Source organism: Pseudaquabacterium rugosum (assembly GCF_038066575.1).
In the GTDB taxonomy this organism is placed as follows: domain Bacteria; phylum Pseudomonadota; class Gammaproteobacteria; order Burkholderiales; family Burkholderiaceae_C; genus Pseudaquabacterium; species Pseudaquabacterium rugosum.
Map to the genome: position 1 here is coordinate 1 of NZ_JBBUTF010000010.1, position 56,706 is coordinate 56,706.

The window sequence follows — 56,706 nt, forward strand, 5'->3', positions numbered from 1 at the left end:
TTGTTGCCGCAGCGCCGCCAACGTCACGCGCTCTTCGGGCTGCATCTGCTGGAATCGTCTCGTCATCTCCACACCTTACCGGATGGCGAGGTGTTGCATTTCGGACTTGAGACCGCCCGGCCATCGCCCCTCCCGCTCCCCCGATCAGGAATCCCTCATGAAACTCGCCATCTGCACGGACGTCTACGGCAACCTGTCCTACACCGAGATGCTGGACCAGGTGAAGTCCCTCGGCGTCGACGCGGTCGAGATGACCGCCGGCGGCTGGGCCGGCTGCCCGCACGTCAAGACCCAGGAGCTGCTGGCCTCCGCGCCGGCCCGCCAGGCCTTCCTGGCCGAGCTGGACCAGCGTGGCATGGAGATCGCCGCGCTGAACTGCTCGGGCAACCCGCTGAGCCCGGGCGAGATGGGCGAGAAGCACACGGCCAGCAGCTACGACACCGTGCGCCTGGCCGGCCTGCTGGGCGTGCGCAAGATCGTGATGATGTCGGGCTGCCCGGCCGGTGCGCCGGGCGACACCGTGCCCAACTGGATCACCTCCACCATTTCCTGGCCGGCCTACATGGCGCCGGCACTGCACTACCAGTGGAACGACGTGGCCATCCCCTGGTGGAAGAAGTTCGTCGCGCACTGCAAGGCGCACGGTGTCGACCAGATCGCGATCGAGGAATTCCCCTGCATGCTGGTCTACAACCCCAGCACGCTCAAGCGCCTGCGGGATGCGACGGACCCGATCGTCGGCATCAACCTCGATCCCTCGCACCTGATGGCCATGGGGGCCGAGCCGATCGCCGCCGCGCGGGCGCTCAAGGGCGCCATCCATCACATCCACGGCAAGGACGCGCGCATCGAGCGGGGCCTGGCCGACGTGGACGGCCTGCTGGAAACGCAATCGGTCAACGACCCGGCCACGCGCACCTGGAACTACGTCGCCGTGGGCTGCGGCCGCGACCTGCAGTGGTGGAAGGAGTTCTTCTCCGTCTGCCGGATGATGGGCTACGACGGCCACGTCTCGCTGGAGATGGAGGACCTGACGATGTCGGTCGAGGCCGGCGTGCTGACCTCGATCGCGGCGCTCAAGCAGTCCATCAGCCAGTGATCGGCCAGTGATCCGCCCGTGATCCACCCGCCTGCCGGTGAACCATCCGGCACCCCGCTTCCGAGACCTTCCAGAGGAGACCGTGCCGTGAAGATCGCGCTCGACCCCTACATGATCCGGCACCTGCCGCTGACCGAGCTGCCGGCGGCCGTGGCCGAACTCGGCTACGACCAGATCGAGCTGTCGCCGCGCAGCGACTTCCTCGACTGGTGGGTGATGCCGCGCGCCACCGGCCCGCGCATGGCCGGCTTCAAGGCCGCGATGCGCGCGGCCGGCGTCGGTCTGGCCTCGGTGCAGCCGATGTACCGCTGGGCCAGCCCCTTCGAGGACGAGCGCCAGTGGGCCGTGCGCTGCTGGAAGAAGGCCATCGAGGTGGCCGTCGAGATGGACTGCCAGCTGATGGTCAGCGAGTTCGGCCGCGGCGCCTCGCCCGAGCGCACGGTGGCCGAGCGCAACGGCCTGGCGACGAACCTCAACACCAAGGAAGCCTGCGAGGCCGCCTGGTTCCGCTCGATGGACGAGCTGCTGCCCATCCTCGAACGTGAGGGGATCACGCTCAGCGTCGAACCGCATCCGGAGGACTGGATCGAGCAGTACCAGCCGGCCTGCGACATCGTGCGCAACATCGGATCTCAGGCGCTCAAGCTCAGCTTCATCGCGCCGCACGCGTTCTTCTATGGCGGCGAGATCGGGGCGATGGTGCGCGAGGCGGGCGATCTGCTGGCCCATGTGCGGGTGGCCGACACCTTCGACCACCGCAAGAGCAGCCAGTTGCGCTACATCGTGAACCCGCCGGGCTCCAGCCAGGTGCGGGTGCACCAGCACCTGGACATCGGCCAGGGTGAGGTGGACTTCGACGCGCTGTTCGCGGCGATGGGGGCGATCGGCTTCGACGGGCTGGTCTCGGCCTGCGTGTTCGCCTGGGAGGAGCGCGCGGCCGAATCCAGCCGCGCGATGCGCACCGACATCCAGCGCCTGCTGGAGCGTCACGCACCCACCGGACGCTGAGGCCGGCCATGCCGCAGCAGGTCACCGCGGGGCAACCCCTGCTCCGGGAGATGGCGTCGTCCTATGCCGCCTTGAGCCCGCAGCTCAAGGTGATCGCCCGCTATGTCGAGCGTCATCACGACACCCTCGGCCAGCAGCGCATCCAGGACGTCGCCGCGCGCTGCCAGGTGCAGCCCTCGGCGGTCGTGCGCTTCGCCAAGCGCTTCGGCCTGCGCGGCTATCAGGAGCTGAAACTGGCGCTCGACAGTTCATGGGCGCCCCTGGCCGAGGCGACCGCCCCTGCCGGCAAGCCCGGCGCAGACGACGCATCGCCGCCGCCGACCGCACCCGCGGGCCCGGCACCGGCCGCGGACAGCTGCGCGCGTCAGGTGCAGGACGGGCTCGATGCCGCGGCCGCGCACCTGGACCAGCTGCGCTCGGCCCTGCACAGCAGCGCCTACGAGGCCATCGGCCGGCGCCTGGCCGGCGCACGCCGCATCTGGATCGTTGGCGCCCTGCAGGCCTTTCCGGTCGCAGCCTACCTGGCCGACCACCTGGGGCGCTCGGATGCCCCGGTGCACTGGCTGAGCCTGCTGGGCGGTCCACCCAGCGAACTCAGCGGTGCCGGGCCCGAGGATGTGCTGCTCGTGATCAGCCTGGGCACCGGGTCGGCCACCGTGCTGGACCTGGTCAGCCGCGCCCGGGCCCGCGGCCTGTCGCTGGTGGTGCTCGGCGATCCACGGCATCCGGTGCTGACCCAGGATCCATCGCACACGCTGTGGCTGGACCACGCAGGTCCCGGTCTGATCACGGCGATGGCGGCGGCCGATGGCCTGTGCCGCGCCTGGGCCTGGGCCCGCGATGAGCGCCGCGCCCGCACGGCCGGCCCGCCGCGCTGAATCCCGGCACCCCGTCCGGACGCGTGGCGGACCACACGCGTCCCCTGACGGCGGACCACCACGGACACTGAAGATCCCGACGCCGGTGCCGACAAGGCAGGCAGATGGGCACGGTTGGTCGCGACCATCGGCCCGCCCTGCCCGCCCCGATGCCCCGCCTGCTGCTGCTCAGCCCCGTCGCCCCCTGGCCGCCCGACACCGGCGCGCGCCAGCGCACCTTCCTGCTGCTGCAGGCGCTGCGCGAGACCCACGCCGTCGATCTGCTGCTGGTGGGCGGCGAGCCGCCGCCGGCCGATCAGCAGGCGGTGCTGACGCGCGAGTTCAGCCTCATCGGCCATCTGCCGGACGATCCCGGCCGCCTCGGCGTGCGGCACTGGGTCTTCCCCTGGCCGCTGATCGGCACGCCGCTGCGCCGGCTGACCCGCCTGGGCCTGGGCGCCCGGCGCACGCTGTTCCGCAGCCCGGTGCTGGCGGCCGCGCTGCAGCGCCTGGCGGCAGGACCGCCGGCCGCGGACATCGCCGGCGCACCCTCAGGATGCGGCCCGACCGTCGACCCGCCACCCGCCGGCTATGCCGCCATCGTCAGCCGTTATCTCTGGCCGGCGGTGCAGACCGATGCCTTCGCGCTGGCGCCGGTCTGGGTCGATGTCGACGATCTGGATTCGGAGATCTGGGACGCCCACGCCCGCAGCGCACAACAGCGCCACAGCCGCACGGCGGTCTGCGCCCGACACATCGCCACCGCCTACCGCGACGCCGAGCGGCAGCAGCTGGCGCGCTGCACGGCTGCCTGGGTGACCAAGTCGCGGGACCTGGCCGCAGTGGCCGGCCGACCGGCCGCCCTGCTGCCCAACATCCCGCTGGCGGCCTGGCCCGACGGCGTGATCCCCGTGCCCTGGCCCGAGGACGCGGCCGGCCCCGATCAGCCCGCAGCGGGAGACACCGGCACGGGCAGCGGCGCCATCTCCGGCCCCGTCTGCAGCCCCCCGCCCGCCCGTCGCCACGTCGGCACCGCCACCGGCACGCGGCCGCCGGTGGTGCTCGGCATCGCCCTGTTCGACCACCCGCCCAACCGCCAGGGCTTCGACTGGTTCATCCAGCAGGTCTGGCCGCAGGTGCATGCCCGCCATCCTGAGGCGCGGCTGCGTCTGGTCGGTCGCCTGAGCTGTGCGCGCACGCGCACGGCCTGGCAGGCGGTGGCCGGCGTCGAGCTGGCCGGACGGCTGGACGCGCTGCGCCCGGCCTATGCCGACAGCGCCTTCACCATCGCCCCGCTGTTCAGCGGCGGCGGCACCAACATCAAGGTCATCGAATCGCTGGCCCACGGCCGGGCCTGTGTGCTGACGCCGCACGCGGCCAAGGGCTTCGATGCGCTGGCCGGCCTGCGTGTGAGCGAAGGCGCGGCCGACTTCGCCGCGGACTGCATCGCGCTGCTCGATGAGCCGTGTCGCGCCCGCGCGCTCGGCGAGGCCGCTGCCACCGCGGCCCGCACCGAAGGGTCGTGGCCGCGCTTTCGCGCCGCGGTCCATGACCTGATGTCCGCCGAGGGAGCCCCGCGATGAGCCGCACCGACACCGCGAGCCCGAGCGTCTCCGTCGTCATCCCGGTCTACAACGGCGAGCGCTTCATCGCCCGCGCGATCGACAGCGTGCTGGCCCAGAGCCATCCGGTGGCCGACATCGTCGTCGTCAACGATGGCTCGCATGACGGCACGGCCGAGGTGCTGCGCCACTACGGCGACCGGCTGACCGTCATCGACGTACCCAACGGCGGCGTGGCCCAGGCCCGCAACCTGGGCCTGGCGCGCACCCGCGGCGAGCTGATCGCGCTGCTCGATGCCGACGATGTCTGGCGCGCACACAAGCTCTCGGCCCAGATCGACGCCCTGCGCCGCCACCCGGACGTCGACTTCACCTGCTGCGACTACGAGGCCGTCCATCCGGCCATCGGCCCGCGCGACACCCATTTCGAACATGTCCGGCGCCTGCACCCGCCGGCCTTCAACCGCGTCGTGCCGCGACCGGTGCGCACGCTGATCGACATCAACTTCGTCGGCACCTGCTCGAACGTGCTGTTCCGCCGCAGCCTGCTGGGCCGCGTCGGTCTGTTCGATCCCCGCCTGCGCCAGGCCGAGGACTACGACCTGTGGCTGCGCATGGCCACCACCGGCAACTTCTACCTGCAGTCCGACGTGCTGCTGGAGAAGATCACCCACGACGACAACCTGACGCTGCGCTACGACGAGACGCTGCAGTACCACGAGGCCGTGCTGCACAAGTTCCATGCCCAGCAAAACGAGCTGTTCGCCCGTGACCCCGGCCTGCAGGCCGCACACACGCGGGCCGTGGCCGACGTGCGTTACCAGATCGCCGGCCTGCTGCTGGCAAAGGGGCAGCACCGCGAGGGCTTCGACTGGCTGGGCCGCTCGTGGCAGGCCGATCGCGGCCTGCGCCACAGCCTGCGCTGCCTGAAGCGCCTGCTGCGCCGCACGCTGCTGCCATGACCGTGAGCGAGACCGTGACGACCCCGCCCGCCCCCCCGCCCGAGGCCGGACGCACCGCCCAGGCGCTGCGCCGCCTGTGGGGCTATCTGGACCGGCGCCAGCGCTGGCAGTCGGCCTGGCTGGCCGCGCTGGTGACACTGAGCGCCTTCACCGAGATGCTGACCATCGGCACGCTCTACCCGTTCATCATCACGCTGGTGGCACCCGACAAGCTGCAGACCATCCCACCGCTGTGGCGCGCACTCACCCACACCGGCCTGACCGATCCGCGCCAGCTGCTGCCGCTGCTGACGGTGGGCTTCATCGGCGCCATCGTGCTGGCCACGGCCACGCGCATCGGCCTGCTGTGGGCGCAGACCTGGTACAGCAACCACATCGGCGCCAGCCTCAGCGAGCAGCTCTACCACCGCACGCTGCACCAGCCCTATCTGGTCCATGCCTCGCGCCACAGCGCCACCGTGGCGGTGACCATCATCGACCGCGTCAACGGCGTGGTGGCCTCGGTCATCATGCCGATCCTGACCATCGGCAGCTCGGTCATCCTGCTGCTGGCCATCTTCTCGACGCTGGTGGCGGTGCGCCCGGCCGTCGCGCTCGGCATGGCGGCCGGACTGGGCGGCCTCTACGCGCTGATGGCCACCCTGGCGCGCGGCCGGCTGCAGCGCGAGGGCCGCCAGCTCAACGATCGCCAGCACCTGGCGCTCAAGGCCGTCAACGAGGGGCTGGGCGGCATCCGCGAGGTGCTGCTCGACGGCACACAGCAGGTCTTTCGTCAGGCCTTCCGCCAGGCCGATCTGGAGCGCCGCCGCTCGGTGACGGTGATCGCCTTCATCGGCAGCCTGCCGCGCTACCTGATCGAGGGCCTGGGCATGATCCTGATCGCCGCCACCGGCTACTGGATCACGCGGGACGCGGCATCGGCCGCTGGCGCGGTGCCGATCCTGGGCGTGATCGCGCTCGGCGCCCAACGCCTGTTGCCAGTGGCCCAGAACATCTACGGCAGCTGGGCCCAGCTGCGCGCCAACCTGTTCGCGCTCGAGGACGTGGTGCGGCTGATGGAGCTGGCCCCGCTGCCGGCCGCCGACGCATCCCCGCCGCCGGCGCTGCGCTTCGAGCACACGATCCGGCTGCAGGACGTGGGCTTCCGCTACGGCCCCGGTCTCCAGCCGGTGCTCGACGGCATCACGCTGGAGATCCCGCGCGGCGCGCGCATCGGCGTGATCGGCGCCACCGGCAGCGGCAAGAGCACGCTGATCGACATCCTGATGGGCCTGCTGCCGCCCGGCCGCGGACGCCTGAGCGTGGACGGCGTGCCGATCGAGGGCCCGGCCGTGCGCGGCTGGCAGCAGCTGATCGCCCATGTGCCGCAGGCCATCTTCCTGACCGACGCCACGCTGGCCGAGAACATCGCCTTCGGCGTGCCGCGCGCGCAGATCGACCGCCAGCGCCTGGAACAGGCCGCCCGCCAGGCGCAGATCGCCGATCTGGCACAGACGCTGCCACAGGGCTGGGACACGCCGATCGGCGAGCGCGGCATGCGCCTGTCCGGTGGCCAGCGCCAGCGCATCGGCATCGCCCGCGCGCTGTACAAGCAGGCCCGTGTGATCGTCTTCGACGAGGCCACCAGCGCGCTGGACACGGCCACCGAGCGCCGCGTGATGGAGGCCATCGACGCGCTAGACGAGGACCTGACCCTGGTGCTGATCGCCCATCGCCTGAGCACGCTGCGCCAGTGCGACTGGATCATCGAACTGCAGGGCGGCCGCATCGCCCGCATCGGCCGCCATGCCGAGATCGTCGCCGACCATGAGTGAGCACCCGAACGCCGCCGCCCTGCCCGGCGATCCACACGACCATCCGCCCGGCCGCCCCGTCATCGTCGACGTGACCGAGCTGATGGCCTGGCAGGGGCCGGCCGTCGGCATCGTGCGTGTGGTGCAGGAGATCGCCGCGCGCGTCCTGCAGGAGCGGCCGGACGCCCTGTTCATCCGCTACGAGCATGCCTGCGAGGACCTGGTGCCGGTCAGCGCACAGGCCCTGCGCGAGCGCCTGGCCCGCAGCGACCGCGTCAGCCGCCTGCCCCCACCACCCGAGGGCCGCTGGCCCGACCGCTGGCGGCGCCTGAAGGCCCGGCTGTGCCCGGCGGCCCTCCTGCGCGCGCGTGAACGGTGGCGGCTGCGGCGTGCCCGCCGCCGCTGGCCCGCGCTGGATCTGCCGCGGCATGTGCCGTTCATCTTCGCCGGCTTCACCGATCACCCGCCGCGCATCGCGCGCTGTGCGGCACTGATCGACACGCTGCAACTGCAGCCGGTCTTCTACTGCCACGACCTGATCCCGCTGCGGCTGCCCAACGTGGTGTCGACCCACACAGCCACCCACTTTCCGCGCATGGTCGAGACCTTCGTGCGCGACGGCGCGGTGGTGCTGTGCAACTCGCGCTGCACGCAGGCCGACGTGGCGGCCTGGGCAGCGCCGCGCGGCGTGCGCCTGCGGCAGCTGCAGACGCTGATCCTGGGCTTCGAGCTGCGCGCCAGCGCCGACCCCCGCCCCTCGCGCCCCGAGGTCGCCGCGCTGCTGGGCCAGGACTTCCTGCTCTACGTCTCGACGATCGAGAAGCGCAAGAACCACGACGTGCTCTACAAGGCCTGGCTGATGCTGCTAGAACGCGGCGTGACGAATCTGCCCAAGCTGGTCTTCGTCGGCGCCGAGGGCTGGATCATCGGCGACCTGATGCACGACCTGCGGCACGACCCGCGCATCCGGCCCCACGTCGTGCTGCTGCACCAGCTGCCCGACGAGGACCTGAGCCTGCTCTACCGCCACTGCCTGTTCACGCTCTACCCGTCGATCTACGAGGGCTGGGGCCTGCCGGTCAGTGAGAGCCTGCTCAACGGCAAGTTCTGCCTGGCGTCCGACCAGGGCTCGCTGCCCGAGGCCGGCTCCGGCCTGGCCGAACACCTGCCGCCCTACGACACCCGGGCCTGGGCCGACCGCATCGAACACCACCACCGCGACCGCGCCGGCCTGCGTGCGATCGAGGCGCGCATCCGCAGCGACTACACGGGCCGCCGGTGGTCGACCTTCAGCGCCGAGTTCATGCAGCAGCTGCACGCGCTGGACGCGGGCTGATGCAAGGGCCCGGCCCGCGCGCGGCCCAGGCCCCAGCTCAGGCCGTCTGCACCGGGATGCGCCGCGGCTGGACCGGCGCCACCTTGGGGATGCGCACGCGCAGCACGCCCTGGGCCAGCTCGGCGCCGATCTGCGTGGCATCGAGCTCCTGGCTCAATGTGAAGGCGCGGCGGTAGCGCGCCAGCGGGCGCTCGACATGGAGCGGCTGCCAGTCGGCGGCGGGGCGCAGCGCCTCGGCCTCGATCGTCAGCTGTTCGCCGTCGATGCGCAGGTGCAGCTGATCACGCGGCACGCCCGGCAGATCGGCATACAGCGTGATGCCGCCGGCATCCTCGATCACGTCGACGGCGGGCACCAGCGTGGGCTCGGCGGCCTCGGCACGGGGGCGGGCGGCCTCGGTGGTCGGACGCTCGGTGGCGCCGGTGGCCTGGGCGGCCGGGGTGCTGGCAGGGGACTGGCGGAAAAGGATGTTCATCGCCTCACTCCGAAGGTCTGGCGGGGACGCCGGGCACGCGTTGGACGCGTTCTTCAGGCGTCAGGTTCAGGACACACAGGCGCAGGGATTGCAGGTGCAGGGCTTGCAGGATTTCAAGGGCCGTGCAGCCCTGCACGCTCACTGCACCGTGATGCGCCGCGGCTGCGGCGCGGCACGACGCGCGATGCGGATCTGCAGCACGCCGTCGGCGCAGCGGGCGCTGACGGCATCGGGATCGATGTCCTCGGGCAGGCTCACCACGCGACGGAAGCGGCCGGACGGTCGTTCATCGAGGTGCCGGGTGGCGCGCTCGTCGATGGCCGGCAGCGGCTTGCGCTCGCCCGACAGCGTCAGCACGCCGCGGTCGATCTGCACGTCCAGGCTGGCCGGGTCGATGCCGGGCACGAAGGCCTGCACCTCGACCGCCTCGGCGCTGCGGCCGATGTTCAGCGCCGGAAAGCTGTCGCGGGCCAGGCCACGGATGCCCGGTGCGGGATCGAACAGGCCTTGCACGCCGCGCTGCAGGCGGTCGAGCTCGGCCAGCACATCGTGCGGAAACAGGCTGCGGTAGAGCATTTCGGGTCCTTCCGTCGGGGCTGTCGGATCCTTCCGGATCCCTGTCGCAGCGCCTCGCGCCGCGTCCATGACATCCGACATGAGGACGCCCTGCCCCGCTTCAAGACCCGCCGGGAAGGGCAGCTGCAGCCGGCCTTGCGCCCGATCAGACCGGCGGCTGCCCAGGCCCGGGCCCGGCATCGCGCCCGGAACCCAGCCGCCGCGACAGCCAGCCCGCCAGCAGCGGCCCGGTCAGCGCGACGACCAGGAAGCGCGCCACCTGCATCGCCATCACGAAGGGCACATCGACCTGGCCGGCCGCACTCGACGCGGCGACGATGGCGGTGGAATCGGCGCCGCCCGGGCTGGTGGCCAGCAGCGCCGTCAGCGGCTGCAGCCCGGCCAGGCCGACCAGCAGCCAGGCCACGCCGGCGTTGGCCAGGATCAGCGTGACGATGGCCGCCAGCACCAGCGGCGCGGCGCGCGCCGCATGGCGCAGCACCTCGGGCGTGAACCGCCCGCCGATGCTCCAGCCGATGCAGGCGAAGGCCAGCGCCAGCAGCGGCTCGGGCAGGCGCGGATGCCAGTCCAGCAGCAGCTGCAGCCCCAGCCCGGCCAGCAGCGGGGCCAGCAGCGCACCGCCCGGCAGCCTCAAGCCCTGGCCGAGCCGCACCGCGCCCAGGGCCACGGCCAGCGACAGGCCCAGCTCCAGCCCGGCGGCCGCATCGTTCCAGGCCGGCGGCGGTGCGGGCTCGGCCCGCTGCAGATGGAAATGATGAGCCACCAGGCTGGCCGCCACCGCACAGCACAGCACCCGCAGGTACTGCATGAAGGCCACCAGCCGCACATCGGCGCCGTAGGCCTCGGACAGCAGCGTCATCGCCGTGGCCGCGCCGGGGGCCGAGCCCCAGATCGCCGTCGGGCCCGGCAGCAGGCCGCTGCGCGCCAGGCCCCAGCCCAGCAGGCCCGACAGCAGCAGCGTGGCCAGCGTGCCGGCGACGAACACCGGCCAGTCCGCCGCCACCTGCCCCAGCAGGGCCAACGGCAGATGCGAGGCCATCATCAGCCCGACCACGCCCTGGGCCGCCGGCATCGCCGGACGCGGCAGCCGCACCGGCAGACCGGCGACCGCCAGCACGATGGCCGCGACCATCGGCCCCAGCAGCAGCGCGGCCGGCAGACCGGCCCACGACATCGCGGCACCGACCAGCAGGGACAGGACGATCAGGGCCAGGGCACGGCGCCAGGGCGGGGCCAGCGCGGAGCGCAGCAAGACAGACATCGGAGGCGAACTGGCGCCGCGGACCGCGCAGCGCCGCGGCAGTGACGGACCGGCCGAGGATACGCGGCCCGCGCAACACATCTTCACCGCGCAGCAGCGCGGAGGCCGGAACGGGCTGTCGATACTGGACCGAGACCGACCGGAAAGGACCGCCCACGCCACGGCGCGCGACCTGCCCGAGTCCGCCCGGACACCCACGATCCGCCCACCATGCACCGCACCTCACCCGTTTCAGCGCCCGGCCGTTGGCCGCGGCCCCCGCACACCCCGGCACCGGGCTGCACGGCGCCCCGCCACCCCACCGGCGCGGGCCCGGCCCTGGCGCTGCTGGCCGGACTGGCGCTGGGCGGCTGCGGCACCGCACGCATGCCGCAGGGCGAGGAGCGCGCCGACCTGCAGCGCCCGCAGATGCGCATGGCCGGACCCGCGAGCGCCATGGCCGGCGAGGCCACCACCCCCACCGAGGGCGACAGCGACGGCGACGACGGACGCGAACGGGGCCTGATCGCCATCAGCGTCTCGGGCGCCCGCGAAACGCAGGATGCCCAAGCAGAGGGCGGCGCCAACGGCCTGGGCGCGCTGGTGCGTGCGGCGGCCGCCGGCCATGGCGGCAGCACCTCCGGCAGCAGTGGCTCCACCGGCAGCACCAGCACCGCCACGGTGGCCGGGGCCGGTGGCGTGGTTCAGCGCGTGCGCGTCAGCACGCCCGCGGTCTACCTGCGGCTGCCGCTGGGCCGCCAATGGACGCTCGAAGGTGCGGGCAGCGCGCAGCGCCGCAGCGGCGTCACGCCCACCTGGTACACCGACACCGACAGCCTGCGCAGCGTGGACGAACGCCGGCGCACCGCCGATGCCCGCCTGACGCGCAGCGGCAGCCACCACGCGCTGAGCCTGGGCGTGCACGGCGCACAGGACGACGACAGCCGCGCCCGCGGCATGTCGCTGCAGGGCCACTGGGACTCGCAGGACCACCACAGCCGCTTCCACCTCGGCCTGGCCTGGACCGAGGACACCGAACGGCCCGCCGTCAGCGGCACGGCCACCCCCGCGGAACGCCAGCTGGCCCGCGCCGTGCAGCTGGGCCTGACCCAGACGCTGGGCCCTCACGACGTGGTGCAGCTCGAATGGACCGGCAGCCTGCAGCGCGGCGACCTGGACGATCCCGACCTGGCCTACGACGTGAGACCCGACAGCCGCCAGGCCCAGGCCCTGCAGCTGCGCTGGAACCACTGGCTGGGCTTCGCCGCCCTGAAGACCGGCTGGCGCCTGTACGCCGACGACTGGGGCGTGCGGGCCCACACGCTGGAGGCCGCGATGGCCTTTCCGATGGGCGCCGACAACCGCTCGACGATCACGCCCGAGGTGCGCTGGACCACCCAGAGCGCCGCCCACTTCTACGTGCCGTGGAACGGTGCCTCCATCATCTACCCGGTGCCCACCCGCCACTGGAACGGCTACACCACGCTGGACCCGCGGCTGGCCGCCTGGGGCGCCCTCGGCGTGGCGATCAAGGTCGATGCCGCACTCGACGCCGACTGGAACGCCTCGCTCAAGCTCGGTGTGCAGCGCCAGCAGGCCGGCTGGCGCCTGCTCGACGAGGGCTCGGGCGGCCTGGCGCCGCTGACGACCTGGTCCTGGCAGGCGGGGCTGCGGCGCGCGTTCTGAACCCGCACCGGCCCCGCCCTCACGCGCTGTCGGCTCAGGGCTTGCGCAGCGGCATGCGCACCGCCTCGACCTCGATCTCGACCAGATAGGCCGGGTTGGCCAGCGCGCTGACCTGGAAGGTCGAGCGGGTCGGCAGCATCGGCTGCGCGGCGGTGCCGAAGAACTTCGAATAGCCGCGCATGAAGCCGGCGAAGTCCATCTTGCCGCCCTGGGCCGGATCACCGACCAGGTAGACCTGCATCTTGACCACGTCCTTCAGCCCCAGGCCGAGACCGGCCAGCTGGGCGTCGATGGCCTTGAGCACGGCCTCGGTCTGGCCCTGGGTGTCGCCACCGTAGGCGGCCGCCGAGGTGGCCGGTTGGGACTTGTCGACCACCGGCGGCACCTTGCCCGAGAGCAGCACGCGCGTGGCGTCGGCCGGCACCTCGATCGCCGCGGCGATCGGGAAGTTGGAGTTCGGGATCTTGTGGCGCAGCAGCTCGCCGCCCGGGGCGGCGCAGCCGGTCAGCAGCAGGCCGAGGGCCAGGGTGGAGACGGCGGCGGCCGGGCGCAGGACAGGGGAGAGGGTCATCATCTTCAGGCTCAGGACGAGGGTGAGGGACGCTGGAGGCGCGGGCTCGGGGCTCAGGGCTTGGCCGGCCGCAGCGCCTTGACGGCGACGGCCGTCATGGCATCCGTGTGGCGGTTGCCGAACTGGGTGCGCACATGGTTGACCACATCGGCGATCTGCTGGTCATCGAGCTGGTGGCCGAAAGGCGGCATGCCGTGCAGGCCGTTGAGCACGACCAGCGCCGGATAGGCCGCCGCGGCCAGCCGCGGGTTCTCGCGCAGCGAGGGGAACATGCCCGAGCCGGTGCGCGCACCGTTGCCGTCGGGCATGTGGCAGGCCGCGCAGATCGAGCGGTAGAGCACCTCACCCCCCTGCTGGGTGAAGCGCGACGGGGTGGCGGAGAAGCTGGCGACGAGATCGGCATCGCTCAGGCGCGGCGCCACGCCCTGGGCGACGGCCGACAGGCTGAGGGCGCCGCACAGCGCGGCGGTGCTGACGGTACGGATCATGGCAATGAGGCTCGCGGAAGGCATGGATGGTGGCTCCGGGTTCAGGCCGCGGCCATCGCGGTGGCCTTGCCGTGCAGGCGCTGGATCGCGTCCAGCGAGGACAGCACCGCGCCTTCCATCCAGGCCGGGATGTAGGACGCGTGCTCGCCGGCCAGCACGATGCGGCCGTCGACCGCGCACAGGTTGCGGTAGTGCTGCTCGCGCAGCTCGTCCGTCCAGCGGGCGTAGCAGCCGTTGATGAAGGGCACGCGGTTCCAGGCCACCGACACGCCGGACTTGAACTCCTGGCGGTACTGCGGGTGGATCTTCGAACCCATCTCGACGGCCACGCGCACCCGCTCTTCCGGCGTCAGCGCGCTCATGCGGAAGGCATGGGCGTTGTCCCACATGTAGGCGCCCAGCAGCACCGCCGGCCCCTTCGAGAAGTAGCCGTTGGACGGGTAGGAGATGCTGCGGATCGGCAGATTGGTCTGCGTGATGCCGCCGTAGATGCGCTCGTCCTCCTCCCAGAAGCGGCGCTTGAACTCCAGGCCGACCTTGACCGAGGCGCCGTAGGGCACGGCGGCGATCGCCTGCTTCATCGGGTCACCGACCTGCACGTCGATCTGGCTGAGGATGGACAGCGGGATGGTGCACACGCACCAGTCGGCCGTGGCCTGGCGCTCGGCACCGCCGCTCTTCGCATCGACATAGCTGACCGTCACCTGCCGCTCACTTTGCGCGATGCGCGTGACCTTGGCGTGGTAGCGGATCAGACCCTTGAGCTCACGCTCGAAGGCCTTGCCGATCGCATCCATGCCCCCCGCCGGCTGGAAGATCGCGCTGTGGAACTCGTAGATGTTGCCGGCCGCCACCTGGCCCCACATGCCCGAGACGGTGATGTCCTTCAGGTCGATCGGCTGCGAGGGCTTGGCCAGCGGCATCAGGCCGCCGCCCGGATCGATGTCGTAGCCGCGGCGGTCGCTGGTGTTGGCGCTGGCGACGAAGCGGTAGTCCTTGTCGAGCGCGCCCCAGGACTTCAGGCCTTCCAGCAGCTTCTGGCGGTCCTCGGCGCTCAGGCGGTCGTCGAGCGCGCCCTGGCGCGCGGCCTTGGCCAGCAGCTCGGCCACATGGCCGTTCAGGTCCGACTGCACATGGCGGAAGCGCTGCGGCTTGCCGCCGAAGGCGCCCGTCTGGTGCAGATAGGCGTTGTAGTTGACCTGCATGAAGGGCTCGAGCGCCACGCCCAGGCGCTGGCAGTAGTCGAGCACCGCATGATGGTGGTAAGGAATGCGCCACGGACCCGGGTTGATGTAGTTGCCGGGCGCGAAGTCCACCTGCTGCGTGGCCCCGCCCAGCTCGGTGTAGCGGTCACCGCCGCGCAGGCTCCAGTTGCGGCCACCGGCACGGCCGTTGAACTCCAGGATCTGCACCTGGTAGCCGGCCGCGCGCAGCTCGTAGGCCGCCGTCATGCCGGCCAGACCGGCGCCCAGCACCAGCACCTTGGCCCCGCGCGGCGCGCCCGAGAGCTTGACCGGCCCGTGATAGGAGGATTCGGCCGCATGGCCGAGCGAGGCCATGGCCTGGTACATGGCGGCACCACCGGCCACCTTGCCGATCATCGTCAGCAGCTCGCGCCGGCTGGGCGCATTCAGTTCTGGGGCTTGCAAGCTTCGGTCCTCGTCTGTGCGGAAGACCACGGCCGCGGGCGCCCCGCCGCATCATCAGGCGGATGACCGACCGGTCACCCTCATCCCCTCGGATCCAACGGCAGGCACGACCGCACGCGTCGGCCCTGCATCGGTGTCTGACCACCGAAACCAGGATCCTCTGCCGTGGGCGAGCCCATTCTTCGACGCCGGCCGAGCACGCGTCGAATCACTGTTGCTGAGGCGATGCCGCAGTCAGACTGCCAGGCACCAGCGCCGGGAGCCGGACGGCCCGACGATGTGCGGAGCGCACCAGGGCGGTGCAGCCGTCAAGCGGTGTGCCGGCAGGCGCTCAGACGCTGCCGGCCCAGGGCAGCAGCTCGTCGAGCGCATCGTCGGCCCGGTGCAGGCCGTCGAAGCTCATCAGCGCCCGCGCCGTGCGCAAGCCCTCCAGCAAGCGCGGCGGCGGCAGGAAGTAGAGGGTGGAAGCAGCGCCGTCCAGGCTGACGATGAAGCACATCAGCCGCCGGCTGGGCAGGAACTGCAGGCTGGGAGGGGGCGGGGGCATCCGGGGATGGTGGCGGAAGCCATCGGACAGCAGTCAGTGGAACTGGAGTCGATGTGGACGGCTTCTGGAGCGGCATCGCCGCGCCAACCCACGGCAGGCACTCACTGATCACACAGTCATCGAGATGATCCGGGCACCAAGCATTTACGCGCTATTACAAGTCCACTGAACAAATTGCAAGACTCTGCGTAGAGACAGGCATCCCCCCCTACTGGATGCCCGATGCCGCCGACCTTCGCCCCCCCGGCTTCAGTCCACACTCAGCGTCTGGCCGCCCTGTCTCTGTGTCTGTGCGCTGCGCTGTGCGCCTTGTCCGTCCTTTGGCTGGACGACTGGGGACGACACGGCCCCAGTTTTGCCCGTGACTATGGCCGACAGCAGCAGATCACGCTGGCCGTAGCGGCTGCACTCGGCCTGCTGCTGTGGCTGGCCCGCGACCCACTGACCTTGTTGTGCGTGCGTGGCTTGGCGCGCTGGTATGCCCTGCCTGCCGGGCGGCGCTGGGGCCTGGGGGCGCTGCTCAGCCTGGGCCTGGTGCTCGCCATCGGTGTTCTGCACTGGGCGCACAAGCTCCATGCCGTGCCGGGCTTGCCCGCCTCGGCCAGGCCGCCCTTGCAGTGGTTGTCCCGTCAGCTGGTGTCTACCGGCTTGTTACCTGTGCGCCCTGCGGTCACGGTGGAGTTGCTGCGCTTGCCTGCCTGCACCCTGGTGGCTTGGGCCCTGTACCGCTGGCAGCACGCGCAACTGTCCCTGGGCCGCAACCTGCTGCTGGCCGCTGTGGTGCTGCTGGTCATGGCGCTCGGCCTGTGGGCCAGCGACGACAAGGGGCCACTGCTGGTCATTGCCCTGGCGCTGGTGCTGCTGGGTGCGGCTTGCGTCACCCGGTTGCTGCCGCCGGTGCTGCAAAGCCCCGGCGCACGCTGGGTCGCTGCCAGCCTGGCCGCTACGGCCGGCATCGCTGCGCTGCTTGGCCTTCTGCCCCTCCTGACGCCGGCTGGCCGCATGCAGGCTTGGCACACCCCCTACTCGGCCCGGCAGGAGTACCTGGCGCAGATCACCTGGTTCCTGCAGGCTGCGGCGCACGGGCACTTTGGCCTGGGCGCGACACCCTGGTGCGGCCATGCCGGCACGCTGATCGGCCGCTGCCTCGGCCTGCCTACCGAGACCCAGAGCGACTACACCCCCGCCGCGCTCGGCCTGTGGGGCCCGGTGGCCGCCTGGGCCATCACCGCGGCCGTGGCCTGCTGGCTGTTGACCTTGATCCGCTTGGCGGCCTGGGGCACAGCGCCCCGCCATGGCGTCGACACCACCGGCCTGGCCGCTGCCACCGGGGGGCTCTATGCCCTGATGCTGCTGGCGCAGCTGTTCGTCACCGTGCTGGGCAACCTGGGGCTGCTGCCGCTCACCGGCGTGCCCATGCCGCTGCTGTCCTGGGGGCGGGTGGCCATGGTCTGTACCGCGGTGGCCGTGGCGCTCGTCATGCCCCGGCCGGGTTCACGTTCGGCGATTGGCGGACAGTCGCCGCTGTGGCGAGCCGTTTCGGGCGTCGCCACCACGGCCTGCGTGATGGCGCTGGTGGCCGTGGCCTACGGCCTGTACCAGCGCCTGCACGATCCGGCGCCGCAGCGCCTGGCCAGCGGGCGCACCAACCCCTGGGCGCCGTTGCCCGGCTGCGTGCGTTCCGCCGACGGCACCCCTTTGCAGGGCCTGCCCGGTGTGCCGGCCGTGACGCAGGCGGTGTGCCTGCCCGCATCGACCGGCCCCACCCCGGTGCAAGCCCCCGCCAGTGCCCCCCTGCTGGCCCCGGCTGATGACGCCCTGCGGCTGGCGCTGCAGCAGTCTGCCGACCTCGCGCCCTTGGTGCAGCAGCGCCAGCACGCCGGCCTGCGCCTGCCGCAGCGCGGTGATGTCACCACCACCTTGCACGCCCCGTTGCAGGCGCGTGCCGATCAACTGGTGGCCTGCCTCACCGGCCAGGCCAGCCCGGCCTGCCAGGCGCTGGTGCCGGCCACGCTGGCTGCGCGCTATGCCCAGCGGCTGGAAGGCGCCGCCGTGCGGTCCGTCAGCCTGGTGACGCTGCGCCAGCGCGATGGTGCCCTGCTGGCCACGGCCCACGGCCGCAGCCTCTGCTCGGCCGCCCAGATGGCCAACACCCCACGGCCCGACGGCTGTGCCCCCGAGGCCCAGCGCCGCCTGGCCCGCCCCGGCCGGCTGTCCCAGCAGGCCCTGCGTGCCGACGACATGGTGGCCTCCACCCTCAAGCTGCTGTTGGCCGATGCGCTGCTGAACATGCCCGGCGGCGAACGCTGGCTGAGCGGCGCCCCGAAGGCGCAGCTGCTGGCCGCCCTGGCCGCGTCCGACACACCCTTTTTCATCGACCATCTGCTGTGCTTTGCACCTGGCGGCCAGCCGGCCCACTGCGCCGGCCCCGCCACGCTGGCCCGCCGTGTGGCCGAGCTGCAACTGGCCCAGGGTGCCGACCTGCTGCCCGCCAGCCCCGGTGAGCCTGAGGCGCCCCACCTGCGCCTTGCCGGCTTGCCGCTGACCTTGCCCGCCTGGCCCCCTGCCGGCGCCAGTGCCGCCCGCGAGCTGGCTGCCGCCCAGCGCTGCCACGCCCTGCCGCACGACCAGCGCTGGCGCGGCTGCAGCGGCGAGCAACTGGCGGCCCTGGTGGCACCGCTGTGGGGACAGGGCACGGCCCGCAGCCACCCGCTGGCCGTGGCCCAGCTCTACCAGCGCCTGGCCGCAGCGGCACGCGGCGAGGCCCGCTACGTGCCGCCCCACCTGCTGGCCGGCACGGCCACGGCCGCCAGCACCTCCCAGCCCACCGGCTTCAAGCCTGCCCACGCGGCACTCATCCTGGAAGGCCTGCAGCGTGTGCCCCTGGTGGGCACCGGCCGCGGCGCCTGTATCAGCGTCTTCGGCCCCCACGGCTGCCAGGACATGGGCCTGGCCATGAAGACCGGCACCAGCCTGTTTCCCCAGGCCGGCTGGACGGTGGCCGAGCGTGCTGCCCGCTGCCGCGCCGTGTTCGACCACCAGGACCAGCGGCGCGCCGCCTCGCAGCCCCTGCCCGCCGCTGCGGCCAGGGACAGCCTGCAATGCGCCCTCTACCCCATGAAGTGGGCGGTGCTGCTGGAGCCGGCCCGGCCGGGCGGCGAGGCCCTGGTCACCGTGGTGCTGGTGGAGCGCAACTGGTCCGCCAGCACCGGCCACCTCGATGCCGGCAACGACCGCGCCCCCAACGCCGCCATGGAGGCCGCGCTGCTGTTGCGCGCTGGCGAGGCGGTGCGCGCCCCTGCTGTGCGGCCTTGACCGCCGGGGCCTGAACAAAAAAGGCCCGGCCTGCGTAGGAACAGAAGAGGCAACCCCAGGACACCCCGATGCACCCGCCACCCCACCTCGACAACGCCACCACCCGCCACCCACTGCCGGCCAACCCCACCCGCTGGCCCGCGCTGCACCTGGCGGTGCTGCAGGTCTGGCACGAGCACACCTCCCGGCGCGCCGGCCTGCAGCGCGCCGCCACGGCAGAGCTGCGGCTGGGGCCCGCCTGGGCCGACATCGCCCGGGCCAGCCCTGACCCGCAACGCCTGGCCCGGCGCCTGGCCGCCGACGGCGCCGACGTGCAGGTGCTGGTCATCCCCGACCTGCAGCAGCCTGAGCTGCACATCGGCTGGGCACCCTGGCATGCCCCGCCGCGGTCCCTCAGCCCCAGCCCCAACGCCGCACACCCCACCGCCACGGCAGACACGGCCACCACCGGCCTCCACGCCACCCCGCCCCGCCACCCTCACCACCCCGATCCGAGCACCCCCACCATGAAACTGCCCAACCTGCGCCAGCTCTTCACCCCCGAGCCCACCGCCACCGCGGCCCCCTTGCCCGAGCCCCGGCTGGAGCCCAGCGGCCAGCGAGCCGCACCCAGCGCCGCCCAGCAACTGACCCAGGCCCTGCAGCAGATCGCCGAGCAGATCGACGAGCAGGAACTGCGCATGCTGCTGGACACCGTGGACTGCCGCTACCAGCTGTGGGAGCTGACGCTGTACCTCACCCCCGGCAACCAGGCCCCGCTGCGCGGGCTGATGGCCGCGCACCAGCAGAACCCGGCCATCGCGCGCCAGATCGTCGAGCGCGCCTTTGCCGGCACGCCCTGCGCCGGCCGCCTCAACACGCTGCGGCTGAAGCTGGACTTCAAGCGCGGCGACAGCCTGCCCCGCGAGGCCAGCGAGGTGCTGGTCGTCTGCGGCCGCGACAACGTCAGCCTGCCCTACACCTACACCGGTCAGCTGGAACTGGGCCAGGCAGCCCCCGCCCCGTCGGCCGCTCCCCCCCTCTCTGCCACGGGCACGGGCACGGCCAGCCCTGCCCCCCTCACCGCCGGCCCGCAAGGCACGCCCGAGCTGCTGCTGTGGGGCCAGGTGCCCGGCGCGGCCGGCACGCCCGCCGTACGGCGCTGGCGCCTGTCCAACGGCCCGGCCACCGTGGGCGCGGCCGACGAGGCCACCGTTCAGGCCAACCACCGGCACGTCAGCGGCGAACACCTGGTCTTGGCACTGGACGAGCAGGGCCAATGGACGGTGGAAGACCGCAGCCGCAACGGCAGTGCCCTGCTCGATGCCCTGGCCGGCGATGCCGAAAAGCCCTTGCCCTCGCGGCAGCCCCAGCGCCTGCCCGCCGCCGGCTGGCTGCGGCTGGGCCCGCTGCCCGACGACCCGGTGCTGAACTTCCACCTCGTGCTCTCGCCGGCTGCTGCGGCACCGGCTACCGCCGGCGGCAGCCGCCGCCGCGTCACCCAGTTGGCCGTTGCCGGCCACACCACCGCGCTGCCGCCCCTGGGCCGCGCCACGGACCTGACATGAGCTGGGCCGCACATCTGCTGGGCCTGTGGCGCGCCTGGTTCCGCCGCGGCCTGCGCAACGCCCCCCAGCCCCTGCCGGAGCCGGGCGGCGGCCAGGCCATGGCCCGGGGTGGCCCGTGGGCCGTGGCCTGGGCCAGCCACGCCGGCCCCCACCACCTCAACCAGGACTGCGCCGGCGCGTGCTGGCGCACGCTGCCTGACGGCACCGGCCTGGCCGCTGCCGTGGCCGACGGGGTCACCAACGGCGCGGCAGGCGATGTGGCGGCCCTGGCCCTGGTGCAGCACTGGCTGCAGGGGCCGCGGCCGCCGCAGCGTCAGCGCAGCTTCCTGGGCAATGCCGATGCTGCTGTGGCCAAGGCGCTGCGCAAACTCACCCAAGAGCCTGGCGCCGCCACCGGCGCGGCCTGCTGGCTGCAGCCCGACGGCAGCGGCTGGGCCACCCGCGTGGGCGACTGCCGGCTGCTGCGCGTGGTGCCGCCGCCCGCACAGGACGTCCCCCTGCTGCCCCCCGGCTGGTCCGTGCAACCACTGCTGCACGACCAGACCTACGCCCACCTGCGCCGCAGCACTGGCGCCACACAGCCGCTGCTGGACGACGATGAGGACGCCCTGCAACCCGCCCACATGGTGGGCATTGGCTGCCTGGGCGAGCCCGAGTGGGTGCCGCTGGCGCTGGCCGAAGGCGATCTGCTGCTGCTGGCCTCCGATGGTCTGCACGCTGTCCTGTCGGATGCCGACTGGCACACCGTGCTGGCCCGGCACCTGGGCAGCGCCAACCCGGCGGCGGCTGCCCTGCCGGCGCTGCTGCACCATCTGATACAAACCGCCATCGAGCGCGGCAGCGAGGACGACATCACCGTTCTGGCAATCCTGCGCCAGTCAGAACAGTACCGGGAGGAAGTTGAGCCGTGACCCGCCGCCGCACATCCGTGATCGGAGGCGTGCATTCGCCTGCCAATCGTTCGCCCGCCCCCGCGGCCCTGCGCCAGTGGGCCCTGCTGGCCGTGCGCGAGCTGGTGCTCAGCCAGAGCCTGGACGCCGCCGAGGAGGCCCGCGCCTGGGAGGACACGGCCCGGCGCTGGCGCATCGCCAACGGGGACGAGGAGGGCAACCCCGCCCCCAGCGCTGACCGCAGCAAGGTCAAGCGCGAGCCGCCGCACAAAGGCGAGGTCTGGTGGCGCAAGGTCTACGAGCCCGAGTACGACGCCCTGCAGGTCAACGAGACCGATGTGCTGAAGAAGCTGGCCGACATGGACCCTCAAGGACTGGCCGGCCTGCGCAACCACGTGGCCCATTTCGAGCAGAGCACCAAGGCAACGCGGCTGGCCTACCGCGCCGTGCGCACCAAGGACGCCGGCCCCAACCTGGACATGTGGCAAGTCTTTGCGCCCTGCACCAGCGTGGGCAACGCCGGGCTGCCGCTGCCACTGTTCGCCCAGCCGCGCTTTCTGGCGGCGCTCACCCGCCAGGCGCTGATCGCGCTGGACAAGCTCAGCCAGCTCGGCTTCGTGCACGTCGACGTCAAGCCCGGCAACCTGTGCCTGGCCTTTCCGCCAGGCAGCCACTGGCGCGCCGACCGCGACATCGCCCGTGGCCATTGGGACCTGCGGGCCTTGCCGTTGCGCCTGATCGACTTCGAACTTGGCTTTGCCCCCGGCGTCAACCGCCTTCCCCACGAAGGCGACAACGACAACTGGTCCCCCTACCTGCAGGCCTGCTTCCGCGAGGCGAAGAAAGAGCCGCAAGTGCGCATGCGCCTGCGGCGGCTGGACGGCATCGACTGGGGCACCGACCTGTGGGCCCTGGGCCACACGCTGCTGGTCTGGTGCAGCGAAGCGCAGAACTTCCTGCGTCAATTCAGCAACGCCATCGCCCTCCACTGGGGCGTGGATGGCCCGGCCCACCGCAGTGCGCAGGACACGGTCGGCCCCATGCAGACCGAGCTGGCCTTTCTGCGCAGCTTCGCCAAGGACCTGCAGGCCTGCGAACGCCCGCCCGCGGATGCGCAAGACGCCGACCCGACGGCGCGGGCGAACCCGCCCCACCGTAGCCTGTGGTCCCAGCTGGAAACCCGGTTCAAGCTCGGCCCCGGTGACAGTGCCAGCCGCGTCGAATTCCAGCTCATCATCCCCACCCGCCCCCTCGCCGTCGCCGAAGGCAGCCGCTGGACCGACCTGGCCGCCCTGCGTGCCCGCACCGCCGCAGGCGCGGCCACGGCCTGGGCCCGCCGCCAGGGCCGGCCGCTGCAGGCCGCCGCCCGCACCACCACCGCCTGGGGCGCGCGCCACCACCGCCGCCTGCTGGCGGCCACGGCCGCCGGTGCGCTGGCCGTGGCCGCCGTGCAGGGCCGCGGCGCCCTGGCCGTGGCGCTGGCACCCACGGTGGGCCAGCTGGCCCGCGCCAGCCTGGCCGCCCAGGTGCGGGCCGACAGCCCCGTGCAGGCCACGCTGGCCCCCGCGCTGCTGCGCCTGGCCGGCGTGCTGGACGACGCTCTGCCTACCCGCGCCATCACTGCCGAGCTGGGTGCCACGCCGCAGCTGCCGCCCCGCGCCGCCGGCGCTGCGGCCGAGGCCGATGCTGCCACCCTTGCGGCGGTGCGCGAGGCCAACCTGCGCGCCCTGGCCCTGCTGGCCGATGCGCCCGATGCCGCCCTGCAGGCGCCCGAAGACGGCCGGGCGGACGGCCCGCCGCTGGGCCACCGCCTGCTGCGGCAGGCCTTGGAAAGTGGCCGGCAGTTGGAGGAACAGGCCGGCCGCGGCCACCCCCCCGCCCGCGGCCAACCCCCCGCCGCACCGGACGCCCGTGCCGCCGCCCTGGCCCGCCTGCACCAGCGCACCGCCTGGCCCATGGCGGAACTGCTGCAGGTGCACCTGAGCAGCTGCTACGGCGCGCCCCAGGGCCGCCAGCCCGACGCGCTGCGCCCGGCCCTGGCCAGCCTGCTGGCGCTGGACCGCAAGCAGGCGGTCAACCGCGAGTTCTACATCCCCTCGGCAGAGGTCTATGCCCAGCGCCTGGAGGCTGGCCAGGACCCCTGCTACCTGCCCGCCGCCACCCCGGGCTGACGCCCCACCGCCTGCCCACCCCCGCACCGGAGTCCCCCCATGCCGCCCCGGCCTGTTGCCCCCCCTTCCCACCCGGCGCCGCTGCCTGCCCGCCCTGCCGCCCTGACCCTGGCCTTGCTGCTGGCCCTGGCGGCCTGGCCCGGGCTGCCTGCCCGCGCACAGGCCATCAGCGCCCCGCCCCTGGGCTACCCCACGCCGGCCGAGCTGGCCGAGGCCCGGAAGGAAGCCGCCCAGCTGCGCGAGGCCCTGGGCCGCGAACAAGCCAAGGCCAAGGCCGCCCAGCAGGCCGCCGATGCCGCCAACGCCCGCGCCACCCAGGCCGAGCGCGCCGCCGCTGCGGCCGAAGTCCAGTCCGGCAAGGCCAACCCCGAGCAACTGGCCGCCCTGCGCCTGGAGCGCGACGCAGCCCGGGCCGAGGCCGCCAGCCTGCGCACCGAGCTGGCCCAGGCCAACGAGGCCGTCAAGCGCCTGAAGGCTGCGGCGAGCGATGCCGGCGCCAGCACCGCCGAGCTGACCCGGCTGCGCCGCCAGAGCCAGGAGCAACAGGACACCATCACCACCCTGCGCACCCAGCTGGCAGCCGAGAAAAAGGCCACGGCCAGCGCCAACGCCGCGGCATCGGCTGCTGCTGCCAGTGCCGCGGCGGCAGCCGCCGCCACCCGCCAGCCCCCAGCCCCGGTGGCCAGAACCACGGCCCCGCAGCCCGCACCATCCACCACCACGACCACCGCCCCCCTGCCGCCCGACCTGAGCGACATCACCGTACCCGGCTGCGGCGCGGCCTGCCCCACCTTCGTGCTCATCCCCAACCCCGGCCCGGTGACGCTGGGCACGGGCAGCGATGCGCTGCGCATCGACTTCAAGCACCGCTACGCCATGGCCAGCACCGAAACCACGGTCGGCCAGTGGAAGGCCTTCATCAACGACAGCGGCTACCGGCCGGAGAAAGCCAGCGACACCTACTGCAACTGGGACGACAAGGCCTATTCCAGCGACGACAAGCTGCCCGTGGCCTGCGTCAACGTCACCGATGCCGAGGCCTACGCCGCCTGGTTTGCCCGCAAGTACGCCGGCCAGATGCGGGCCCAGGGCCAGGCCAACGGTGCGCCGTTGCGCATCGACAGCATCGGGCTACCCAGCGAGTTGGAGTGGGAGTTTGCCGCTCGTGGCGGGCGTTACACCGAAAAGTACCTGTGGGACGACGGCGCCAGCGATGCGGAGACCTGCCGGCATGGGCAGAACTACAAATGCCACGGCGGGGCCAAGCCCGTCGGCGAGCGGCTGAAGAACGGCTACCGCCTCCACGACATGATCGGCAACGTCTGGGAATGGACGGCCTCGCCCTGGCGTGACCAACGCAGTGCGCTGCCGCTGCATGGCCGCGAGGCGCCCGCCGGGGTGTCCGGCCCGCGCTCTGTGCGCGGGGCCTCTTTCGTCAACTTCGACGTCAGGCTCGCCCTGTCCTACCGCCTCTGGTACACCCCCGGCGACCGCTACAGCTACATCGGTTTCCGTTTGGTCGCCCGGATCGCGCCATGACCATGGCGCGTGACCCCTTGATGCCTTTACCCCCTTACGCCAAACGTCAGTGCACCGCACACACGCGGATGCGCCGCAGGCCGGTGTCGGGGGTGCGGGGGCGGCAGCCCCCGCCGCGCGACGCCGCGCGCGCGCGCACGGCGGCCGGTCCAGCACCAGCGGCGTCGCCGATGGCGCGGGGCTTCCCACGGTCCATCGCCGGCGCGCAGATCCAATGACCATGCATCCACCCGTCCCACCATCGTCCACCTCCAACCGGGTGCCGACGCCCGCAGACCCGCCAGGGGCCCGCGGCGGACAGGCCTTGGAACGGACCGTGCTCTACATCACCTGGCTGGTGCCGGTGCTGGAGCAGTTCCCGCGCAGCCAGCGTTTCCTGCTGGGCGACCGTCTGCAAAGCCTGGCGCTGGACCTGATGGACGTGCTGGTGGAGGCCCAGTACCGCAAGTCCCCTCGCGCCGAGTTGCAGCGCGCCAATCTGCTGCTGGAAAAGCAGCGCCTGTTGTGGCGGGTGGCCTACAACCTGCGTCTGGCCGACGTGCGCCGCTACGAGCATGCGGCCCGCGAGATCGACGACATCGGCCGCCGCCTGGGCGCCTGGCTCAAGCGGCTGGGACCGAGCACTGCATGAGACGCCGCCCCGCCGCCGACCTGTTCGACCAGGTGGCCAGCTTCCCCGCGCTGCTCGCCGCCACCCGACGCGCGGCCCAGGGCAAGCGCGAACGCCCCGATGCCGCGGCCTTTCTGTTCCGCCTGGAACCGAACCTGCTGCGCCTGAGTGATGCGCTCTACAGCGGCCAGTGGCAGCCTGGCGGCTACCGCAAGGTGATGGTGCGCGAGCCCAAGACACGCCACATTTCCATCGCCCCCTTCGCAGACCGCGTGGTCCACCAGGCTCTGCACGGCGTACTGGGCCCCCTCACGCAGCGCAGCTTCATCAGCGATAGCTTCGCCAGCCTGCCTGGGCGCGGGCAGCACCGGGCCATCGCCCGCTATGAACAGTTCCGCGACACACACCCCTGGGTGCTGCGCTGTGACATCCACCGCTTCTTCCCTTCCATCGACCATGCCGTGGCCAAGCACGAGGTGCGCCGCTGGGTGGCCTGCCCACGCACCCTGGCCGTGGTGGACGCGATCATCGACGGCAGCAATCCTCAAGAGCCGGTGAATGCCTACTTTCCGGGCGACGACCTGTTCACCCCCTGGGAGCGACGCCGTGGCTTGCCGCTGGGCAACCTGACCAGCCAGTGGCTGGCCAATCTCGTGCTGAACCCGCTGGACCATTGGGTCAAGGAGGTGCTGCGCCTGCCTGGCTATCTGCGTTACCTGGACGACTTCGCGCTGTTCTGCCACAGCGCGGACGAGGCCCTGGACCTGCAACGTCAGGTCCAGGGCTTTCTGGACCGACGGCGCCTGCGGCTGCACCCCATCAAGACGCAGGCCCTGTGCACCTGCCATCCAGCGACGTTTCTGGGCCTGGAACTGTGGCCGGATCGCCACCGGCGCCTGCCGCAGGCCAATGTGTCCCGGGCTGCCGAACGGGTACGCCGGGCCCGGCTGGACTGGACGCGAGGCCTGCGGGACGAAGCCGAGGTGCGTCGTACCGTGGCGGCTTGGGTGGCGCATGCCCGTCATGCCGACACCTTCTTGCTGCGACGGCGCTGGTTCAGTGCAGGCTGGTTCGACCCGGAAGGCGAAACTCGTCGAGCGCGCACCAGGCCACGGCCACGCTGACAACTGCCGCTAGACTGCTTCGCGCCATCAGCCGCAACCGCGACGCGATGGTGCCCGCCCGACCTTCCAGACCGGGGTGTCCGGCCCGCGCTCGGTGCGCGGGGCCTCTTTCAACAACAACGACGACAGGCTCGCCCTGTCCAACCGCAACAGGAACACCCCCGGCAACCGCAACAACAACATCGGTTTCCGTTTGGTCGCCCGCATCCCCCACCCGGCCGGAGCAGCGCAGCCCAAGGGCTGTGCTGGCGTGCCGTGCGGGGTATCCAGGTCGGTGCCGGCATGCTTCGGGGCCTGCCGCCTTGGTCTTCGGTCTTGCGGCCGTTGGCGGCGGTGGGGCCCGCTTTTTTCATGGTCAGCACCAAACGCCAGACCGCACGCCTTCACACCACCCACTGGATCCGCCATGAAGTCGAACACCCGTTCCGTCCTTCGCCCCTCAGCACCTCGCCAGCGCTGGCTGGAACTTGATGGGCTGGCCCAGCAGTACCTGGCCCTGCCCGTGGAGGACAGCGTCGAGCGCGAGGCGCTGCGCCTGCGCATCCTGCGCTTGCTGGCGGCCGGCTGGGTCAGCTTCACGGCCGACGGCACATCCACGCGAGAAGACGATGTGCTGTCGCGTACCTTTCGCGAACAGGCAGCGGCCCTGAGTCGTCGCCATGCCAATCACAGCCTGGAGCACATCTACGGCGGCTTGGACAACCTGGGTGACGAGGCCAAGGCCGAGTTCCTGGCACGCCGTGCCAGCAAGGCCGGCCACGCCGGCCAGACGCTGCTGACCGGCCTGCTCAGCCAGTGGAACCCGGCCAAGAGCGACTTGCGCGGCTTCATGCAGGCGGTGGTGCGCAACTTCCTGCTGGACCTGCACCGCAAGGCATACAAGCGGGAAGACGGCCTGAACGGCGCGCCGCCGGGCGCCACGCCACGGGGCTTCCTGACCGACGGGCGAGCACCGGGCGACGAGGGCGACGCCGACGGCAGCACCGGCCACGACGACTGGCTGGAGGCCGTGACCCATGCCCACGGCGTGGACGGTTCCCCCCACAGCGCCGAGGACGAGGCCGCGCAGACGGAGGAACTGTTCCAGGCTCTGGAGGCCGCCCGCGACGCCCTGCCCCCGCAGCAGCGCAGCACGTACGACAGTGAAATCGAGCGCCACAGCGGCCCGAGGACGACCGACGCGGCACAGGCGGCTGCCGCGGGCATCAGCCGCAACACGCTGTACAAGCGCCGGGCAGAACTGGCGGCGGCCTTGAACAAGCTGATGCACAACACGGCGACGGCACCCAAGAGCTGAAGCGACAGCGAAAAGCTCAGATGGCGGATAGACGTCCGAGCGCATCCTGGACCGGATGACGGCATGCGGACGCTGTCCGTCCCCGCACGCTCCATGTCCGCCCCCGCACTGGCGCCGAAGGCCCGGCACGGCCAGCATCGGCCCCATGCCCACCGCGTCATCCACCCCCCCGCCCCGCCCGCTCACCTTCACCCTGCTGGCCTACGACGGCGTCGAGCTGCTCGACCTGACCGGCCCCTGCGAGGTCTTCACCACCGCCGCACGCGTGGCCGCCCGGCCGGATGGCGCGCGGCTGCCCGGCGCGGCCATCGCCGCGGGCTGGCAGGTGCGCACCGTGTCGCGCGATGGCGCGGCCGTCCGCAGCCGCGCGGGCCTGCGCCTGCTGCCGGACGGGGGCTTCGACGATGCCAGACCGGCACTCTCGGCACCCGCAGCTTCCGTGGCGCCCGAGGTGTGCGAAGCGCCCGCCCCGCCCGCCACCCCAACCGACATCCTGCTGATCCCCGGCGGCGTCACCGATGCGGCCGAGGCCTGCCCCGCCACCCGCGCCTGGCTGCAGCGCCAGGCGCCCGCCGCTCAGGTGCTGGCGGCGGTGTGCACCGGCAGCTTCATCCTGGCGGCCGCCGGGCTGCTGCAGGGCCCGCGGCGTGTGACCACGCATCCGGAGGATCTGGCGCCGATGCGCGCGCGCTGGCCGCAGCTGCAGGTGCTGGACGGACCGCGCTGGGTGGTGGACGATCGGCTCTGGACGTCGGCCGGCATCAGTGCCGGCATCGACCTGTCGCTGGCGCTGGTCGCGCATCTGGCCAGCCCGGCGCTGGCCGAGCGCACGGCGCGCCAGATGGACTACCGATGGATCAGCCAGCCCGAGTGACACGCCAGACACGCCCGACACGACCGACCCGTCCGCACGCGCGGCAGACCGAGCCTGCAACGCCCGGCCCCGCGCCGGTCGATGTCCACATCGTGCTGCTCGACGACCATGTGCTGCTGGACTGGGCCGGCCCGGCCGAGGTGCTGCGGGTGGCGCGGCGGCTGCTGGAGGCGCGCGGCCTGGGCCCGGTGTTCACGCTGCACTGCGTGGGGCCGCGGCCGCAGGCGCGCAGCTCGGTCGGTGCGGTGATCGCGGATCTGGCGCCGCTGCCGGATCTGGTGCAGGCCGCGGCCGGTGGCCGTCGGCAATGGCTGATGCTGGTCGGCCAGACGGGCGCGCGCATCGCGCTCGACAGCGCGCCCGCACGCGAGCTGCTGCGCTGGCTGCGCCCGCTGCCGCTGCGCGCCGGCCACATCGAGCTGCTGTGCGTGTGTGCGGGGGCGGTGATCGCCGGCCATGCCGGCCTGCTGGACGGCCGCGCGGCCACCACCCACCACGATCATCTGGACGAGCTGCGCGCCGCCGCACCCGCCGCGCAGGTGCTGGACAACCGCGTCTTCGTGCTCGACGGGCCGGTGGCCAGCAGCGCGGGCGTGTCCACCGGCATCGACCTGATGCTGCATGCGGTCAGTGCTCATCTGGGGCCGGTGGCGGGCCCGCCGCTGGCCGCCGAGATCGCGCAGCAGCTGGTGCTGGCGCTGCGCCGTGGGCCGCAGGATGCGGAGCTGTCGCCCTTCATCGCCCACCGCCAGCATCTGCAGCCGCTGCTGCACCGGGTGCAGGATGCGGTGGCGCGTGATCCGCGGGCGGCCTGGACGCTGGAGACCATGGCCGCGCGGGCGCCCACCTCCACGCGGCATCTGCGGCGGCTGTTCCGGCAGCACGCCGGCCTGGCGCCGATGGCCTGGCTGCTGCAGCTGCGCCTGGCGCTGGCCCGGGCCGCGCTGCGGTCCGGGCACGGCGTGGGCCGCGCGGCGGAGCTGGCCGGCTTCTCCTCGGATGCGCAGTTGCGACGGGCGTGGCAGCGGGCGGGGCTGGCGGGCACGCCGTCGTCGGTGCGGCCCGAGGCCGGGCCGCGGTGATCGTCAGCCTGGTCGCCCAGAAGCCCAGCCGCCCGGCAGCCCAGGCTCAGGCCCGCAACGCGCGGCGGCGGGCCGCGCCACCCACCACGCCCAGGCCGAGGGCCAGCAGCGCAGCCGATGCCGGCTCGGGCACGGCGGCGGCGGTGGTCGTCCACGCCCAGTCCGCGGTGCTGTTATGGATGTCGTAGGTGGTCGGCAGCGGCGTGCCGCCGACCCACAGGAAGGTGTAGCCGGACCAGCGCCAGCCCGTCGCGTTGCCGCTGAGCACGCCCAGCCCCGGCGCACCGAGGCCGCCCACCGGATCGCCCCAGATGAGCTTGAAGTCGTCGAGGCCGGCCAGCGAGGCCGTGGTGCTGTGGAAGTAGGACTTCTCGCCGTTCAAGGGCACCTGATCGGACAGCCTGACGAAGCTGTTCGGGCCGGTGTAGCTGAAGTCGAAGGCCGCGCTGGCGACGGCTTCGTAGCCGCCCGTGTCGGCCACGTCCCACGTCAGGTCGCTGAAGGTCAGCGTGGCCGTGACGGAAGCCGGGGCCGTGCCATCGGCCGCGCCGATGCAGCGGGCATTGATGCAGGTGCCGGTGAAGGTGAGCACCGTGTCGTCGGCCCAGGCCGGTGCCTGCAGGCCGGCAGCGGCCACCAGCACCCCAAGCACACGGCGGACATACCGCTGGTCGTTCATGATCTCTCCCTGTTGCTCTCTGGTCAGCCAAAGATCATAAGGAGCCGGACTTCGCCGCAAGCCCGGCCGTTACGCGCGGTCACCAATGGCGCGGGCGCCTCCTCCAACGGGGTGATGAACGACGTGACGGCGGGACCCTCAGGCCGTCCGGCAGCGCGGTTCGTGCGACCGCGTGCGGCGCATCCAGAAACGGACGCAGCGCCTCAGGTCGCCTGCAACAGGCCCGGCAGACGCTGCGCGACCAGACGGCGCAGGGCGTCGTCATCGTCGTACGTCAGCAGGCGCAGCTTGTCCAGCGATGGCGGCACCAGGCCCGCGGGCGCATCCCGGCGCTGCACCATCAGCACCGGGCGGCCCAGCGCATGGGCCAGGCCCAGCTCGATCATCACGTTGAGGTTGGCGCCGCTCAGGTCCACCAGCACCGCGTGGGCGCGGCACAGGTCGTCCCAGATGGCGTGGATGATGCGGCCGTTCTCGGACGCGTCGCCGCGCAGATAGTGCAGGCCCAGGGCGGACAGGTCCTGCTCGCAGGCCTGGCGGGCGGCGTCGCGGGCGCCATCGGCCCAGGCCGGACCGAAGGGCATGACGTGGAAGCACAGCGGCGTCCGCGGATCGGGGTAGCGGCCGGGCCAGGCGCTGTGCAGCAGGCGCCAGCCGGGCTCGGGCAGGCGCTGCAGCACGGCCTGGGCCGCGGCGCCGAAGGCCGCGGCATCGCGCGCCCGCTGCGGGTCCAGCCAACCCATGGCCTCGGCGGTGTCGGCCAGGCCCTGGGTCTCGGCCAGCGTGCGCAGGTGGGCCAGGCTGGCCGCCAGGATCGGACGCTGGGTGGGGCGCTGCAGGGTGTAGAGCGCCTCGTCCAGGGCCTCGGTCAGGCGGGCGGCATCGGCGGGCGCCGGGCCGTGCAGCCGGCACGGCGCCAGATCGACGTCGAAGGGCAGCGCCTCGTCGGCCTCGGCCAGCACCACCACCGGCTGGCCGAGGGCGAAGGCCAGGCCCAGCTCGTAGGCGGCGGTGGCCAGGGCGCGGGCGCGGGCCGGCTCGGCCGTGGCCCGCTGCGCCATCGCGCCGGCGCCGCGCAGGTCGAACACGGCCACATGGGCCCGCGTCAGCGCGTTCCAGCGGGCCTGGCCCAGGCTCTGCAGCGCCTCGGTGGGGCACAGCTGCAGGCCGAGCGGCGCCAGCACGGTCGCGAGCCAGGCCTGCGCGTCATCCGCGCCACTGAAGAACACGCTGTTGGCCGAGGCCGGCAGCCCGGCGCTGTCCCACAGCGGGCGCGCCAGCAGCGCATGGCGGGCCATCTGGCTGGCGGCCCAGCGCCGGGCGGCCGGGCGCAGCAGCGTCTGCTCCAGGCTGCACACGGCGCTGTCGTCGGCGGCCTCGGCCAGGGCCTGCTGCACCTGGGTGGCATCGGCCACCACCGCCTGCAGGCGCAGCTGCTCCGGGCCCTCGCTGCAGTGGACCAGCGCCTGCGCCGCCGCCACCTTCAGCGCCCCCGCATGGCGGTCGACCGTCCGGGCCCGCGCGCCACGCACGCGCTGCGCCGGCCCTGGCGCCGACAGGAAGGGCGCGAACTCGGCCAGCAGATCGCGCATCTGCGCCAGGCTCTGCTCGGGCGACAGGGTGCCGCGCTCGCTGGCGATCACCACCGCCTCCACCTGATCCAGCATCTGCTGGCAGGCCAGCCGGCGCTCGGGCTGCAGCTGGCCGCTGTCGACGGCCTGACGCAACTCGGTGCGCAGGCGGTCCAGCATCAGGCGGTGGGGCGAAGGCTCGGCCGGGGCCGCCGGGGGGGCGGGCGCGACGGAGGCGGCGGGCACGGCGGGCGGCGTGGCGGACGGCCGCTCCAGCAACGCGGCCAGGCACTGCGCCAGGCCCTCCAGTTCCTGCTGGCGCGCCAACCAGGCCGGGTCGCGCTGGCCGCTGCGCAGGCTGGCATCCAGATAGCTGATGCGGTCCTCGACGCTGCCGCCCCCGCTGCGCGACTCGTTGCGCTGGTGCTGCTCGGTGGCGGTGCGCACATGGCCCTGCATCGTCATCAGGTGCCGGCGCCACTGGCGCAGACCGGCCTCGTCCAGCGTGCGCAGGTGATCCTCGACCGCCGCCTCGCGCGCGGCCTCGGGCAGCAGCCACCAACGCTCAAAGCGCTGGGCATCGGCGAGGAAGGTCTGATGGGTGACGGCGTCGGCATCAGCGGCCTCCGCGGAAGCCGCAGCAGAGAGCGCCGCAGAGACCGCCACGGGCGCGCCCGGCGACACCGCAGACACGGGCGCCGCGGCGGCGCCGGGGCCCTGAGCGGGCCGCTCCAACGCATCCAGCAGCGGCTTCAGGCGCGGGTCACGCGCCAGCGCCTCCCGGGCCTGCTGCTGCAGATAGGCGCCGCCGACCTGCAGCAGCTGCTTGCCCAGCTCTCCCCACTTGATGTCCGCCATGGTCCGTCACCTCCGCGGCGCAGCATAGGCGGGCGGACCGACCGGCACAACCGCCGGCCGGCCGGCCCGTCCATCGCCCGTGGGTCGGCGGCCCGCGGGGCCTGGCGCGTGGCGGTCCGCGCAAGCCGGTACCGATCGACGACCGGGGCGTACGGGCCGGTGCCGGCCCCACGCCCTATCGTCAGGGCCCCCGACCGAGGAGACACCGATGAGCGACACCCCCACCCTTCCCCTGGCCGGCCGCACCGCCGCCGTCACCGGCGCGGCCAGCGGCATCGGCCGCGCCAGCGCCGAGGCCCTGCTGGCCGCCGGCGCGCGGGTGGTGCTGGTCGACCGGGATGCCGCCGCGGTGCAGGCGCTGTGCGCGGCACTCGGCCCGCAGGCACGGCCGCTGGCCCTCGATCTGCTGGATGCCGCCGCCTGCGCGCAGCTGCTGCCGCGCATCCTGGAGGCGGGCGACGGCCGGCTCGATGTCTTCCATGCCAACGCCGGCGCCTATCTGGGCGGCGATCTGGTCGACCACGACAGCTCGGCGATCGACCGCATGATGCAGCTCAACGTCAGCGTGGTGATGAAGAACGTGCGCGACGTGCTGCCGCACATGATCGCGCGCGGCAGCGGCGACATCGTCGTCACCAGCTCGCTGGCGGCGCATTACCCGACACCTTGGGAGCCGGTCTACGCGGCCTCGAAGTGGGCGATCGACTGCTTCGTGCAGACCACGCGGCGGCAGATCTTCAAGCACGGGCTGCGCATGGGCGCGGTCTCGCCGGGGCCGGTGGTCACCGGTCTGCTGGCCGACTGGCCGGCCGACAAGCTGGCCGAGGCGCGCGCCGCCGGCAGCCTGATCGAGCCGCAGGAGGTGGCCGAGGTGATCCTGTTCATGCTGACCCGCCCGCGCCACATCACGATCCGCGACGTGGTGCTGCTGCCGACGAACTTCGATCTCTGAGCCACCCGCGCGGCCTCAGCCGCCCAGGTGGCGCGCCAGCAGCACCCAGCCCGGCACCGTCACCACCGAGGCGATCGTGGCCGCCAGCAGCGCGCCGGCGCACAGCCCCTCCTGGCCGGCGCGCTGGCCGAAGATCGGGTAGATGCTCATCATCGGCATGGCCGCGAACAGCAGCGTGGCCTGCCACAGCAGCGGATCGGCCGGCGCCCAGACCTGCAGCGCCAGCAGCACGGCCAGCGGATGCAGCAGCAGCTTGGCCCCGGCCACGCCCAGCAGATCCGGCCACTGGCCCGCCGGCCGCAGCCCGGCCAGCGCGACACCGATCGCGCACAAAGCGGCCGGCGCGGCGGCCCCGGCCAGCAGCCGCAGCACCGCATCGACCGGCCCCGGCGGCCGCACCGACAGTGCCGACAGCGCCAGCCCCGCCAGCACCGACAGCACCAGCGGGTTGTGCAGCACCGAGCGGGCGGTGGCGCCGAGTACGCCACGCAGACGGGCGCCCCGGCCCGACCCTTCCGGCGTGCCACCCGCCTTCAGATCGATCAGCAGCAGGCCCAGCGGGATGACCAGCAGGTTCTCGACCAGCTGCACCAGCGCCAGGCCGAGCGTGGCCGTCGGACCCAGCAGGGCCAGCAGCACCGGCAGACCGACGAACATGCTGTTGGAGCCCGCCGCGCCCAGGCCTTCGATCGCGGCCACCGCGTGCGGCCGCCGGCCCGCCATGCGCGCGAAGGCATGGACCAGCGCGAAGGTGGCCAGTGAGCCGACGGCATAGGGCAGCACCACGTCCAGCCGCAGCACCTCGGCCGGGCGCAGGCCCATCAGCGTGCGCAGCATCAGCGCCGGCACGCAGAAACAGGCGACGAAGCGGCCGAGGGCGCGGCCCTGGTCCGCGCTGAGCCAGCGCCAGCGCGCGGCCAGCCAGCCCAGTCCGATCAGCATCTGGACCGGCGCGGTGGCATGCAGGATGGTGTCCATGAGGGGGCAGTGTCGGTGCCGCGGCGGCCGCGGGGCGTGCGATCACGCAGTCGGTGTCCGCACGGATCTGCAGTCAGCCGACGGCCGCCGGCAGGGCCGAGACGGCCGCCCGCAGCGCCAGCGCATAGCTCTCGACGCCGAAGCCGCAGATCTGGCCGCGCACGATGTCGGCGAACACCGACCGGTGGCGGAAGGGCTCGCGGGCGTGGATGTTGGACATGTGCAGCTCGACGACCGGACAGGCGAGGATGGCCAGCGCATCGCGGAGGCCATAGCTGTAGTGGGTCCAGGCACCGGCGTTGATCAGCACCGCGTCCACCCGCTCGCCGAAGGCCTGGTGGATGCGCTCGACCAGCGCGCCCTCGTGGTCGGACTGGAAGCTCTCGACGGTGACGCCGAGTTCGGCGGCCAGGGCGCGCAGGCGGGCGTCGATGTCGGCCAGGGTCTCGCGGCCGTACTGCCGCGGGTCACGGTGGCCGAACATGGCGTGGTTGATGCCATGCAGCATCAGGATGCGGGGCAGGGAGGACATGGGGGGCTCGCTCGGGATGCAGGTTCGGGGCCGGAGGCTCAGTCCAGCGGCACGGTCAGGCGGTCGATGACGGCGGTGGTCGACGGCCGCACGCCGCGCCACCAGGCGAAGGCCTCGGCGGCCTGCTCGACCAGCATGCCCACGCCATCGGCCCCGCCCTGCACACCGGCCGCGCGGGCCAGTTGCAGGAAGGGCGTGCGGCCCTTGCCGTAGGCCAGCTCGTAGGCACTGCCGCCGGCTCGGAAGACCGCGGACGGCAGCGGCGGCAAGGCGCCGCTCAGGCTGGCCGAGGTGGCATTGATGACCAGATCGAAGGCACCGAGGGCCGCCACCTCGTCATAACCGACGGCCTGCAGCGCGCACACGGCGGCCGCCGGCAGCGGCGCGCCCTCACCGGCCGGCAGCTGCGCCACCTCGGCCACCTCGGCCACCAGCGCACGCGCCTTGGCCACGTCGCGATTGACCAGCACCAGCGCGGCCGGAGCGGCCTCCAGGAAAGGCAGCAGCGCCCCGCGGGCCGCGCCCCCGGCGCCCAGCAGCAGCACGCGCCGGCCGGCCAGCGGCAGGCCGAGGTTGAGCTCGATGTCGCGCCGCAGGCCGATGCCGTCGAAGTTGTCGGCCAGGATGCGACCGCCCTCGCACTTGAGCGCATTGGCCGCACCGGCCAGGCGAGCCCGCGGGCTGCAGTCGTCGGCCAGGGCCCGGGCCCGCAGCTTGAACGGCGCGGTGATGTTCAGGCCCCGGCCACCGGCGGCGAAGAAGGCGCGCACCATGTCCTCGAAGCCCTGCGCGGGCGCCAGCGGGCCCTCGATCGCCTCGTAGACCAGGTCCTGCCCGGTCTCGCGGGCGAACAGGCCGTGGATCAGCGGCGACTGGCTGTGGGCGATCGGGTGGCCGATCACCGCATAACGGTCGGTCATGGGGTCTCCTGGGTTCGGTTGTCGGGGGGGCGCGGGTGTCGTCAGGCCGGCGGCAGGCCGGTGCCGTCCGGCCGCGCGCTGAACAGCACGCCATCGGCCTGCAGCGCGGCGATCTCGTCGGCGCCATAGCCGAGCGCGGCCGCCACCTCGGCGTTGTGCTGGCCGAGGTCGGGCGCGACGCGGCGGATCGTCGTGTCGCAGCCGCTGAAGCGGAACGGCAGGTCGGGCAGGCGCAGCGTGCCCAGGCGCGGGTGATGCTGCTCGACCACCATGCCGCGGGCCTGGATCTGCGGATCGGCCAGCACCTCGTCGATGCGCTGCACCTTGGCACACGGCACGTCGATGCCGTCGAGCAGGCGCGTCAGCTCGGCCACGGTGCGTGCGGCCACCCAGGGCCGCACGACGGCCAGGATGTGCTCGCGCTGCGCGTTGCGGCCGCTGCCGTCGTGCAGCCGGGCATCGCTGGCGAAGCCGGCCGGCCCGCCGTGGGCCTCGACCAGCGCGGCGAAGCGCTTCCAGGCCGCGTCGACCTGGGCGGCGATGACCAGATCGCCATCGGCCGCGCGGAACACGCCGTACAGCGTGGAGGTCGGCATGTCGTGGCCGGTCTGCTCGGGCAGCACGCCGCGCAGCGTCCAGTTCTGCACCGCATATTCGTGCATCGACACCAGCGTGTCGTAGAGCGCCATGTCGATGTGCTGGCCGCGGCCGCTGCGCTCACGGCCCAGCAGCGCGGCATTGATGGCGGCCACCGCGTGGATGCCGGTGTACATGTCGCCCAGCGAGATGCGCAGCAGCGGCGGCGGCTCGCCCGGCGTGCCCACCATCTGCATGATGCCGCTCCTGGCCTCGGCGATCAGGCCGAAGCCGGCGCGGTGGGCATCGGGCCCGGTGTGGCCGTAGGCCGAGATCGAGCAGTAGACCAGCCGCGGGTTGCGCGCCGAGAGTTCGGCGTGGCCCAGGCCGAGCTTGTCGAGCGCGCCGGGGCGGTAGTTCTCGATGAAGACATCGGCCGAATCGCACAGGCGCTGCATGAAGGCCTTGCCGCGCGCATCCTTCATGTCGACGCTGACGCCCTGCTTGCCCATGTTGAGCTGCAGGAAGTAACCGCTGGTGTGGGCGTCCAGCACGGTGGCGTGCTGGCGGCCGGCATCGCCGGTGCCGGGCCGCTCGACCTTGATCACCTCGGCGCCGAGGGCCGCCAGGCAGCGGCCGACGTAGGGCCCGGCCAGGAAGTGGCTGTAGTCGATCACGCGCAGGCCGGCCAGCGGCAGGGGCTGGCGGTCGGCGGCGGTGCCTGCGGTGCTGGAGGCGGTGGACGCGCTCATGCGGCCTCCGGGCCGGAAGGGACGGTGACAGTGGTCGTGGCCGCCGGCAGCGGGCACTGGGCCTCCCCGCTGGCACCGGGGCGGCGCGGCACCATCAGCCGATGTTCGCCCCGCTGCACCACCTGGCCGTGCTGGTTGATCAGCTCGCAGGGCAGCACCACGATGCCCCAGCCCGGGCGGCTGCGGCTGGCGCGCAGGCTGCCGACGCTGAAGCGCACGTGCAGTTCGTCATCGACGCGGATGGGCTGCAGGAAGTCCCAGGTCCAGCCCAGCGACATGCCGGGCAGGAAGCGGTAGTCGCTCTGCGTCTTCAGCCCGTCGGCGATCGACTGGCCGAACAGGCCGTGCGCAACGATGCAGCCGAAGTGGCTGGCCCGGGCATAGGCCTCGTCCACGTGCACCGGCGTGTGGTCGCCGGTCAGGTCGGCATAGGCCTGGATGCGCTCGCGGGTGACGGTGTAGCGCGGGCTGGTGCAGGTGTCGCCCACGCGGGCGTCGTCCCAGGTCTTCTCGGTGATGGCCATGGTCGGTCGGGGGATCGGTGGATCGGTGGCGGGAGACAGGACGCGGCTTCAGGCGCCGGCGCGCGGGTCGATGGCGCGGGCGCGGTCCACGCAGTTGGCCGGGCAGGCCTGGATCAGCTCGACGGCCAGACCGTCGGGCAGGCGCAACCAGTGGCGGCCCTGGGGCAGCGCGGTGACGCCGAAGGCCGCGGCGGCCGCCAGCGCGGCCTCCAGATCGGCGCACATCACGCCCAGATGGGCCAGCCGGCCTTCCGGACCGTCGAACTCAGGGGCCGCGATCAGCTGCAGGCCGCCCAGCGTCCAGTACTGGCGCGGCGCCTCGGGCGGGCCGTCGATCTCCCGCAGCGTCAGGCCCAGCACCTGGGCGAAGAAGCGGATGTGCCAGTGGATGTCGCGCACGAAGACGGCGACGTGCTCCAGGTAGGCGGTGGTGGCAGACCGCTGCACGGTCGCGGCAGGCGCCGCAGCGTCGGTGCGCGCCGCCTCCGCCCGGCCACGCTCGATGCCCTTGATGCAGGCCACCAGCGTGGCGTTGACCGGCGTGGCCACGCTCAGGCGGCGGCCGTGCCGGACGACGGCGCCGTTGATGACGTCGATCTCGGTGCGCGCGCCCTGGTCCAGGCTCTGCAGCATCGAGGTGCGGAAGTCCGGCCCCAGGCCGGCGCGGGCCAGCGCCCAGACGGCAGCCGGATCGCGCGGGCCGATGGCCACGCCGGCGGCGCGGGCCACGGCCTGGGCCTCGGCCACGGCGGCCTGGGCGGTGTCGGCCAGCAGCGGCTCGTCGTACAGCGGGCCGTAGGGCAGGCGCGTGATGGCCGCCAGCGCGCCGGTGGCGACGTTGACGAAGAGCTTGTCCCACATCGTGGCGACGATGTCGGCGCTGATCTCGGTGGCCAGGCCGGCGGCGTTGAACACCTCGGCGATGCGCTGCACGCGCGCCGAGCGCCGGCCGTCGAGCTCGCCGATCAGCGTGGCCTTGCCCGGCACGCCGCTGCGGATGTGGGCCGGCCCCAGCCGCACGCCGCCGACATAGGTCTTGCCGGCCAGCACCGGGCCGCGGCCGACGACCTCGGCCAGCAGGTCCTCATGGCCGAGGCCGTTCTGCAGCGACAGCACGGCCGTGCCGGCACCGACCAGCGCACGCGCCTGTGCCATCGCCGCCGCCGTGTCGCCGGACTTGACCAGCACCACCACCAGATCGACCGGCCCCGGCCCGCCGGCCGCGGCCGCCACCGCCTCCCCGGCGCAGGCCTGCACCGCCAGCACCCGGCTGCCGCGCGCATCGTCGACCCGCAGACCATCGCCGCGCAGGCGCTGCGCCGAGCCCGCCGTGCGGGTGATCAGCCAGACGTCCTGTCCGGCCTCGATGAGAGAGGCACCGAACGCGCAGCCCAGCGCGCCGGCCCCCAGGATGGCGATCTTCACGCGACCTCCTTGTGGTGGAGGCGGCATGGTCGGCCGCGGCGCTCATTCGCTCAATGCAATGGCATCAATACCGTCATTTGCGGAACAGAATGTCGCCATGCCTGCCGATGACCTGCCCGACGTGCGCCTGCTGCAGCTGTTCGACCTGTTGCACGAGACCGGCAGCGTCACCCGCACCGCCGAACTGCTGGGCCAGAGCCAGCCCACCGTCAGCCTGGCGCTGGGCCGGCTGCGGCGCCAGCTGGGCGATCCGCTGTTCGTGCGCCATGCCGGTGCGCTGAAGTCCACGCCGCGGGCCGACGCGCTGATCGGCCCCTGCCGCGAGGTGCTGGCCGCGCTGCGCCGCCTGGGCTCGCACGCGCCGGCCTTCGAGCCGGCCAGCGCCACGCTGCGCTGGCGCATCTGCATGACCGACGCCAGCCACCTGACGCTGCTGCCGCGGCTGCTGGCCCATCTGCGCCGGCACGCGCCCGGCATCCGGCTGGAGGCCGCCGGCATCGACGCCCACACCGAGCAGGCGCTGGCCTCGGGCGAAGCCGATCTGGCCATCGGCTACGTGCCGTGGATGGGCCAGGCCACCTTCCAGCAGCAGCTCTACACGCAGGACTGGGTCTGCCTGGCCGATGCCGGCCACCCGCGGCTGGGCCGGCCGCAGGCCGACGACGGCGGCGACCGCCTGGACCTGGCGCGCTACCGCGCCGAAGGCCATGTGGCGATCCGCTCGGGCACCGGCGCGCGGCTGCTGGAACAGGCGCTGACGCGCGCGCGCATCGAGCGCCGCGTGGTGCTGGAGCTGCCCGGCTTCCTCGGCCTGGGCGCGGTCATCCAGTCGACCGACCTGCTGGCCACGCTGCCGCGCCACATCGGCCAGGAGCTGGCCGGCCGCGGCGGGCTGACGGTCCACGCCTGCCCGCTGGCCATCGACGGCTTCCCGGTCGGCCAGCACTGGCATGCGCGGCTGCACCAGGACCCGGCCCACCGCTGGCTGCGGGAGGCGGTGGCCGGGCTGTTCGGGGCGCCAGCGCCTCAGGCCTGAGACCTCACCTCAACCCGGCTCGCCATCACACACCCAGCGCGCCACCGCCCGGCCGATCGCCTGATGGGCCGGCACGTCCAGGTGCACGCCGTCCTCGTCGCAGACGCGGGCGAGTGAGCCGCCGTCGATGACGTCCACGCCGCGGGCCGCGGCCACGCGGGCGTAGGCCTCGGCCAGGCCCTGGCCGCGCGCCTCGGCACCGCTGAACATCGGCGCCAGGCAGCCGAGGGCGCGCGCCGGCGGCGGGCTGACCACCAGCAGGCGCGGCTGCGGCAGGCCGGCGCGCGCGCAGTCCAGCTGCACCGCGTCGACCAGGCCGTGCACACCGGCCGCCACCGCCGCCGCATCGGCCTGGAAGCGGGCCTTGAGGTCGTTGACGCCGAGCAGGAAAACCACCGCATCCAGCGGCCGGTGCGAGCCCAGACAGGCCGGCAGCCAGCGCAGCGCGTTGCGGTCCGCGCCCTCGACCGGGTCGTCGCGGCCGATGGTGCGCCCCGGCAGCCCTTCCTCGATCACCCGCCAGTCGGCGCCCAGCAGGCCCTGCAGCACGCCCGGCCAGCGCTGGTGGAAGGGCCAGCGCCGCGACTGGCCGAGCGCCGTCATCGGCGCCGTACCGTGGGTGTTGGAATCGCCGAAGCAGAGGATGGAACGGGGCAGCAGGCTCATGGCGGACAGGCGAACAGACAGACAGGCGGACCGGCGGAACGGGCCGACCGCACGGGCGGCGGCAGGACGGCGGCCGCGGGGCCGTCCCGCGCGGCATTCTGTGGCCGCGCGTCGCCACCTCCCATCCCACGGCGCTGCACAGTCCGTCGGCAGGACTGAAGCGTCCGGCACCGGCCGCCACCGCCGCCACCCGCCCCACGGCTGCTACCCTGCCGCTCCCGAACACCGATTCTGCGGAGCCTTTCGATGAGCGCCTACCTCGGCGGCTGCCTGTGCGGCCAGATCCGTTTCCGCATCGCGGCCGAGCCGGCCGCCGTGCGCCTGTGCTGGTGCCGCGACTGCCAGCGCCTGGCGGCCAACGGCACGGCCAACGCCTTGTTCCCGACCGCGGCCATCGAGATCACCGGCACGCCGGCCGCCCATGTGCGGGCGGCCGACAGCGGCAACCAGGTCACCCGCCGCTTCTGCCCGGCCTGCGGCAGCCAGTTGTTCTCCGACTCCAGCGGCCGCCCGGGCTCGACCGTGGTGCGCCTGGGTGTGCTCGACGAGCCCTCGGCCCTGCGCCCGACGGCCCAGATCTGGACCGCCAGCGCGCCCACCTGGGCCTGCCTGGACCCGGCGCTGGAAGCGCACCCGAAGGCAGCGCCCGCCCCGGCCGCGCCCGCCACCCCCGCCCAGCCCCCGGCGGCCCGGGCCTGAGCGGCCGCAGCCGCAGCCGCTGCACCGGCCGCGGCCCCTGCAGCCCTGCACAGCCCGCCGGCCGCCGCCGAGCGCGGTGACCGGCGGCGGCTTGGCTACAGTGCAGCCATGCAATCCCCTCCTGAGCAGACCTTCGACGCCATCATCTTCGACTGCGACGGCACCCTCGTCGACAGCGAGCCGCCGGGCTTCGCCGGCATCATCGACGCCGCCCAGGCCCTCGGTCTGGCGATGGACCGTCCCGACGACCTGATGGCCCTCAAGGGCCGCAGCATGATCCAGGTGGTCGAGCTGTTCGAGGCCCTGGCGCAGGCCCAGGGCCGCGGCCCGCTGCCGGCCGACATCGAGGAGCGCATCCGCGCGGCCATGCGCGCGCGCTTCGAACGCGAACTGCAGCTGATGCCCGGCGCGCGCGAGCTGCTGACCTGGCTGGACGAGCAGCACATCCCGTGGGTCATCGCCTCCAACGGCCCGCGCAGCAAGATGCACACGACGCTCGGCCTGACCGGCCTGCTGGCGCGCTGCGAGCACCGCCTGATCAGCGCCGTCGAGCTCGGCGTCTACAAGCCCGACCCGCAGCTGCTGCTGCATGCGGCGCAGCAGCTGGGCGTCGATCCCACCCGCTGCGTGATGGTCGAGGACAGCGCCCCCGGCGTGCGCGCGGCACTCGGCGCCGGCATGACGGTGTGCGTGATGGGCTCCGAAGACCCCCTGCCCGACGACCTGCTGCCCCAGGTCCATCCGCTGACGGATCTGCAGGCGCTCAAGGCCTGGCGCTGGGCGAAGCTGGAGGCTGCGCAGGGTTGAGGTCGTGGGCGGCGGCACCCGATCGGCTCACGACCGGCACGGCACCCGTACCTGCCTGGGATCCTCAGGTGTCTGCACCCCTCACTCGACGACCTGCACGCCCTTGCCGAAGGCCACGCGGCCCTTGATCTCGGCGGCGGCCTCGGTCGGCTCGGGATAGAACCAGACGGCGTCGGGCAGCGCGTCGCCGTCGACGAAGAGCGTCGCGTAGCGCGCCTCGCCCTTCCAGCTGCACATGGTGCGGCTGTTGCTGGACAGCAGGTACTTCTGCGGCAGCGCCTCGGCCGGGAAGTAATGGTTGCCCTCGACGATCACGGTGTCGTCGCTCTCCGCGACGACGGTGCCGTTCCAGATGGCCTTCATGGGGGGTCTCCTGTGGCGGCGCGCCCGGGACGGCGCGCCTGTCAGGCCGCGAGCATACGCCGCAGCGTCGGCCGGCCACGCCAGACCTCAGTGCGCGTGGGTATGGTGCGCATCCGGCACGTGGGCATGGGCATGGGTGCGCAGCTCATGGCGGTGCGGATGGCTGTGCGGGCCGGCCGGTGGCACCTCATGATGGTGGTCATGGTGACCGTCGTCATGGGTGTGGGCATGGTCGTGCTCCAGCGCCTGGTGGGTGTGCTCGTGCGCGTGCGACTCCAGCAGATGCAGGAACACGCCGGCCAGCATCAGCCCGCCGCCCAGCGCCATCCACGCGCTCAGATCCCGCTCGCCCAGCAGCACCGCGAAGGCCGCGCCGATGAACGGCGCGAACGCGAACACCGAGCCGGTGCGCGCCGCACCGAAGGCGCGCTGGGCCAGCAGGTAGAAACGCAGGCTCAGGCCGTAGCCGCTGGCACCGATGGCCAGCAATGCCGCCACGGCCGTGACCGAGGGCACAGACTCGCCGGCCACCACCGCCAGCAGCCCGGTCAGCGTGACGCCCAGCACGGCCTTGGCCAGCACCACCTGGCCCGGGTCACGCTCGGACACGCCGCGCGACAAGGTGTTGTCCACACCCCAGGCCATCGTGGCCAGCAGCACGGCGGCCAGCCCCAGCAGCGCGCTGGTGCCCGAGCGGCCCTGGTCGACCACCAGCACCACGCCACCGGTGAACAGCAGCACCATCGCGATCACCACCCGGCGGTCCAGGCTCTCACCGTAGAGCAGACGGGCCAGCACCGCGGTGAACAGCGCCTCCAGCGTCAGCATCAGCGCCGCACCGGTGCCGCTGGTGTGCTGCAGGCCCCAGGCCAGGGCCACCGGGCCCAGCCCGGCACCGAAGGCCGCCATGGCGATCAGCCGGGGCAGATCCGTGCGTTGCAGGCGGGCCTCACGCTCGGGCGGCTGGCGTGTCAGCAGGCCCACCAGGGCCGCGCCGGCATACAGCAAGGCAGCGGTGGTGAACATGCCGACACCGGTGCCAGCCCGTTGGGTCAGCGGCGTGCTGATGCCGAACAGGGCGGCGGCCAGCAGGGCCAGGACGGCGCCCCGAAGGGCAGGCAGGTGGCGGTGGCTCATGCGTGGGCGTCCGTCGGCTGCGGTCTCACTGACCGGTGTGATTCGCGGCGATGAAGTTGCCCGGCAGCGTGTAGAACAGGTACAGCGTGTCCTTGCTCTTGTCGGTGGCCGCCGGGTTCTTGAAGCTCAGCTTCCATTCCTTGCTGCGCTTGCCGTCCACCTGCTCGATGCTGGTGGTCTGGCTCACGGTCTGCCAGGACTTCTCCAGCTTGCCGCCTTCGACCAGCTTGTCCTTGTACTGGACCGCGCACTGCACGACGGTGGCCTGCGCGGCCGGCTTGCTGCCATGGAAGTGACAGCTGGCGTCGGCACCGGCCTGGGCGGTGGTCGACAGGGCGAGGAAGGCGAGGGACATCAGGGTCTTGTTCATGAGGGGCTCCGATCGGACGAGAGGGACTGGGCAGGGAGAACAGGGTGGGCAGGAGGCTGCGGCGGGCGCGATGGCCCGCAGGGCCGGGTCACGGGGCGGGCCGGCGGTCACAGCTGGTTGCGACCGGGGTCCACCGTCTTGTCCACCTCCATGTCCTCATGGATGTGACGGTGCTCCTCGACCGGGAAACGGAAGTCGCCGGGACGGCTGTCGTGCAGATAGCCGTGCAGCTGCATCAGCAGCAGCAGGAAGCCGAGGAAGACCAGCAGCAGATTGGCCGCGCGGGCGATCGGCGCGAAGGACGGGCTGCGCCGCCACCAGGCCAGCACCGCGACCATGACCGCCAATGCCACGATCTGGCCCAGCTCGACCCCGACGTTGAAACTGAGGATGCGCCCGAGCATGGCCAACGGGTCGTCGCCCAGCGGCAGCTGCTGCAGCCGGGTCGACAGACCGAAGCCATGCAGCAGACCGAAGCCGAAGACCATGGCCAGCAGCTTGGGCGAGCGCGGCATGTCGAACACCCGCAGGAAGCCGCCGAGGTTGTCGAAACCCTTGTACATGACGCTGATCGCGATCACCGCATCGATCAGGAAGTAGTTCCAGGTGATGCCGAAGAAGGTGGCGAAGACCAGCGTGATGCAGTGGCCGACCGTGAAGACGGTGACGAACTTCGCCACGTCACGGAAGGTGCTCAGGAAGAAGACCACGCCGAACAGGAACAGCAGGTGGTCGTAACCGGTCAGCATGTGGGTCGCGCCCAGGCCGACGTACTGGAGGTAGCCACCGTCGAGCATGCGCTGACGGTCTTCGGCAGAGATGCCGTGCGCCCAGCCGAGTACGGGCAGCAGCAGCAGGCAGGCGGACAGCAGGAGCAGGCCCGCGCGACGCGGGACGGCTGGCAGGATCGGGAACATGGGGCTCCGGGACAGGACGGACGTCAACGCGCGGGCCGTGCCGCGCGCAGGCTGACGCGGTGCGCGACGGGCAGGACCGGGCCGCGCACCGGCACGTGGGCGGCGTGACGTCGAGGATGAGGGGACAGGACCGGCAGGCGCGCCGGTCCGACGGTCATCAGGCCCCGGAGCGGGGTGGGCGCAACGGCCCTTCGAGGCAGGGCGAGGGGATGCAGCAGCGCCCGAACGGAATGGGCGCGGCCGATGCCGGCATGGCCGCCAAGCCAGGACCGGGAACCAGCGGCAGGACGCCATGGTGTGACGCGTCGTGGTGGACGTGCGTCAGCGGGGAGCCGTCATCGTCGGCCTGCAGGCGCAGGTCATCGCCGTGGTGGTGGCCCTGCAGTCCCTGGTGCATGACCTCATGCTCCAGAGCGACGGCCAGCTCGCCTGCCCGCTCCGGCATGAATGCCAGCACCGGCTGCAGCTGCAGCGCGAGCAGGATCAGGACGAGCCAGCGGCGGAACATCCACGGATGCTAGCAGAGCTCAGATCCGGACTTCGGTACCGGCACGCGCCATCGGTCACCAGCCCGGCGAGGTCATGTCCTGCCAGTGGCCGTGCCCACGGCGAGCGCGAACACGGCGATGAGAGGACAAGGACGAGAACGCAGCGGGCAGCGGGCAGCGGGCAGCGGCCACGATCCTGGCGCGACCGGCCGCGCATGCGGGTGCAGTACGATGAACCGATGCAGACCGGATGGGTCGTGGCCGCGCCTCTGCCCAACACCTGACATGGACGCCACCACCCGCTCCACGCCCTGCCCCCCACCGCTCCTGCTGAGCCCAGCCCTGCGCCTGGCAGGCCAGGCCTGCGGTGACCACGCACAGCACGCCCGCCCATGACACCCCCCCGCACCCTGGACCGCTACCTCGGCCACCTGGTCGGCTGGAGCCTGGCGGCGCCGATGGTGATGCTCGTGGCCCTGGGCGTGCGCGGCATCGACCGCGCGCGCCAGGACGGTGAGGCCGATGCCCGCGCGCTGGCGGCCGATCTCGGCCAGCGGGTGCACGAGCAGGTCAGCCGGCGTCAGCAGGCGCTGGCCCTGCTGGCCGCCCAACCCGGTGCGGCCGCGGCCGTGGCCGAGCCCGCCCAGGCGCGCCAGCTGCACGAGCGGGCTCGCCCCTACCGCGCCACCCACGGCGGCGACGTGCTGCTGATGGCACCCGACCGGCGGCTGCTGTTCACCACCCAGTTCCCCTTCGGCACGGCGCTGCCGCCGGTGCCGCGCGGCGATGCGCGGGCCGCGGCGCCGCAGGCGCTGCAGACCGGCCAGCCCGCGGTCAGCGACCGCTTCGAGCTGCCCGGCCTGGGCCGCTCGGTGGTGGTGCTGGCCGTGCCGGTGCCGGGGGCGGGCGGCCCGGTGGCCGCACTGAGCACGGCGGTCGATCTGGCCTTGCTGCAGCAGGCGGTGCGGGCACAGCCGCTGCCCGCGGGCTGGTCGGTCGATCTGCTCGACAGCCGCCGGGCGCGCCTGGCGCACTGGGGTGACCACGCCGTCACCGCCCTGGCCGCCCGCGTCGCGGCGCCCAGCCCCGACCGCGCGGCGCAGGCCGCCTCCGAACAGCTGCCGGCCGCGCCACCGGTCCAAGGCCTGCTGGAGCGCCTGCGCCACGGCCATACCGAGGAGCATCCGGTGCCCGGCCTGCCCTGGCGGTTGCGCGTGCACATCGATGCGGCCACCGTGCAGGCCCCGCTGCGTGAGGCCGCCGGTCTGCTGGGCCTGGCGGTGCTGCTGAGCCTGACCGTGACCCTGGTCGCCAGCCGCCTGGCCAGCCGCCGGCTGGCGCGCGCGGTGGCCGCCCTCGCCGAGACCGGGCCCGCGGCCGCCGCCCCCGGCGATCACGTCCGCCCCGGCAGCCCCAGCGGCATCGCCGAGATCGACCGCGTGGCCGCCGAGCTGGCCCGCATCGACGGCGCCCATCGCCAGGCCCAGGCCCGGCTGCAGGACATGGCCGAGCAGGCACGCCAGGCCGCCGAGCGCCTGGCCGCCCAGGGCGAGGCACTGGAAAGCCAGGTGCAGCAGCGCACCGCCGATCTGGCCGCCACCAGCCGCGAGCTGGCGCTGCGCATGACCCAGGCCCATGCCGCCAGCCAGGCCAAGAGCGCCTTCCTGGCCAACATGAGCCACGAGATCCGCACGCCGATGAACGCCATCATCGGCCTCGGCCATCTGATGTCGCGCGAGCTGCGCGACCCGGTGCAGCGCGAACGCCTGGTCAAGATCGACGGTGCCGCGCGCCACCTGCTGCAGGTCATCAACGACATCCTCGATCTGTCCAAGGTCGAGGCCGGCAAGATGGCGCTGCAGAACGCGCCCTTCAGCGTCGACCGCCTGGTGCTGGGCGCCGTCGACATGGTGCGCACCGAGGCCCAGGCCAAGGGGCTGGAGCTGGTGGTCGACACCGATCACCTGCCCGGCCACCTGCAGGGCGATGCCACGCGGCTGTCGCAGATGCTGATCAACCTGCTGGGCAATGCGGTGAAGTTCACCGACAGCGGCTGGGTGCGGCTGAAGGGCGAGCGGCTGCAGCAACGGCGCGGCCGCGTGCAGGTGCGCTTCGAGGTGCGTGACACCGGCCCGGGCATCGAGGCCGCGCAGCTCGACGGGCTGTTCCAGGCCTTCTCGCAAGGCGACGCCTCGGTCAGCCGGCGCCACGGCGGCACCGGCCTGGGCCTGGCGCTGACCCGCCATCTGGCCGGCCTGATGGACGGCGAGACCGGCGTCGACAGCACCCCCGGCGAGGGCAGCCGCTTCTGGTTCACCGCCTGGCTGGACGAGGCCGCGCAGGCCGGCCAGCATGCCGAGCCGGTGCCACTGGAGGGGCTGCGCGCGCTGCTGGTCGATGACCTGCCCGAGGCCCTGGCCGCGCTGCGCGACCAGTTGCAGATGCTGGGCCTGCGTGTCGATGCCCTGCCCGACGGCGGCACGGCCCTGGCGCGCATGCAGACCGAGCTCAGCGCCGGCCGGCCCTACGACGTGGTGCTGGTCGACTGGCGCATGCCGCCGCCCGATGGCGAGGCCACGCTGCGCGGCCTGCGCGCACTGGCCGGCGACGGCATGCCGCCGGCCCTGCTGGTGACCGCCTTCAACGAGCCCGCCGTCTGGCACGCGGCGCAGACGCTCGGCTGCGACACGGTGCTGGTCAAGCCGGTGACGCCCTCGGCGCTGCACGACGCGCTGGTGCGCGTGCTGCGGCCGCTGGCACGCCCGGCGGTGGCCGCCGACGACGGCCCGGCGCCGGCCGATGTGCTGATGGCCCGGCTGCGCGCCCGGCACCACGGCCAGCGCGTGCTGCTGGCCGAGGACCACGTGATCAACCGCGAGGTGGCCGAGGCCCTGCTGACGAACGCCGGCCTGGTGGTGGAGCTGGCCGAGGATGGCCAGCGCGCGGTCGAGCTGGCGCTGCTGCGGCCCTACGACCTGGTGCTGATGGACATGCAGATGCCGGTGCACGACGGCCTGTGGGCCACGCGCGAGCTGCGCCGCCAGCTCGGCCCCGGCCTGCCGGTGGTGGCGATGACGGCCAACGCCTTCGGTGAGGACCGTGCCGCCTGCCTGGCCGCCGGCATGAACGACCACCTGGCCAAGCCGGTCGATCCGGCGCGGCTCTACGAGATGCTGCTGCGCTGGCTGCCGCTGCAGGGCGTGGCGCGGGCGTCCGGGCCGGCGCCGGGGCGGCCGCCCGCGCCAGCCGACTAGGATGCACGGGTGACGCACCCGCCCCATCGCATCCGCCCCCGCCACTGGCTGCACCTGGCCGTGCTGGCCTCGCTGTTCAGCGGTTGCGCCGCGCTGACCGCCGACACCCTGCGCGACCGCTACGGCCACCCGCAACCCGACCGTTACGACCAGCGCCCGGCGCCGCCGCCCGGGGTGCCGTCCTGGCGGGCCGAGATCCAGCCCATCCTGGCCCAGCGCTGCGTGGTCTGCCACGGCTGCTACGACGCGCCCTGCCAGCTCAAGCTCGGCAGCTGGGACGGCCTGGCCCGCGGCCTGACACAGGCCAGCGTCTACGGCGACCTGCGGCTGGAGGACGCGCCGACCACCCGCCTGGGCATCGATGCGCAGAAGGCCTCGGACTGGCGCGCCCGCGGCTTCGCGCCGGTGCTCGACGAACGCACGCCGGGCCCGGTCCACCCGCTGGAGGCCAGCCTGCTGTGGCGCGTGCTGCAGCTCAAGGACGCCCACCCGCTGCCCGCCGGCCAGGCGGTGCTGTCGACGCGGGACTTCGCCTTCGGCCTGGACCGCGACAACCAGTGCCCCGATCTCGCCGGCCATGACCGCTACGCCAAGGCCCAGCCGCTGGCCGGCATGCCCTACGGCCTGCCGGCGATCGAGCCCTCGGCGCGCGAGGCCATCGGCCGCTGGCTGGCCGCCGGCGCACCGGCCGAGCCCGCGCCGCCGCCGAGCCGGCTGCAGCAGCATCAGGTGCAGCGTTGGGAGGCCCTGCTCAACGGTGACAGCCTCAAGCAGCGGCTGGCCGCGCGCTACCTCTACGAGCACCTGTTCCTCGGCCACCTGGCCTTCGATGACGATCCGCAGCGGCAGTTCTTCCGCATCGTGCGCTCGCGCACGCCGCCGGGCCGCCCGGTCGAGGTCATCGCCACCCGGCGGCCGTTCGACGATCCCGGCCCGGGCCGCGTCTGGTACCGGCTGCAGGCCGACGAAGAGGTGCTGCTGGCCAAGACGCACATGCCCTATGTGCTGTCGGACGCCCGCATGGCGCGTTGGCGGCGCTGGTTCCTGGACGCCGACTACCGGGTCACGCGCGACCCCGGCCATGCGCCGGCGGTGGCGTCCAACCCCTTCCTGGCCTTCGACCAGATCCCGCTGGAATCACGCTACCGCTTCCTGCTCGATGACGCCGGCTACTTCGTGATGAACTTCATCAAGGGCCCGGTGTGCCGCGGACAGATCGCGCTGAACGTGATCCGCGACCGCTTCTGGGTCTTCTTCGTCGACCCGGCGGTGGCCGCCGACGACGACGGCGAGCAGTCGCTGCAGCGCGCCGCCGAGGTGCTGCGCATGCCGGCGGCCGAGGGCCCGAACGCCAGCCTGCTGGCCTGGCGCGACATCGCCCGCGCCGAGGACGCGCTGCTGCGCAACAAGAGCCGCGCGATGGCCGAGCGCTACGGTGCCGCGCGGCGCATCGGGCTGGACTTCGTCTGGGACGGCGACGGCCACAACGCGAATGCCGCGCTGACCATCTTCCGCCACGTCGACAGCGCCACCGTCGAGCGCGGCCTGATCGGCGAGCCACCCCAGACAGCCTGGGTCATCGGTTATCCGCTGCTCGAACGCATCTACTACCTGCTGGCCGCCGGCTTCGACGTCTGGGGCAACACCGCGCACCAGCTGCAGACCCGGCTGGCGATGGACTTCCTGCGCATGGAGGGCGAGGCCAGCTTCCTGTCGCTGCTGCCGCAGGCCGCGCGCCTCCCGCTGCGCGACGCCTGGTACGACGGCGCCAGCGACGAGGTCAAGCGGCGGGTGATCGGCGGCGTCTACCGCTTCGATGCCGAGACCGGCATCGCCTTGCGCGCCGACGCCAGCCCGCGCGCGCAGCAGGAGCAGTTGTACGCGCTGCTGCGCCAGCGCCTGCGGCCGGTGCTGACCCACCGCCACGACCTGGACGCCGCCCACGAGCCCGATGCGGTGGTGCGCGCCGGCATCGCCCAGCTGGCGGCCGTGCGCGGCGCCAGCCTGCGCTGGTGGCCCGAGGCCACCGTGCTGCGCATCGAGCGGCCGGGCCAGGACCCGGCGCAGGCGGCCTACTACAGCGTGCTGCGCGATGTCGCCCACCGCAACGTCAGCACCCTGTTGCGCGAGGAGCGCATGCTGGTGCCCGAACGCCATGCACTGACGGTGGTGCCCGGCTTCATCGGCGCCTACCCGAACGCCATCCTGCGCGTGCGACCGGACGAGCTGCCGGCGCTGGCCCGTGCCGCCACCGGCCTGGCCGGCGAGGCCGACTGGCGCGCGCTGGCCGACCGCTGGGCGGTGCGCCGCACCGCGCCCGACTTCTGGGCCACCAGCGACGCGATGCACGCGGCCTACCGCCGCTGGTCACCCGGCGAGGCCGGCCTGCTGGACTTCAACCGGCTGGAGAACCGCTGAACGCGGCCCGGCCCGGTTCAGCGCGGCGCGATCGCGATCTGCGCCGTCATGTTCTGCTGCAGGAACTCCAGGAAGCGGCGCTGGAACAGCATCGTGTGCTCATGCGCGGCCTGCTCGGCGCGGTCGGCATCGCGCTGCTCGATGGCCTCGATGATCTCGTCATGGTCGCGCCCGAGCCGTGAGGCCGGCGAGCCGCGCACCAGGAAGTCGAAGTGCAGGTGCAGCAGGCGCTGGCCCTCGCCCAGCAGACGCTCGTAGTAGGCGAGGAAGTAAGGGTTGCGCGCGGCCTGGGCGATGACGAGGTGGAACTCCTTGTTCAGCTCGGTCATCGCCTGGAAGTCGCCCGCGGTGATGGCGGCCAGGTAGCGCTCGTTGGTCTTGCGGATGCGGATCAGGTCGGCCTCGACCCGGTTCTGCGCGGCCAGCCGGGTGACGGCGCGCTGGATCAGGTCGAGCGCGGCGACATAACTCGGAAACTCGGCCACCTCGAACGGCGTGACCAGCGTCGTGCGGTTGGGCAGCGAGGTGACCAGGCCCTCGCTGACCAGCCGCGCCAGCGCGTCGCGCACCGGCGAGCGCGAGAGGCCGAACTGCTCGGCCAGCGAGACCTCGTCCAACGGCTCGCCCGGCTTGAGCTTGAGCGTCAGGATGCGCTGGCGCAGCTCGTCGTAGATGTAGCGCCCGCCGTGGCGGCGGCCCGGCGCGGGCGTGGCGGTGTCGGCCTCGGTGCCGGCCTCGCTGCTCTCGCCGGTGGCGGCCAGGGCGTCTTCATCGGCCGCGGCCGGGGCCGCGCTGCGGGATTTCTTGCTCACGTCGGTCTCTGCGGAATCGGGGCTGGCGCGGCCCCGGCGGCCGGTCGTGGAGGCCGGAAACGCCGGGGTGCGGGTGGCGAATTTCATGATAGCCGAGGGCCTGTCGTGAGCGGACGGAGCCGGGACTTCAGGCCACGGCCTGGGCGCCGGTGATCTCGACCAGCGAACCGCAGATGTAGGCGGCCTCGTCCGACGCGAGGAAGGCCACCAGCGCAGCCACCTCCTCGGGCTGGCCGACGCGGCCGAAGGGCACCAGCCGGTCCAGATCGGCCTTGCTGCGGCCCGAGCGCTGCAGGCCGGCCTCGACCATCGGCGTGTAGATCTCGCCCGGGCACACGGCGTTGACGCGCACGCGCTGCGGCGCGTAATCGCGCGCCAGGTTCTGCGTGAAGGAGGCCACCGCGGCCTTGGTCACGTTGTAGGCGATGTGGCCCGGCGCCGGGTACAGCCCCCACTGCGAGGCGGTGTTGACGATGGCCCCGCCACCGGCCTCGATCATCGAGGGCAGCACCGCGCGGCACAGGTGGAACATCGCGTCGAGGTTGATGGCGAAGCTCAGTGACCAGTCCTCGTCGCTGAGGGCCAGCAGCGCGCCGCGGCGGTTGATGCCGGCGTTGTTGACCAGCAGGTGCACGCGGCCGTGGCGCGCCAGCACGCGCTCGACCAGCGAGACGCAGCCGTCCTTGCGGCCGATGTCGGCGGCCAGGGCCTCGGCCTGGCCGCCCTCGGCGCGGATGGCCTCGACCACCGCCTCGCAGCCGGGCAGCTCGCGGTCGGTGACGATGACGTGCGCGCCCTCGGCCGCCAGGCGGCGGGCGATGGCCGAGCCGATGCCGCCGGCCGCGCCGGTGACGATGGCCACGCGGCCGCTGTGGCGCGGCGCGATCGGATGCGGGGACAGCGGGGGCAGGATGGACGTGGTGTTCATCGAGGGATCTCCTGAGAAAACGGGCCGCTTCAGCGGATGTGGCTGCCGCCGTTGACGTCCAGCGTGGCGCCGTTGAGCGAGCGCTGGCCGGGCCGCAGCACGAAGGCCACCAGCTCGGCCACCTCGGCCGGCGCGGCGGTGGCGCCGATGGGGATGTCCTGCAGCACGGCGGCCGCGCCGTGGGTGGCGATGTAGTCGCGCACCATGTCGGTCTCGACCCAGCCCGGCGCGATGGCCACCGATTCGATGCCCTGGCCGCCGAAGCTGCGCGCGATCGACTTGCTGAGGTTGATCAGCGCGGCCTTGCTGCAGCCGTAGGGCAGCGCATCGGCGGCATAGCCACGCTGGGCGGCGCGGCTGGCCATGTGCACCAGACGGCCGCCGCCGTGCGCCCGGAAGTGCACGATGGCCTCGCGCGAGAGGTCGGCGGCGGCGAAGAAGTTGATCTGGAAATCGCGCTGCCAGGCGGCCTGCCAGGCCTCGGGCGTGTCGTCGACCGTCACCGTGCCGCGCACGCCGGCGTTGTTGACCAGCGCATGCAGGCGGCCACCGGCCGCCGCCAGCGCGGCCTGCCACAAGGCGCCCGCCGCACCCGGCCGCGACAGATCGGCCTGCACCAGCGCACCGGCACCGCCGATGCGCTCCAGCAGCGCGCGCGCACCGTCGACGTCACGCCCGTGGTGGATGGCCACCCAGGCCCCCTCGCGGGCCAGGCGCTCGACCACCGCGGCGCCGATGCCGCCGCTGGCGCCGGTGACCAGCACGCGCCGGCCGGCCAGCTCGGCGCCGGCCGGTGGCTGCAGGGAGGAGGAAGAGGTGGAAGAGGAAGAAGCGGAATCAGGCATGGCCATCGTGGACCCCCGGGCCCCAGGTATCGGACAACATGAAGCCGTCGACGAAGGGATCGTCGTCGGCCCACACCAGCTGCTGGCGGCCGTGCACGCGCGCCTGGCCGGTGATGCGCGGACGCACCGCCGGCCGGCCGGCCACGCTCGTCTCGCCCAGCAGCGTCAGCGTGAAGCGTCCGCCGATGGTCGAGCGCGACACGCACTGCCCGCCCACGCCGATGCGCCCGCGGGCGTGCAGCGTGGCCAGATTGGCCGAGCTGCCGGTGCCGCACGGCGAGCGGTCGACGCGGCCGGGTGGCAGCACGGTGCAGGTCTGCACGTCGGCGTCGCCGTGCTGGTGGCGGAACATCACGTAGGCCAGGCCCTCGACGCCCGGCAGCTCGGGATGGCGCACCGTCACCTGGGCGGCGATCTCCTCGCGCAGCTGCAGACCGGCCTCGGCCAGCGTGCGGGTCTGGGCCGGGCCGATGGACAGGCCCAGCGGCGCCACGTCGACCAGCGCGTAGAACACGCCGCCGAAGGCGATGTCGACGTGGATCTCGCCCCAGCGCGAGGTATGCACCGGCAGGTCCAGCGCCTCGACATAGCAGGGCACGTTGTCCAGGCTGACCGACAGACAGCGGCCACCCTCGCAGCGGGCGGTGGCCACCACCAGGCCGGCCGGCGTGTCCAGACGCACCACGGTCTCGGGCTCGTGCATCGGCAGGCGGCCGGATTCCAGCAGGCCGGTGACCACGCAGATGCAGTTGCTGCCCGACATCGCGTGCGCGCGGTCGCTCTGCAGCACGATGAAGCCGGCGTCGGCATCCGGCCGCGTCGGCGGCAGGATCAGGTTGACCGACATCGCCAGATGGGCGCGCGGCTCGCGGGTGACGAAGCGCCGCAGCCGGTCATCGACCTGGTTGAGGTGGTTCATCTTGTCGAGCATCGTCGCGCCGGGGATCTCCGGCGCGCCGTCCAGCAGCAGGTGGCCGCCCTCGCCCTGGCAGTGCACCATCAGCAGATCGAGCGTGCGCGGTGCGCTCATGCGCCACCCCCGACGGTCGGCAGGTACCAGCCCCAGGGCTGGTCCGAGGTGTAACGCGTGACCTGCTTGGTCTCCAGGTAGTTGTCGAAGCCCCAGGGGCCGAGCTCGCGGCCGATGCCGCTGTGCTTGTAGCCGCCCCAGGGCGCCTCGGTGAAGGTCGGCTGCGAGCAGTTGATCCACACCACGCCGGCACGCAGACCGCGCGCCACGCGCTCGCCACGCGCCTCGTCGCGCGTCATCACCGCGGCGGCCAGGCCGAAGCGCGAATCATTGGCCAGGCGCAGCGCCTCGGCCTCGTCGGCGAAGGGACGCACGCAGACGACGGGGCCGAAGATCTCCTCGCGCCAGGCCGCGCTGTCCAGCGGCACCTCGGTCAGCACGGTAGGCTCGATGAACCAGCCCAGCGGATGCGCGGCCGGCCGCTGGCCGCCGCAGGCCACGGTGGCACCGGCCTGGCGCGCCGCCTCGATGGCCGCCAGCACCTTCTGGTGCTGCGCCTGGCTGACCAGCGGACCGAGGAGCACGCCCGGCGCCATGCCCTGGCCGATCGGGATGCGCCGGGCGGCCGCCACCAGGCGGTCGAGCAGGCGTCCGTACAGGCCCTGCTGCACCAGCACGCGCGAGGTGGCCGAGCAGACCTGGCCCTGGTTCCAGAAGATGCCGAACAGGATCCATTCGACGGCCTGGTCCAGATCGGCGTCGTCGAAGACGATGAACGGCGACTTGCCACCCAGCTCCAGGCTGACGCGCTTGAGGTCGCGCGCGGCGCCGGCCATGATGCGGCTGCCCACCGGGCCCGAGCCGGTGAAGGCCAGCTTGTCGACCAGCGGATGGTCGACCAGGGCCTGGCCGGCCTCGCTGCCCAGGCCCG

Annotated in this window: 50 protein-coding genes and 1 pseudogene (1 of these 51 only partly in view); 24 read left to right on the forward strand and 27 right to left on the reverse strand. The window is 73.0% G+C overall.

Annotation, left to right across the window (positions count from 1 at the left end):
- Positions 1 to 157 precede the first annotated feature (157 nt).
- The 7 genes from AACH11_RS12355 (at position 158) to AACH11_RS12385 (ending at position 8,617) form a co-directional block, all read left to right on the forward strand.
- Complete coding sequence (locus AACH11_RS12355; protein ID WP_341374540.1) at positions 158 to 1,099, forward strand: sugar phosphate isomerase/epimerase family protein; 942 nt, start codon at positions 158 to 160, stop codon at positions 1,097 to 1,099.
- 87 nt (positions 1,100 to 1,186) lie between these two features.
- The gene (locus AACH11_RS12360; RefSeq protein WP_341374541.1) at positions 1,187 to 2,107 is read left to right on the forward strand and encodes a sugar phosphate isomerase/epimerase family protein; all 921 of its coding nucleotides are present in this window, start codon (positions 1,187 to 1,189) and stop codon (positions 2,105 to 2,107) included.
- A gap of 50 nt (positions 2,108 to 2,157) precedes the next feature.
- Positions 2,158 to 2,985 carry a MurR/RpiR family transcriptional regulator gene (locus tag AACH11_RS12365; RefSeq protein ID WP_341374542.1) on the forward strand — a complete coding sequence of 276 codons (828 nt, stop codon included), beginning with the start codon at positions 2,158 to 2,160 and terminating at the stop codon, positions 2,983 to 2,985.
- 149 nt (positions 2,986 to 3,134) lie between these two features.
- On the forward strand, positions 3,135 to 4,547 hold the full coding sequence (locus AACH11_RS12370) for a glycosyltransferase family 4 protein (protein WP_341374543.1): 1,413 nt from the start codon (positions 3,135 to 3,137) through the stop codon (positions 4,545 to 4,547).
- Positions 4,544 to 5,488: a glycosyltransferase family 2 protein gene (locus AACH11_RS12375; protein WP_341374544.1), complete on the forward strand. Its 945-nt coding sequence runs from the start codon at positions 4,544 to 4,546 to the stop codon at positions 5,486 to 5,488. The genes AACH11_RS12370 and AACH11_RS12375 overlap by 4 nt, the downstream gene beginning before the upstream one ends.
- Before the next feature lie 2 nt (positions 5,489 to 5,490).
- Positions 5,491 to 7,302, forward strand: a complete 1,812-nt coding sequence (locus AACH11_RS12380; protein WP_341374545.1) for an ABC transporter ATP-binding protein — start codon at positions 5,491 to 5,493, stop codon at positions 7,300 to 7,302.
- Positions 7,295 to 8,617: a glycosyltransferase family 4 protein gene (locus tag AACH11_RS12385; protein ID WP_341374546.1), complete on the forward strand. Its 1,323-nt coding sequence runs from the start codon at positions 7,295 to 7,297 to the stop codon at positions 8,615 to 8,617. The genes AACH11_RS12380 and AACH11_RS12385 overlap by 8 nt, the downstream gene beginning before the upstream one ends.
- Before the next feature lie 37 nt (positions 8,618 to 8,654).
- On the opposite strand, the gene AACH11_RS12390 is transcribed toward AACH11_RS12385, so the two are convergent.
- The 3 genes from AACH11_RS12390 to AACH11_RS12400 all read right to left on the reverse strand — a co-directional run bounded on the left by AACH11_RS12390 (position 8,655) and on the right by AACH11_RS12400 (position 10,929).
- Complete coding sequence (locus tag AACH11_RS12390; protein ID WP_341374547.1) at positions 8,655 to 9,092, reverse strand: Hsp20/alpha crystallin family protein; 438 nt, start codon at positions 9,090 to 9,092, stop codon at positions 8,655 to 8,657.
- Between the two features lie 138 nt (positions 9,093 to 9,230).
- A complete protein-coding gene (locus AACH11_RS12395; RefSeq protein ID WP_341374548.1) occupies positions 9,231 to 9,668 on the reverse strand; it encodes an Hsp20/alpha crystallin family protein in 438 nt (145 codons plus the stop codon).
- 145 nt (positions 9,669 to 9,813) lie between these two features.
- Entirely contained in the window at positions 9,814 to 10,929 is a 1,116-nt protein-coding gene (locus AACH11_RS12400; protein ID WP_341374549.1) for an AbrB family transcriptional regulator, read from the reverse strand.
- Between the two features lie 210 nt (positions 10,930 to 11,139).
- Between AACH11_RS12400 and AACH11_RS12405 the strand changes: the two genes are divergently transcribed.
- Complete coding sequence (locus tag AACH11_RS12405) at positions 11,140 to 12,594, forward strand: DUF3570 domain-containing protein (RefSeq protein ID WP_341374550.1); 1,455 nt, start codon at positions 11,140 to 11,142, stop codon at positions 12,592 to 12,594.
- Positions 12,595 to 12,628: 34 nt separating this feature from the next.
- Here AACH11_RS12405 and AACH11_RS12410 read toward each other — a convergent pair whose 3' ends face one another.
- The 4 genes from AACH11_RS12410 to AACH11_RS12425 form a co-directional block, all read right to left on the reverse strand.
- Complete coding sequence (locus AACH11_RS12410) at positions 12,629 to 13,165, reverse strand: RidA family protein (RefSeq protein ID WP_341374551.1); 537 nt, start codon at positions 13,163 to 13,165, stop codon at positions 12,629 to 12,631.
- Between the two features lie 53 nt (positions 13,166 to 13,218).
- Positions 13,219 to 13,677: a c-type cytochrome gene (locus tag AACH11_RS12415; protein ID WP_341374552.1), complete on the reverse strand. Its 459-nt coding sequence runs from the start codon at positions 13,675 to 13,677 to the stop codon at positions 13,219 to 13,221.
- A gap of 17 nt (positions 13,678 to 13,694) precedes the next feature.
- Positions 13,695 to 15,254: a flavin monoamine oxidase family protein gene (locus tag AACH11_RS12420; RefSeq protein ID WP_341374598.1), complete on the reverse strand. Its 1,560-nt coding sequence runs from the start codon at positions 15,252 to 15,254 to the stop codon at positions 13,695 to 13,697.
- A gap of 379 nt (positions 15,255 to 15,633) precedes the next feature.
- Positions 15,634 to 15,849 (reverse strand): hypothetical protein, encoded by a 216-nt coding sequence (locus AACH11_RS12425; RefSeq protein ID WP_341374553.1) that lies wholly within the window; start codon positions 15,847 to 15,849, stop codon positions 15,634 to 15,636.
- Positions 15,850 to 16,158: 309 nt separating this feature from the next.
- On the opposite strand from AACH11_RS12425, the gene AACH11_RS12430 reads away from it, so the two are divergent.
- The 10 genes from AACH11_RS12430 (at position 16,159) to AACH11_RS12475 (ending at position 30,298) form a co-directional block, all read left to right on the forward strand.
- On the forward strand, positions 16,159 to 19,164 hold the full coding sequence (locus AACH11_RS12430; protein ID WP_341374554.1) for an FtsW/RodA/SpoVE family cell cycle protein: 3,006 nt from the start codon (positions 16,159 to 16,161) through the stop codon (positions 19,162 to 19,164).
- A gap of 68 nt (positions 19,165 to 19,232) precedes the next feature.
- Positions 19,233 to 20,711, forward strand: coding sequence for an FHA domain-containing protein (locus AACH11_RS12435; protein WP_341374555.1), 1,479 nt, complete (start codon positions 19,233 to 19,235; stop codon positions 20,709 to 20,711).
- A complete protein-coding gene (locus AACH11_RS12440) occupies positions 20,708 to 21,622 on the forward strand; it encodes a PP2C family protein-serine/threonine phosphatase (protein ID WP_341374556.1) in 915 nt (304 codons plus the stop codon). Before AACH11_RS12435 ends, AACH11_RS12440 begins: the two co-directional genes overlap by 4 nt.
- Before the next feature lie 29 nt (positions 21,623 to 21,651).
- On the forward strand, positions 21,652 to 23,772 hold the full coding sequence (locus AACH11_RS12445; protein ID WP_341374557.1) for a protein kinase family protein: 2,121 nt from the start codon (positions 21,652 to 21,654) through the stop codon (positions 23,770 to 23,772).
- Between the two features lie 39 nt (positions 23,773 to 23,811).
- A complete protein-coding gene (locus AACH11_RS12450; protein WP_341374558.1) occupies positions 23,812 to 25,311 on the forward strand; it encodes a formylglycine-generating enzyme family protein in 1,500 nt (499 codons plus the stop codon).
- Between the two features lie 316 nt (positions 25,312 to 25,627).
- The gene (gene avd, locus AACH11_RS12455) at positions 25,628 to 25,942 is read left to right on the forward strand and encodes a diversity-generating retroelement protein Avd (protein ID WP_341374559.1); all 315 of its coding nucleotides are present in this window, start codon (positions 25,628 to 25,630) and stop codon (positions 25,940 to 25,942) included.
- Positions 25,939 to 27,045: a reverse transcriptase domain-containing protein gene (locus AACH11_RS12460; protein WP_341374560.1), complete on the forward strand. Its 1,107-nt coding sequence runs from the start codon at positions 25,939 to 25,941 to the stop codon at positions 27,043 to 27,045. The genes avd and AACH11_RS12460 overlap by 4 nt, the downstream gene beginning before the upstream one ends.
- A gap of 406 nt (positions 27,046 to 27,451) precedes the next feature.
- Positions 27,452 to 28,342 carry a hypothetical protein gene (locus tag AACH11_RS12465; RefSeq protein ID WP_341374561.1) on the forward strand — a complete coding sequence of 297 codons (891 nt, stop codon included), beginning with the start codon at positions 27,452 to 27,454 and terminating at the stop codon, positions 28,340 to 28,342.
- A gap of 145 nt (positions 28,343 to 28,487) precedes the next feature.
- Positions 28,488 to 29,216 (forward strand): DJ-1/PfpI family protein, encoded by a 729-nt coding sequence (locus AACH11_RS12470; protein WP_341374562.1) that lies wholly within the window; start codon positions 28,488 to 28,490, stop codon positions 29,214 to 29,216.
- Between the two features lie 92 nt (positions 29,217 to 29,308).
- Positions 29,309 to 30,298: a GlxA family transcriptional regulator gene (locus AACH11_RS12475; protein WP_341374563.1), complete on the forward strand. Its 990-nt coding sequence runs from the start codon at positions 29,309 to 29,311 to the stop codon at positions 30,296 to 30,298.
- Between the two features lie 46 nt (positions 30,299 to 30,344).
- Here the strand turns inward: AACH11_RS12475 and AACH11_RS12480 are convergent, their stop codons facing one another.
- Both AACH11_RS12480 and AACH11_RS12485 read right to left on the reverse strand, forming a co-directional pair.
- Positions 30,345 to 30,977: a PEP-CTERM sorting domain-containing protein gene (locus AACH11_RS12480; protein ID WP_341374564.1), complete on the reverse strand. Its 633-nt coding sequence runs from the start codon at positions 30,975 to 30,977 to the stop codon at positions 30,345 to 30,347.
- Between the two features lie 203 nt (positions 30,978 to 31,180).
- Entirely contained in the window at positions 31,181 to 33,406 is a 2,226-nt protein-coding gene (locus tag AACH11_RS12485; RefSeq protein ID WP_341374565.1) for a hypothetical protein, read from the reverse strand.
- A 208-nt stretch (positions 33,407 to 33,614) separates the two neighbouring features.
- Between AACH11_RS12485 and AACH11_RS12490 the strand changes: the two genes are divergently transcribed.
- The gene (locus AACH11_RS12490) at positions 33,615 to 34,358 is read left to right on the forward strand and encodes an SDR family oxidoreductase (protein WP_341374566.1); all 744 of its coding nucleotides are present in this window, start codon (positions 33,615 to 33,617) and stop codon (positions 34,356 to 34,358) included.
- Positions 34,359 to 34,373: 15 nt separating this feature from the next.
- On the opposite strand, the gene AACH11_RS12495 is transcribed toward AACH11_RS12490, so the two are convergent.
- The 7 genes and pseudogenes from AACH11_RS12495 to AACH11_RS12525 form a co-directional block, all read right to left on the reverse strand.
- A complete protein-coding gene (locus AACH11_RS12495; RefSeq protein ID WP_341374567.1) occupies positions 34,374 to 35,336 on the reverse strand; it encodes an AEC family transporter in 963 nt (320 codons plus the stop codon).
- A gap of 73 nt (positions 35,337 to 35,409) precedes the next feature.
- Entirely contained in the window at positions 35,410 to 35,868 is a 459-nt protein-coding gene (gene aroQ / locus AACH11_RS12500) for a type II 3-dehydroquinate dehydratase (protein WP_423228736.1), read from the reverse strand.
- A gap of 38 nt (positions 35,869 to 35,906) precedes the next feature.
- Positions 35,907 to 36,788, reverse strand: a complete 882-nt coding sequence (gene aroE / locus AACH11_RS12505; RefSeq protein ID WP_341374568.1) for a shikimate dehydrogenase — start codon at positions 36,786 to 36,788, stop codon at positions 35,907 to 35,909.
- 41 nt (positions 36,789 to 36,829) lie between these two features.
- Positions 36,830 to 38,116: a CaiB/BaiF CoA transferase family protein gene (locus AACH11_RS12510; RefSeq protein ID WP_341374569.1), complete on the reverse strand. Its 1,287-nt coding sequence runs from the start codon at positions 38,114 to 38,116 to the stop codon at positions 36,830 to 36,832.
- On the reverse strand, positions 38,113 to 38,640 hold the full coding sequence (locus tag AACH11_RS12515; RefSeq protein ID WP_341374570.1) for a MaoC family dehydratase: 528 nt from the start codon (positions 38,638 to 38,640) through the stop codon (positions 38,113 to 38,115). Before AACH11_RS12515 ends, AACH11_RS12510 begins: the two co-directional genes overlap by 4 nt.
- Before the next feature lie 48 nt (positions 38,641 to 38,688).
- A complete protein-coding gene (locus AACH11_RS12520) occupies positions 38,689 to 39,087 on the reverse strand; it encodes a VOC family protein (protein WP_341374600.1) in 399 nt (132 codons plus the stop codon).
- A 12-nt stretch (positions 39,088 to 39,099) separates the two neighbouring features.
- A pseudogene (locus AACH11_RS12525) lies at positions 39,100 to 40,065 on the reverse strand (ketopantoate reductase family protein); the annotation flags it as partial.
- A 97-nt stretch (positions 40,066 to 40,162) separates the two neighbouring features.
- On the opposite strand from AACH11_RS12525, the gene AACH11_RS12530 reads away from it, so the two are divergent.
- Positions 40,163 to 41,101 (forward strand): LysR family transcriptional regulator, encoded by a 939-nt coding sequence (locus tag AACH11_RS12530; RefSeq protein ID WP_341374571.1) that lies wholly within the window; start codon positions 40,163 to 40,165, stop codon positions 41,099 to 41,101.
- Positions 41,102 to 41,110: 9 nt separating this feature from the next.
- Here AACH11_RS12530 and AACH11_RS12535 read toward each other — a convergent pair whose 3' ends face one another.
- Positions 41,111 to 41,767, reverse strand: a complete 657-nt coding sequence (locus AACH11_RS12535) for a GDSL-type esterase/lipase family protein (RefSeq protein WP_341374572.1) — start codon at positions 41,765 to 41,767, stop codon at positions 41,111 to 41,113.
- Positions 41,768 to 42,013: 246 nt separating this feature from the next.
- On the opposite strand from AACH11_RS12535, the gene AACH11_RS12540 reads away from it, so the two are divergent.
- Positions 42,014 to 42,466: a GFA family protein gene (locus AACH11_RS12540; protein ID WP_341374573.1), complete on the forward strand. Its 453-nt coding sequence runs from the start codon at positions 42,014 to 42,016 to the stop codon at positions 42,464 to 42,466.
- A 108-nt stretch (positions 42,467 to 42,574) separates the two neighbouring features.
- On the forward strand, positions 42,575 to 43,273 hold the full coding sequence (locus tag AACH11_RS12545) for an HAD family hydrolase (protein WP_341374574.1): 699 nt from the start codon (positions 42,575 to 42,577) through the stop codon (positions 43,271 to 43,273).
- Between the two features lie 81 nt (positions 43,274 to 43,354).
- On the opposite strand, the gene AACH11_RS12550 is transcribed toward AACH11_RS12545, so the two are convergent.
- The 5 genes from AACH11_RS12550 to AACH11_RS12570 form a co-directional block, all read right to left on the reverse strand.
- Positions 43,355 to 43,636, reverse strand: coding sequence for a DUF427 domain-containing protein (locus tag AACH11_RS12550; protein WP_341374575.1), 282 nt, complete (start codon positions 43,634 to 43,636; stop codon positions 43,355 to 43,357).
- An 87-nt stretch (positions 43,637 to 43,723) separates the two neighbouring features.
- Positions 43,724 to 44,773 (reverse strand): DMT family transporter, encoded by a 1,050-nt coding sequence (locus AACH11_RS12555; RefSeq protein WP_341374576.1) that lies wholly within the window; start codon positions 44,771 to 44,773, stop codon positions 43,724 to 43,726.
- A 25-nt stretch (positions 44,774 to 44,798) separates the two neighbouring features.
- Positions 44,799 to 45,143: a DUF6488 family protein gene (locus tag AACH11_RS12560; RefSeq protein WP_341374577.1), complete on the reverse strand. Its 345-nt coding sequence runs from the start codon at positions 45,141 to 45,143 to the stop codon at positions 44,799 to 44,801.
- Between the two features lie 107 nt (positions 45,144 to 45,250).
- Positions 45,251 to 46,060, reverse strand: coding sequence for a HupE/UreJ family protein (locus AACH11_RS12565; RefSeq protein ID WP_341374578.1), 810 nt, complete (start codon positions 46,058 to 46,060; stop codon positions 45,251 to 45,253).
- Positions 46,061 to 46,217: 157 nt separating this feature from the next.
- Positions 46,218 to 46,568: a hypothetical protein gene (locus AACH11_RS12570; RefSeq protein WP_341374579.1), complete on the reverse strand. Its 351-nt coding sequence runs from the start codon at positions 46,566 to 46,568 to the stop codon at positions 46,218 to 46,220.
- 372 nt (positions 46,569 to 46,940) lie between these two features.
- Here AACH11_RS12570 and AACH11_RS12575 point away from each other — a divergent pair, with 372 nt between their 5' ends.
- On the forward strand, positions 46,941 to 49,802 hold the full coding sequence (locus tag AACH11_RS12575) for a response regulator (RefSeq protein ID WP_341374580.1): 2,862 nt from the start codon (positions 46,941 to 46,943) through the stop codon (positions 49,800 to 49,802).
- A 9-nt stretch (positions 49,803 to 49,811) separates the two neighbouring features.
- On the forward strand, positions 49,812 to 52,220 hold the full coding sequence (locus tag AACH11_RS12580) for a fatty acid cis/trans isomerase (protein ID WP_341374581.1): 2,409 nt from the start codon (positions 49,812 to 49,814) through the stop codon (positions 52,218 to 52,220).
- Positions 52,221 to 52,237: 17 nt separating this feature from the next.
- On the opposite strand, the gene AACH11_RS12585 is transcribed toward AACH11_RS12580, so the two are convergent.
- From AACH11_RS12585 to AACH11_RS12605, 5 genes are all read right to left on the reverse strand, one after another.
- On the reverse strand, positions 52,238 to 53,032 hold the full coding sequence (locus AACH11_RS12585; RefSeq protein WP_341374582.1) for a GntR family transcriptional regulator: 795 nt from the start codon (positions 53,030 to 53,032) through the stop codon (positions 52,238 to 52,240).
- A gap of 127 nt (positions 53,033 to 53,159) precedes the next feature.
- Positions 53,160 to 53,960 carry an SDR family NAD(P)-dependent oxidoreductase gene (locus AACH11_RS12590; RefSeq protein ID WP_341374583.1) on the reverse strand — a complete coding sequence of 267 codons (801 nt, stop codon included), beginning with the start codon at positions 53,958 to 53,960 and terminating at the stop codon, positions 53,160 to 53,162.
- A 29-nt stretch (positions 53,961 to 53,989) separates the two neighbouring features.
- Positions 53,990 to 54,805 carry an SDR family NAD(P)-dependent oxidoreductase gene (locus AACH11_RS12595; protein ID WP_341374584.1) on the reverse strand — a complete coding sequence of 272 codons (816 nt, stop codon included), beginning with the start codon at positions 54,803 to 54,805 and terminating at the stop codon, positions 53,990 to 53,992.
- A complete protein-coding gene (locus tag AACH11_RS12600; protein WP_341374585.1) occupies positions 54,798 to 55,835 on the reverse strand; it encodes a proline racemase family protein in 1,038 nt (345 codons plus the stop codon). Before AACH11_RS12600 ends, AACH11_RS12595 begins: the two co-directional genes overlap by 8 nt.
- A protein-coding gene (locus AACH11_RS12605) for an aldehyde dehydrogenase family protein (RefSeq protein WP_341374586.1) crosses the window boundary here: on the reverse strand, positions 55,832 to 56,706 show its 3' portion. Its footprint extends 625 nt past the window's final position; only the last 875 of its 1,500 coding nucleotides appear in the window; its start codon lies beyond the right edge, outside the window; the stop codon is at positions 55,832 to 55,834. The genes AACH11_RS12600 and AACH11_RS12605 overlap by 4 nt, the downstream gene beginning before the upstream one ends.

Coding starts and splice junctions, on each gene's coding strand:
- AACH11_RS12355 (WP_341374540.1), top strand. CDS start 158: ATGAAACTCGCCATCTGCACGGACGTCTACGGCAACCTGTCCTACACC.
- AACH11_RS12365 (WP_341374542.1), top strand. CDS start 2,158: ATGGCGTCGTCCTATGCCGCCTTGAGCCCGCAGCTCAAGGTGATCGCC.
- AACH11_RS12370 (WP_341374543.1), top strand. CDS start 3,135: ATGCCCCGCCTGCTGCTGCTCAGCCCCGTCGCCCCCTGGCCGCCCGAC.
- AACH11_RS12375 (WP_341374544.1), top strand. CDS start 4,544: ATGAGCCGCACCGACACCGCGAGCCCGAGCGTCTCCGTCGTCATCCCG.
- AACH11_RS12385 (WP_341374546.1), top strand. CDS start 7,295: ATGAGTGAGCACCCGAACGCCGCCGCCCTGCCCGGCGATCCACACGAC.
- AACH11_RS12390 (WP_341374547.1), bottom strand. CDS start 9,092: ATGAACATCCTTTTCCGCCAGTCCCCTGCCAGCACCCCGGCCGCCCAG.
- AACH11_RS12395 (WP_341374548.1), bottom strand. CDS start 9,668: ATGCTCTACCGCAGCCTGTTTCCGCACGATGTGCTGGCCGAGCTCGAC.
- AACH11_RS12400 (WP_341374549.1), bottom strand. CDS start 10,929: ATGTCTGTCTTGCTGCGCTCCGCGCTGGCCCCGCCCTGGCGCCGTGCC.
- AACH11_RS12405 (WP_341374550.1), top strand. CDS start 11,140: ATGCACCGCACCTCACCCGTTTCAGCGCCCGGCCGTTGGCCGCGGCCC.
- AACH11_RS12410 (WP_341374551.1), bottom strand. CDS start 13,165: ATGACCCTCTCCCCTGTCCTGCGCCCGGCCGCCGCCGTCTCCACCCTG.
- AACH11_RS12415 (WP_341374552.1), bottom strand. CDS start 13,677: ATGCCTTCCGCGAGCCTCATTGCCATGATCCGTACCGTCAGCACCGCC.
- AACH11_RS12420 (WP_341374598.1), bottom strand. CDS start 15,254: ATGATCGGCAAGGTGGCCGGTGGTGCCGCCATGTACCAGGCCATGGCC.
- AACH11_RS12425 (WP_341374553.1), bottom strand. CDS start 15,849: ATGCCCCCGCCCCCTCCCAGCCTGCAGTTCCTGCCCAGCCGGCGGCTG.
- AACH11_RS12435 (WP_341374555.1), top strand. CDS start 19,233: ATGCACCCGCCACCCCACCTCGACAACGCCACCACCCGCCACCCACTG.
- AACH11_RS12440 (WP_341374556.1), top strand. CDS start 20,708: ATGAGCTGGGCCGCACATCTGCTGGGCCTGTGGCGCGCCTGGTTCCGC.
- AACH11_RS12450 (WP_341374558.1), top strand. CDS start 23,812: ATGCCGCCCCGGCCTGTTGCCCCCCCTTCCCACCCGGCGCCGCTGCCT.
- AACH11_RS12460 (WP_341374560.1), top strand. CDS start 25,939: ATGAGACGCCGCCCCGCCGCCGACCTGTTCGACCAGGTGGCCAGCTTC.
- AACH11_RS12465 (WP_341374561.1), top strand. CDS start 27,452: ATGAAGTCGAACACCCGTTCCGTCCTTCGCCCCTCAGCACCTCGCCAG.
- AACH11_RS12470 (WP_341374562.1), top strand. CDS start 28,488: ATGCCCACCGCGTCATCCACCCCCCCGCCCCGCCCGCTCACCTTCACC.
- AACH11_RS12480 (WP_341374564.1), bottom strand. CDS start 30,977: ATGAACGACCAGCGGTATGTCCGCCGTGTGCTTGGGGTGCTGGTGGCC.
- AACH11_RS12485 (WP_341374565.1), bottom strand. CDS start 33,406: ATGGCGGACATCAAGTGGGGAGAGCTGGGCAAGCAGCTGCTGCAGGTC.
- AACH11_RS12490 (WP_341374566.1), top strand. CDS start 33,615: ATGAGCGACACCCCCACCCTTCCCCTGGCCGGCCGCACCGCCGCCGTC.
- AACH11_RS12495 (WP_341374567.1), bottom strand. CDS start 35,336: ATGGACACCATCCTGCATGCCACCGCGCCGGTCCAGATGCTGATCGGA.
- aroQ (WP_423228736.1), bottom strand. CDS start 35,868: ATGTCCTCCCTGCCCCGCATCCTGATGCTGCATGGCATCAACCACGCC.
- aroE (WP_341374568.1), bottom strand. CDS start 36,788: ATGACCGACCGTTATGCGGTGATCGGCCACCCGATCGCCCACAGCCAG.
- AACH11_RS12510 (WP_341374569.1), bottom strand. CDS start 38,116: ATGAGCGCGTCCACCGCCTCCAGCACCGCAGGCACCGCCGCCGACCGC.
- AACH11_RS12515 (WP_341374570.1), bottom strand. CDS start 38,640: ATGGCCATCACCGAGAAGACCTGGGACGACGCCCGCGTGGGCGACACC.
- AACH11_RS12530 (WP_341374571.1), top strand. CDS start 40,163: ATGCCTGCCGATGACCTGCCCGACGTGCGCCTGCTGCAGCTGTTCGAC.
- AACH11_RS12535 (WP_341374572.1), bottom strand. CDS start 41,767: ATGAGCCTGCTGCCCCGTTCCATCCTCTGCTTCGGCGATTCCAACACC.
- AACH11_RS12540 (WP_341374573.1), top strand. CDS start 42,014: ATGAGCGCCTACCTCGGCGGCTGCCTGTGCGGCCAGATCCGTTTCCGC.
- AACH11_RS12545 (WP_341374574.1), top strand. CDS start 42,575: ATGCAATCCCCTCCTGAGCAGACCTTCGACGCCATCATCTTCGACTGC.
- AACH11_RS12550 (WP_341374575.1), bottom strand. CDS start 43,636: ATGAAGGCCATCTGGAACGGCACCGTCGTCGCGGAGAGCGACGACACC.
- AACH11_RS12555 (WP_341374576.1), bottom strand. CDS start 44,773: ATGAGCCACCGCCACCTGCCTGCCCTTCGGGGCGCCGTCCTGGCCCTG.
- AACH11_RS12560 (WP_341374577.1), bottom strand. CDS start 45,143: ATGAACAAGACCCTGATGTCCCTCGCCTTCCTCGCCCTGTCGACCACC.
- AACH11_RS12565 (WP_341374578.1), bottom strand. CDS start 46,060: ATGTTCCCGATCCTGCCAGCCGTCCCGCGTCGCGCGGGCCTGCTCCTG.
- AACH11_RS12570 (WP_341374579.1), bottom strand. CDS start 46,568: ATGTTCCGCCGCTGGCTCGTCCTGATCCTGCTCGCGCTGCAGCTGCAG.
- AACH11_RS12575 (WP_341374580.1), top strand. CDS start 46,941: ATGACACCCCCCCGCACCCTGGACCGCTACCTCGGCCACCTGGTCGGC.
- AACH11_RS12590 (WP_341374583.1), bottom strand. CDS start 53,960: ATGAACACCACGTCCATCCTGCCCCCGCTGTCCCCGCATCCGATCGCG.
- AACH11_RS12595 (WP_341374584.1), bottom strand. CDS start 54,805: ATGCCTGATTCCGCTTCTTCCTCTTCCACCTCTTCCTCCTCCCTGCAG.
- AACH11_RS12600 (WP_341374585.1), bottom strand. CDS start 55,835: ATGAGCGCACCGCGCACGCTCGATCTGCTGATGGTGCACTGCCAGGGC.